Source organism: Gordonia sp. (in: high G+C Gram-positive bacteria), from assembly GCF_012515855.1.
Classification (GTDB): Bacteria; Actinomycetota; Actinomycetes; order Mycobacteriales; family Mycobacteriaceae; genus Gordonia.
Window position 1 is genome coordinate 1 of record NZ_JAAYXO010000069.1, and the last position, 43,554, is coordinate 43,554.

Below are 43,554 nucleotides of genomic sequence, written 5' to 3' on the forward strand. Positions count from 1 at the left end.
ACCCACGAGCGTGCGGGCGTCCGCCGCAAGCTCGACATTCGACAGACGCGGTTCCACCGGCCGGGCAGCTGGATCATCGCGGTGCTGGCACCGTTGGCGTTGACCGGGGTGCTGAGTCTGATCGGTCCGCTGATCGGGTTCGGCAGTCAGACCGCGCTCTTCTTCGTGGTGGTGCTGGCGGTCGCGATGCTCGGCGGCGTGGTGCCCGCCGCGCTGTCCGCGGTGATGGCGGGGCTGCTGCTGAACTTCTTCTTCGCATCGCCGCGGTTCACCTTCACGATCGCCGAAGTCGACAACATGATCACCATCGTCGTCATGCTGATCATCGCGGTAGCCGTTGCGGCGCTGGTCGATTCGGCGACTGTTCGGCGCCGGGAAGCGCAGCGGGCCGGCCGCGACGCGGAGCTCCTGGCGCTGTTCTCCAGCGCGGTCCTCGACGGCGCAGGTGTGGGAGGCCTGCTGGAACGGGTCCGCGAGACCTACCAGCAGGGTGCGGTGGCGGTGGTCCGGCACGACGATCGGCTCGAGACCGTTGTGCAGTCGGTGGGCGACCACCCGCCGGCGTCGGCGGCGGCCGCGGACACGGTCTGCCCGGCGGCGGGCGGCGAGTACGAACTGCTGCTGCGCGGCCCCGAGGTCGGGGCCGCCGATCAGCGCGTGCTTGCCGCCGTCGCGAGCCAGGTGGCGGCCGCCGTCGAGCGCGACCGGCTCGAAGCCGAGGCCGCCGAAGCCGATGAACTCGCCCGCACCGACGAGTTGCGCCGGGCGCTGCTGGCTGCGGTCAGCCACGACCTCCGCACGCCGCTCGCCGCCGCCAAGGCCGCGGCCTCGAGCCTGCGCAGTCCCGAGGTGACCTTCAACGCCGAAGACACCGCCGAACTGCTCGCCACCATCGAGGAGTCGGTGGACCAGCTGTCGTCGCTGGTGGGGAACCTGCTGGATTCGTCGCGCCTCGCCGCCGGGGTGGTACGGCCGAACCTCACGCGCACCTACCTGGCCGAGGTGCTCCATCGGGCCGGCGCCGCCGCAGGGCCGCGCCCGGACGGTCGGCCGGAGATCGAGGTCCACCTGGCGTGCGACTGGGCTCTCACCGACGCAGGCCTGCTGGAGCGTGCGCTGGCCAATCTGATCGACAACGCCGTGCGCCACGGCGGCGGACCGGTCGAAGTGCGGACCGATCTGATCCCGGCCGACGAGACCGGCGTCGCGCAATGCCGGATCCGGGTGATCGACCGCGGGCCGGGGATTCCGGCCGCCGAACGGTCGCGGGTGTTCGTCCCGTTCCACCAGTACGGTGATCAGCATCGGCAGGCGTCGGGCGTCGGCCTGGGCTTGTCGGTGGCGAGCGGGTTCGTCTCGGCGATCGGTGGCACGCTGGCGGCCGAACAGACGCCGGGCGGCGGGACCACGATGACGATCCGGTTGCCCGCGGTGGAGTCGGAGGGGAGGCAGTGATGTCCGAGCACGGACATGTCCTGGTGGTCGACGACGAACCGCAGCTGCTGCGCGCCCTGCGAATCAATCTGCGCGCCAGAGGATTCGAAGTCACCACCGCGGCCACCGGGGCCGCCGCGCTGGAAGCCGCGAGCCGCCGGCTGCCCGACGTCGTCGTCCTGGACCTCGGTCTCCCCGACATGGACGGCTTCACCGTGCTCGACGGTCTCCGGGGGTGGACGGCGGTCCCGGTGATCGTGTTGTCGGCGCGCACCGACGCTGCCGACAAGGTGCAGGCGCTCGACGCCGGCGCCGACGACTACGTCACGAAGCCCTTCGGGATGGAGGAGTTCCTGGCCCGGCTCCGAGCCGCGATTCGTCGAGGCAGCGCGTCCGCCGGGCCACCGGAGAATCCGGTCGTCACGGCGGGATCGCTCGAAGTGGATCTCGTCGGCAAACGAGTGCTGCGGGACGGTCGGCCGGTGCGGCTGACCCCGACCGAGTGGGCGGTGCTGGAACTGCTGGTGCGCGCCGAGCCGAATCTGGTGGGGCAGCGCGAGATCCTGACGGCCGTGTGGGGTCCGACGTACGTGACTCAGACCAACTATCTGCGCGTCTACCTGGCCGCGCTGCGCCGCAAGCTCGAGGACGACCCGGCGCACCCGCGACACCTGATGACCGAGGCGGGCATGGGGTATCGATTCGTCCGGTGAGCGGGATGCCCGGCTGCAGTACGCTCGGCCCCATGACCGCAACTGTCGCTGACATCGCCGACGCCCAGTACGTCATGCTGACCACCTACAAGCGCGACGGCACCCCGGTGTCGTCGCCCCTGTGGGCCGCCCGCGACGGCGACACCATGCTCCTGTGGACGGTCACCGACTCCTGGAAGGTCAAGCGGCTCCGCCGCAACAACCAGGTGCTGGTCCAAGCGTGCAACACGAGCGGTTCCAAGACCACCGGACCGCAGGTCGCGGGCCTGGGCGAGGTGGTCGACCGGACGGTCGCGGTTGACGCGATCAACCGCAAGTACGGCCTGGTGGGCCGCTTCACGACCTTCGGCTCCCGCCTCCGCCGCGGCACCGACGGCACGATCGGAATCCGCGTCCGCGACGTCGTGTAGGGGTGCGAGTTTCCCACGGTGATCGAGTGCGGCCCGGGAGCGGAGCGAGCGTGTCGTGTATCGAGATCGGTGTGAGGGCGGCTGGTGATCTCGATACTCGCTGGTGCCTCGCTGCGCTCGGGACCGGCGAACTCGATCAGCTTGAGGTGGGTGCGGCTGGGAACAGGACTCTCCCAGGGTGATCGCGTGCGGCCCGGTGATCTCGATACTCGCTGGTGCCTCGCTGCGCTCGGGACCGGCGAACTCGATCAGCCTGGGGTGGGTGGCTGGAAGCGGGACTCTCCCACGGTGATCGAGTGCGACCCGGGAGCGGAGCGAGCGTGTCGTGTATCGAGATCGGCGTGAGAGCGAGTCCGGCGGCGTTCCCGCCTACGACAGCAGAGCCAATGCCGTTCGGACATATGCCTGGGCGGCGGTCACCAGTTCGGACAGTTCGACGGACTCGTCGGGCTGGTGGGCCTGGCCGTTGATGTCGCCGGGGCCCATCACGATGGTCGGGATGCCGAGGGCGTTGCTGGTCCAGCCGCCGTCGCAGGCCGCCGACCAGCCGCCGACGCGGGTCTCGGCGCCTGAATCGCGGACCGCCTGAGCGGTCTCGGTCACCAGCGGGTGGCCCTCGGCGGTCGCGAACCCCGGCAGGTACATGGTGGGGGTCACGACTACCTCGATGCCGTCACCGTCGATGCCGGCGGCGCGGATCTGCCCCGCCAGGCGCAGACCGATCTCGTTGACGTCCTCACCCGGCATCAGCCGGCGGTCGACGCCCATGTGGCAGTTCGGTGCGACCACCGAGATGCCCTGGCCGCCTTCGATGGTCCCGACATTCCACGTCCCGTAGCCGAGCAGTGGATCGGGATCGGCGGCCATGCGTCGTTGGTCGTCGTCGATCAGCGCGATCACCTTGGCCGCGGCCTCGATGGCGCTCGCGCCGTCGCTCGGTCGGCCGGAATGGGCGGCGCGCCCGGCCACGTCGATGTCGAAGTACGACGCCCCGCGACACCCGCGCACCACCTCGAGGCGGGTCGGCTCGGCGACGATGCAGCCCAGGTACTCGCCGGGCGGGGGATTGTTGATCAGGTGGCGGACGCCGACGCCGTGCTCTTCTTCGTCGACCGTCACGACCAGCCGGATCGGGCCGGAGACGGCGACGCCCTGGTCGACGGCACGACCCACCGCGACCATCGCCTCGACCGCGGCGGCGATGCCGCCCTTCATGTCGCTGGTGCCGCGGCCGATGACCAGGTCACCGTCGCGTCGCGGAATGAAGGGGTCGCCGGTCCAACCGGGGCCGGGCGGGACCACATCGGAGTGACCCAGGAACATCAGACCGGGCCCGGTGGCATCGCCGTTGACGGTCGCGATCAGGTTCGGTCGTCCGGGGGCGGCTTCGGAGATCTCCACCTCGAAGCCCGCATCGCGACAGGCCTGCGCCAGCACCGCGACTGCTTCCTCTTCTGTGCCACCGGGATTCACGCTCGGAGCGGCGACCAGCGAACAGGTGAGCGCCTCGATTCGGGCTGCGTCGACGGAGGCGACGACCGCGTCGATGTGCTTGCGCGGGCGGGTGTTCATCGCCAGGTCTCCTTCTAAAGCTTCGAGTCGTCGGGCGCACAGAGAGGCCTCGATAGTAGGCTATGTGTGATGGCCATTGTGTATTTCGTGATTGCGGTGCTCGCGCTGGTAGGCGCGGGCGCTCTGTTGTGGCTGGACCGGAACCGGTCGCAACAGGTGCACCACCAGCGCGCTGTGTGGGGCGAGACGCATTCCTTCAAGTTCCGTGAGACCGACAGCAAGCTCCGCACCGTCTTCCGTCGTGCGGCGATGGATGCACCGGACCACGTCGAGGTGCGCGACGTCGCCTACGGCCTGTACGAGGGCGCGGAAGCAGTCGTCTTCGACCTCGAGGAGACGGCGACGATCGTCGCGGTGCGCCGCCCCGCGGCGTCGTCCGTGACCGTCGACCTGCGCTACGAGGACGTCCTGGCTCCCGCAGAGGAGGACGTCGATCTCCTCGGGGCGATGGGGTCACGCGTGATGTTCGCGAGCAACCTGGACGCCGCGCGTCGCATCTGCGACCGCCGGATGATCGCACTCGCCACCGAGACCCCGGCGTTCGTCGAGATCCTGTGGAACGAGGGCAACTGGGCGCTCGGCGCGATGCCGGTGACCACCGACGGCGACGATCTCGACGTCGCGCTCGACGCCGTCCGCCGGTTCGCGGACCTGCTGCGAGTGCTGCCCCCGGCCGTGGTCCCGCAGGACGCTCCGGACCCGCGTGATCCGCACGGCCCGACCAACGACGAGCTCGCCGACGAGAAGACCGAGTCGCTCCGCGACAAGGAGCGCCGCCGTCGTGCCGAGAGCACCGAGACGGTCGCCGCACCGGCGCTGCGGAAGCAATCACCGCTCGACGCCACCCCGCGCCCCAGCGAGCGTCCGGGACCGCCGCGCATCGAGCCGATCCGCCGTCCCGCGCCACGCCCGGCAGGCCAGCCGCAGGGGCGCGAACGCTTTGCGCCGCCGGACCTGCCGTCGATGCGCGATCCCCGCGAACGCTGAGAACTCGCCCCCTTCTCCTCTCGCTCTCCTCCTAGGAACTGGTGACCCATGTCGTCCGATGCCGTCCCCGCACTCGACGCCGCCGACCGCGCGCGTCTGGCCGAACTCGTCACCGAGCTCGCCGTGGTCCACGGGACCGTGACCCTTTCGTCGGGCAAGGTCGCCGACTACTACGTCGACCTGCGTCGCGCCACGCTGCACTCCGAGGCGAGTCGCCTGATCGGCAAGCTGATGCGCCAGCTGACCGCGGACTGGGACTACGTCTCCGTCGGCGGCCTCACGCTCGGCGCCGACCCGGTCGCGACGTCGATCATGCACGCCGACGGTCGTCCGATCGACGCGTTCGTGGTCCGCAAGGCCGCCAAGGCTCACGGGATGCAGCGTCGGATCGAGGGGCCGGACATCGTCGGTCGTCGCGTGCTGGTGGTCGAAGACACGTCGACCACCGGAGCCTCTCCGTCGCAGGCAGTCGAGGCCGCCCGCGAGGTCGGAGCGGAGGTCGTGGGTGTCGCGACCGTCGTCGACCGCGCGACGGGTGCCGACGACGTCATCACCGCGCTCGGCGTGCCGTACCGCTCGCTCCTGAACTTGGCCGACCTCGGCCTTGCCTGATCCTGCTGCGCCCGACCCCTCTGCGCCTGATTCTTCTGCGCCCGACTCTCGCGACGACGCCGAAGCCGCCGGACCCACCGAATGGGTCACGGGCGTCGGGCCGGCCGTCGGTGTCGGGCCCTGGCTCGAGGAGAGTGAAGGGCCGCTGCCCGGCGACCCCCGCTACGACCGCCTGCTGCTCGCCGAAGGCGACCGCCGCAACGTCGTCGACGCCTATCGATACTGGACGCGCGAGGCGATCATCGCCGATCTCGACACGCGTCGGCACGACTTCCACGTGGCCATCGAGAACTGGGGTCACGACGCCAACATCGGGACCGTGGTCCGGACCGCCAACGCCTTCCTGGCCGCCGAGGTCCACATCGTCGGCCGCCGACGCTGGAACCGCCGCGGCGCGATGGTGACCGACCGCTACCAGCACCTCCGCCACCACGCGACGGTCGACGACCTGATGGCGTGGGCGCGCGAGGAAGGACTGACGGTGGTGGCTGTCGACAACACCCCGGGTTCCGTCGCGCTGGAGCGCACCCGGCTCCCGCGCCGCTGCCTGCTGGTGTTCGGTCAGGAGGGTCCGGGGGTCAGCGACGAGACGCAGGACCGCGCCGACCTCACCGTCTCCATCGCCCAGTTCGGCTCCACCCGCAGCATCAACGCGGGCGTCGCCGCGGGCATCGTCATGCACACCTGGGTGGCGCAGCACGCCGACCTCGATCAGGCGTGGTGAACGCGCAGCTCACCGGTGCGACTACGCCGGTCGAGTGAGGGCGGGCCGGATCACCTGGTCGACGATCGTCTCCATCAACGTGCGGTCCACCGGACCGGACCGGACGGTGATCTGGTGGAAGACCATCGCGGGCAGCACGCAGGCCAGCACCTCGGTGTCGACCTCGGCGGTCACTTCGCCCCGCGCCCTGGCTTGCGCGACGACCTGATCGAAGACCGCGTTTCCGGGATCGGCGACGGCCGCTCGGACGGTCTCCCGCAACTCGGGATCCCTGGCCATGGCGGTGAGCAGACCTGCCACGACGGCATCGCGCCTGGTGTCGGCGGTATGCCAGGTCGAGGCCGACATGAGCAGATCGGTGCGCAGGTCGCCGGTGTCCGGGACGGCCGCATCGGCGTGGAACAGTGCCACCGCGTCCGCCACCAGTTCGGTCTTTCCCGGCCACCGGCGATACAGGGTCGTCTTACCCGCGCCGCAATGGGAGGCGACCGCCTCGATGGTGAGGCGGTCGTAGCCGACCTCGGCGAGCAGGTCGAGCGTCGCGACGAGCAGTTGGCGTTCGCGATCGGCATCGCGAGGACGTCCGGACTTCGGAGGCGATGCCACCGCTTTCCCCCTTCGGTTGGTGCACGGCCGGAGCCGATTCCGCATGTTTCGATACGATACCGTATCGTGTTGTAAGGCGGCCCGTAGAGAGAACGAGGAATCCCATGCGGAGGCAAGGCGTTGACGATCGCGACGTTTCCGTCTCCGACGCTCTGATCGGCGCACAGTTTGTGTGTTTCGTCCTCGTCGGCGGGGCGAGCAACGTGGTGTACCTCCTCGCTTTCCTGGTGTTCGGCAGCTACGGGACGTTCTCGGCCAACGCCGTCGGTGTCGTGCTCAGCACCGCGCTCGCCAACGAACTCCACCGGCGCCTTACCTTTCGAGCGGTCGAACGCGTGCACTGGTTGTCCGCGCAGTGGGAGGGCGGCGGACTGGCCGTGCTCGGATTGGTGGTGAGCACGGTGTCGCTGGCACTGCTCGACCTGTGGCTCCCGGCGGTCGACGGCCTCGCCCAGGCGGCCGCGGTGATCGGCGTCAGCGGTGCTGTCGGCATCATGCGGTACGTCGGGCTCCGCAGCTGGGTCTTCGCGCCCGGCCGGAGATCCGCGCCGGCGCCGCTGTCGAACGGGTTCACTTCTGCGGCACGCCACGCGAGTGCAGCATCGCCCCGATCACTCCCGTCTCCGACGTCTGTGTCGTCAGCGACGACCGCGCCAGTCGGACCACCGGCTGCGACGACGTCCGATAGCTCAACAGATCCTGACTCATCGCGATCCCGCCGTAGTGATGCCGCTGCATCAGTCGGAGGAACTCGTTCTCCGCGGCGACCCCGGTCAGCAGACCCAGCGACGCGACCTCGTCGGTTGTCGCCATGCCGGGCATCGGTGCGTCGGCTCCGTGGCCGTGCATCGAGTCGCCCGCTTCGCCGTAGCGGTGCATCCACGACATGGGTGAGTCGGACGTGATCGGCTGATCGGCCATCTGCAGGATGCCGACCATGGTGCCGATCTCGCCGGACTGCGCCTGCACGATCTGCCGGGCCAGGCCGCGGACCGGGGTCGCCAGCGGCGCTCGGTCGATCAACCGGGCCATGCTGACCGCCTGCTGGTGGTGCGCGATCATGTCCTGCAGATACCCGACCTCCACCGACGACAACGGTGCGACGGGCCGCGGGTCGTCGACCAGCGCGGGGCGCAGGGCGACGCCGAGCACGAATACCACGCCGACCAACGTCGCCGCGAGGGCGGCGGAAACGGCTTTCCGAGTGGTCACGACCCCACCGTCGACTGCTGGTCGGCAGGGGCGCGATACACGCGGTTGCTCAGTTCGATCACCTGGAATCCGCTGTTGGAGCAGCTCACGTAGAGCCGATTTCCGCGCCACTCGGGCGGCGAGAAGCACGCGTCGGTGGTCTGGTCGGCGAGGACGATCCCGTTGCGGCGGCTCTGCGCCTGCACGGGATCGAACTGGCCGCGGCGGAGGCCGTCGAGGATCGACGGCGCGCTGAGGATCGGCACGCCGATGACGGCGCTCATCACGAGCGGCGAGTTCCACGAGGTGAGCGGGTCGGTGGGCCGAACCGGCGGCAGGTAGTACGCGATCTCCTTGACCTGCAACGGATCACGGATGTCGAAGACCCGCACGCCGGACGTGGTCCACCCGCATGCCAGGGCCGTCGGGTTCACCGGACGGTCGGCCGCGCAGTAGTGGGACTCGTAGGCGAAGATGCCTCCACCCGAGCCGGAGGCGACGAGTCGGTCCTGATTCTCGGGGAGGTTGATCGCGAGCTTGAGCGTGTTCACCAGCCGCGGCTTTCGCGGGTCGGTCGCGTCGATCACCTTGACCCCGCCGCTGCCGCCCTCGGTCGGGGTGAAGAGCACGGTGCGATCGCCGTACTGAACCGGTACCGAGTGCTGGGTGGCCCAACCGGCGTCATCCCAGGTCAGCTTGCTGAGAAGGGGAACTCGCGGGTTCGGTTTGCGCTGGGTCACCTGCCGAATGTCGTAGACGCTGATCCCGCCGAAGTTGTGCGAGAGGTAGAGCGTCGATCCGGTGCGGTCGATGCCGAAACCGTGCGCCTCGAGCCCGGTGAGGCCCTGCCAGACCACCCGCGGTCGCGTCGGGTCGGTCAGGTCGACGGCGCTCAGCAGGCCGGGCCCCATTCCCGAGGTCCAGTAGGTCTTGCCGTCGGGGGAGAAACCGCCCTCGTGTGCGGTGATCGGCAGCGGGGCCTCGGCGGTGCCGATCGTCTTGTTCAGCAATCGCGGGCGCGCGCAGTCCGACACGTCGTACACCGACAACAGCCCGGCGCCGAAGAGGAAGGGCACGCCGGCCGCCACCAGGAGCTTTCGTGCGGAGTTGACCTTGAGCGTCTCCCAGGTCCCCGCCGCCATCGCCGGTGCGGACAAAGTCGCCGACTTGCGCAGGCGTGACGGGTTCGCGGCGTCGATCACCTCGACGCCCGGGTCGCGCGCCACCGCCGAGCCGGGGAACACCGAGCCCATGTACCCGCAGTCGTCGAACGACGTCGAGACGATGCCGCCGCCGTGCCCGGCGTACGACGACACCAGCGACACGTTGCAGGCGTATCCGCGGCGGCTGCGCCCGGAGGCGCGGTCGGCGGCCGGGACATCACCCTGCAGTCCGACGACGGGCGTCGATCCCGGTCCGCAGTCTGCGGGAATGACGGCCGCCGGTGGCGTGCTGTGTCGGGGTGCGGCCGAGGCCGGTGCAGGCAGAAGCGTCGACGCCGTCAAGGCGCACGGCAACAGCGAGACGACCGCGATGAGCAGGCGACGTCGTGTCGGACGCTGTGCAGCGGCCGTCGAAGCGGGTGGAAACAAGTCGGAGTGGGACACGCAGACCGTCCTGAGAAGTGAGTCGGATGGGAGCGTGACACCGCATCGTCGCCACCAAAGGTCTTCGGCGTACGGATCAGAGTGGCAGAGCGTGATGGCCTGAATCAAGTGCACGCATGGAAGTGCGATACATCACATCTCGGTTTGAGGCTTCCATTACTAAGTCGGCTGACTGATTATTGACGAGCGTGATGCCGCTGACATTCGACGAGGAAAGGGGGTGGTGGCGGTGTGAGTCTCTACCTCACGCGGTGGTGACGGGTGCAAGCCACAGGCCGACGAGTCCGTCGACCATCGCTTCGGAGAAGTCCGACCACGACCGCTTGTCGAGGGCGCCGAGTTCGTTCCTGTTGAGTTCGAAGTCGGCGAAGGTCGAGATCAGGATGTTCTTCGACATCAGATTGCGCACGCGAATCGCGTCGTCCGGCAGCGCGGGCAGCGAGCGATAGAGGCCGCCGAGGATCTCGGCGAGTGGCGCCGACTCGGCCGCTTCGCGGTACACCAGTTCCGCGGTGGTCGGATCGTTCGCCAATTGTTGCCAGAATCGGCCGTAATGCGTTGGACCAGGGCTGGTTCCGATGTGTTCGAGCTGGGGTTGCACCAGGCAGCGGAGCCAGTCCCGGATCTGTGAGACATAGCCGATGTCGGCGACCATGCGCGCGCGGATCGCGTCGATGGGCTCCTGGTGCCGCCGAAGTAGTTCTCCGATCAGTTCGGCGCGCGATCCGAAGTGGTAACCGACGGCATAGTTGTTGGCTTGGCCCGCCGCTTCGCTGATCTGCCTGTTCGAGACGGCGGCGAGGCCGCGTTCGGCGAAGAGGCGCTCGGCCGCCGCGAGGAGGTTCGCGCGGGTCTCGTCGGCTCTGCTGCTGCGGTCGGAACTCACCGTTCCATAGTCCCCTACGGCCAACGGCCTGGGTGTCGAAGTCCCGGTTAGCCACGAAATTTTAAGTCGTAATACTTAGCTCCCTTGAGGGGGCGCCAGTGAAAGGTCAGTCATGCAGAGTGTTCCGTCGCGTCCCGAGTCTGGGATGCGCGCACCGTCGGCAGCCATCAATCGACGCCGATTCCTGGCCGGTGCCGCGGCGGTCACCGCCGGTGCGGTTGCCGGGGCTTCGGTGGCGGGCTCAGCGGGCGCCAAGCCCGGGCGAGTCCGTTCGGAGGCGTCCGAGCACCGGGTGATCGTCGTGGGGTCCGGGTTCGGCGGTGGTGTCACCGCGCTGCGTCTTACGCAGGCCGGCGTTCCGGTGCTGCTGCTCGAGCGCGGAAAGGAGTGGAAGACCGGGCCGAATGCGCAGACCTTCCCGAACCCCACGGCACCGGACAAGCGAGCCCTGTGGCACCGGAGTGCGCCGCAGCTGTTCGGGCGGCCGTTCTCACCCGAGCCCTATGCGGGGCTGGTGGACGCGGTGGCCGGCGAGAACATGACGGCGGTGACGGCCGCCTGCCTCGGCGGTGGCAGCCTGCTGTACCAGGGGATGAGTCTGGAACCGGCCGAAGCCGTGTTCAACGAGCACCTGCCCGAGCAACTCGATTGGGCACGGATGCACCGTGTCCACTACCCGCGGGTCGCGCAGATGTTGGGTCTGGCGACGGCGCCCGACGCGCTGGTTCGGACCCCGCAGTACCGGGCCGCACGAATCATCGCGGCGCACGCGCGCCGCGCGGGCCTGCCGGTCTCTAAGATCCCGATGCCGATCGACTGGCAGTACGCGCTCGACGAGTTGGCGGGACGGATGCGGCCGTCGTACACCGACGGCTCGGGTGCGCTCGGCGTCAACAACGGCGGTAAGCACAGCGTCGACGTCACCTACCTGAAGCAGGCGCGAGCCACCGGGCTGCTGACCGTCGCCACCCTCCACGAGGTGAACGACGTCGCTCGCGACCGCGCGGGCAAGTGGACCGTGAATGTCACCGCGACGGACGTCAACGGCACGCCCGTCGCGCGAAAGAAGCTCACCACGCCGACGCTGGTGATGGCGGCCGGCAGCGTCCACACCACGCGGCTGCTGCTGCGTGCGCGCGAGTCGGGCGCGATCGCCGATCTTCCCGACGGGCTCGGCGCCGGATGGGGAACCAACGCCGACCGGATCTACGTGTGGTCGAATCCGGGGCTGGACTTCGGCATCAAGCAGGGCGGACCGGTGGTGTTCGGGAGTCTGAACTGGGACTCCCCGGACAACGCCCACACGCTGATTCAGGCGTCGATCCCGTCGTTCGGGGCCGAGGCGCACAGCACGATGATGGTCGGTTACGGGGTGAGTCGCGGGCGCGGCGAGTTCCGCTACGACTCCGCGTCGGGCGACGCGCGCCTGCACTGGCCGGCCGACGGTGACCGCCGCATCCAGTGGGGTCACATCCACCCGACCGCGCTCAAGATCGCCGGGCCGGGGTCGGTCCTAACCGACTCCAACCGCTTCCTCAACACCACCTGGCATCCGCTCGGCGGGGCGGCCATGGGCAGCGTCTGCGACCTGTCCGGGCGGGTCCGCGGGCAGCGCGGGCTCTACGTGATCGACGGCGCGCTGATTCCGGGGACGTCGGCGGCCTGCAATCCGTCGATGACGATCGCGGCGGTCGCCGAGCGAGCGCTGGACGACATCGTGGCGAACGACGTCGGGTCGATCATCTGACCCCGTCAAGAGAACGGAGGCCTCGGACCGATCTCGGTCCGAGGCCTCCGTAATTCCTCCGTGTCGATCAGTCGAGCTCGACGGCGGTCTCGGAGTCCTTGCTCTTGCGACGACGCAACCACTCGATCACCATCGGCAGCACTGAGATCAGCACGATGAGGATGAAGATCGGCTCGATCAACTTCTGCACGATCTCGAACTGGCCCAGCCAGTAACCGAGGAGGGTGATGCCCGCGCCCCAGACGATGGCGCCGACCACGTTGTAGATGGTGAAGACGGTGAACTTCATCTTGGCGGCGCCCGCGACGATCGGCGCCAGGGTGCGGACGATCGGCACGAAGCGCGCCAACAGGATGGTGATGGGGCCGTGCTTCTCGAAGAACGTGTGGGCTTCGTCGAGGTACTTCTGCTTCAGGAAGCGGGCGTCGGGCTTGAACATCGACGTGCCCGCGTAGCGGCCGATCCAGTAGCCGATCTGACCGCCGATGATCGCGGCGATCGGAACGCCGATCAGCAGCGGAATCAGGGTGAGGCCAGAATCGGCCACCTTGTCGGCGTTCTCACTGCCGGCCGCTGATCCCGCGGCGATCAGTCCCGCGACGAAGAGCAGCGAGTCGCCGGGCAGGACCGGGAACAGCACGCCCGACTCGATGAGAACGACCAGCAGCAGGCCCCAGAAGGCCGCGGCACCGAAGTACCCGATCAAGTTGAAGGGGTCCATGAAGCCGGGCATGAGTGCCACATTCGTCGTGGCCTGGGCAAGCAGAGTGTCCATCACAGACCATGACAATACCGCGAGAACCTTCGAGAACCCTTAACGTGCCTGTTCGGAGGGGACTGGCCCGACATCGGAGGGGAACCGTCATACTGGGATGGACAAGTTACAAGATGTGGAAAACATCCACCGGTTCTAGGACGTGAGTATGCCGATCGCAACCCCCGAGAAGTACGCCGAGATGCTGACGAAGGCCAAGAACGAGGGCTACGCCTTCCCGGCGATCAACTGCACCTCGTCGGAGACCATCAACGCCGCGATCAAGGGCTTCGCCGACGCAGGCAGCGACGGCATCATCCAGTTCTCGACCGGCGGCGCGGAGTTCGGTTCCGGACTCGGCGTCAAGGACATGGTGACCGGCGCCGTCGCGCTGGCCGAGTTCGCACACGTCATCGCTGACAAGTACGACGTCACCATCGCGCTGCACACCGACCACTGCCCGAAGGACAAGCTCGACACCTTCGTCCGCCCGCTCCTCGAGATCTCGCGCGAGCGCGTCGCCGCGGGCCAGAACCCGCTGTTCCAGTCGCACATGTGGGACGGCTCCGCTGTCCCGATCGACGAGAACCTGGAGATCGCCAAGGAGTTGCTGGCCAAGTCGGTCGAGGCCAACATCATCCTCGAGGTGGAGATCGGCGTCGTCGGCGGCGAAGAGGACGGCGTCGAGAACGAGATCAACGACAAGCTGTACACCACCGTCGAGGACTTCGAGAAGACCATCGACGCCCTGGGCACCGGCGAGAACGGCCGCTACCTGCTGGCCGCGACCTTCGGAAACGTGCACGGCGTCTACAAGCCGGGCGGCGTCAAGCTGCGTCCGTCGGTCCTCAAGGAGGGCCAGGACGCCGCGATCGCCAAGCTCGGCCTCGGCGCCGACGCGCAGCCCTTCGACTTCGTCTTCCACGGCGGCTCGGGCTCGGCCAAGAGCGAGATCGAAGAGGCTGTCAGCTACGGCGTCATCAAGATGAACGTCGACACCGACACCCAGTACGCCTTCACCCGCCCGGTGGCCGGCCACATGTTCGGCAACTACGACGGTGTCCTGAAGGTCGACGGCGAGGTCGGCAACAAGAAGGTCTACGACCCCCGCAGCTACCTGAAGAAGGCGGAGACCTCGATGGCTGAGCGCGTCGTCGAGGCCTGCAACGACCTCGGGTCGTCGGGCAAGTCGATCGGCCGCTGACCCGCTACTGATTCGAGCGGTTCGCCACCAGAACCGCGAGAGGCGCCCGGAGTGATCCGGGCGCCTCTTGCGTTGTGTCGCCCGACCGTCGCAGGCAAGCGACTGTTGTCGTGGGTGTTACGGTCCTCACTGACCCGAACGGGGGAATCCCGGCGGGCGCAATGGGGGAGAGACCAGTGGGGGCGGATGAGATCGTGAGCGGCGGAATCGTGGGTAGACGGCGCGCTGCGTTGTTGATCGGCGGGGTGGTCGTGGTGACGGGATTGGTGACCGCCACCCTGTGGGTGATCGGACCGCGTGGGCCGGGGCATACCGAGGTAGGCTCGTTGGACTTGTCGACCGCGCCCAGTCAGGCTCTGGCCGTCGGCACCGAGGGGTTGATCCCGAACAGCGTGTCGCTGCCGACCGTCGGGGTCACCGCCCCGGTGGAGGCCACGCCCGCGCAGTCGGCGTTCTCGCCGACGCTCGGATACCCGGTCGCGTCGTTCGGATTGCCGAGTGCAGAAGCGGCGACCGCCTGGTGGTCCGCCGGACCGAAGCCCGGCTCAGACGGCCTGGCGGTGATCGTCGACCGCGCCGAGAACGGACCGGGGAGCAGCTCCTTCGGCGGCGTCTCACGAATCGACAACGGCGACAAGATCATCGTGCGTTCGGCGAAGCAGGAAACCGTCACCTACGTGGTGAGCACGGTGATCTCGGGCGTTCGTGCAGCCGACCCGGTGTCCTTGTCCCAGGCGCTCGGCAAGCTGCCGACCACCCAGCGCATGGCGCTCGTCGCACTGGGCGAGCATTCCGGCCCGGCCGGAAGCGATCTGGACGTCGTGGTCCTCGGCAGACTCCGCGGCCGATAGCGATGCTGGTGCGCCGCTACTAGGGGCGGGTGCAGACCTTCCAGGTGCCGTCGATGTTCTGCAGTGTGATCTGGGCGGCGGTGGTCTTGGCGGGATCATTGCTGGAGTACATGTCGACCTCCACGCGCGCGACGTCACCGTCGATCTCGACAGCCTTGACGTCGTCGAAGGTCAGCATCTCGTTGCGCGACTGCTGAGCCTGGTAGGCCTTGGCGAACTCTTCGGGCTTCACGGACGAGTAGTACTCGAGCTTCTCGCCGCACGTGATGTTCTTGAGCGAGTCGAGATCGCCGGACGCCATCGCGCTCTGGTAGTCCTTGGCGGCGTCGGCGACCTTGTTCTGGTCGGAGCTGCCGACCAACAGGTACCAGGCGCCGATGGCGATCACTGCGATCACCACGATGGCGGCCAGCACGATCGCGACGAGCTTGCCGCTCTTGCGCTTCTCCTCGGTGCCCTGTGTCGGAGCGACCACCTGCGGCTCGGGCTTCGGAGCGACGGGAGCTGCGGCTGCTGCCGTTGCGGCGGCGGCACCCGCTGCTGGGGCGGCGGGCACTTTCATCTGAGTGGTCGGTGCGTCGGAGGCGGGCTCCTCGGACTTCTCGAACTTCACCGACTCGGTCTTGGCTGCCGCGGCGGCTGCGGCCACCTCGTCGGCCGAGATCTGCCGGGTGGCAGCGGCGTCGTCTGCCTCGGCGGATTGGCCGGCCGGCAGGTCGATCGACTGCTCGATGATCGCGGTCTTGGCGTCGTCAGTGGTTGCGGCGGCAGCTGTGGCGTCGACGGGCTCCGCGGAAATCGGGTCGCCGACCACGTTCTCCTCGCGAAGGTCGCCCGCGGCGCTATCGGGGCCCGTCTGCGCGGCTGCTGCCGCTGCGGCGACTTCGGCGGGGATCTTGAAGGCCTTGGTCGGGGCTTCGGAACCACCGCCGCCCTGCGGGGCGGGGGCGTCGTCGAGCTTCTTCACCGGCGTCGGCTCTTGCGTGGGCTCGGTCGCGGACGCTTCTGCGCCCGATTCTGCTGCGCCTACTTCTTCTGCGGCCGATTCTGCTGCGGCCGACTCGGAGGAATCGCTTCTGCCCTGCTCGCGCTGCGCGCGGAAGGCACCGACGACCTTGTCGATGGCAGCCGAAGTGTCCTTGTCCGAATCAGACATTTATCCAGAATCCAATGCTCGTCGGTGACGGTGACGCGGGTGCGCAACCGCTAGGATATCGGACCTGGTTGATTCGAGCTTATTCGGAGCATCCGACTCGGATGATTGAATGGTGTGGTGACGTCATTTGGAGATCTGCTCGGACCCCCGCCCACCCTGCTTCCCGGCGACGATGAGGCTGAGTCGGACCTGCTGAACGGGATCGACCCGGCCAACGTGGCCGCCGCCCACCCGTCAGCGTCGATCGCCTGGGCCTATCTCGCCGAGGCCTCACTCGACGGAGCCCTCGACGGAGCCGAGCCCGACATCGCTCGGGTGATCGCGGCGTACGCCTACGCCCGCACCGGCTATCACCGCGGCCTCGATCAGCTGCGGCGCAACGGCTGGAAGGGCTTCGGCCCGGTGCCGTGGAGCCACGAGGAGAATCGCGGCTTCCTGCGCTGTGTCGGAGCCCTCGCTCGCGCTGCTCAGGCCGTCGGCGAAGAAGACGAGTACCTGCGCTGCCTCGATCTGCTGAACGACAGCGATCCGCGAGCGATCACCGAACTCGGTCTGGACTGACCTCGCCGGTCGGCTGTCCCGTGACCTCAGCGATCACGCCCCTGCGATGTCAGTCGTGAGATGTCTGTGACCGAACCGGCGAACCTGCCCGAGGGCTCGCCGCCGGCTCGCCCGACCGGCCGGGAGATCGCCTCGAAGGCGGTGGCGGGGCTGCATCCGATGCTGCGCAAGCGCGTGCGTCGCCTCTGGCTGTCGTTGGTGCCGATCGCGCAGTGCGCCATCGCGGCGGGACTGGCCTGGTTCGTCGCGTTCGATCTGCTGCACCACGAACGGCCGTTCTTCGCGCCGATCGCCGCGGTGATCTCGCTGGGACTGTCGTTGGCGCGACGCTGGCGCCGATCCGTGGAACTGATCTTCGGGGTGTCGATCGGCATCCTCGTCGGCGACGTGGTGATCACATGGATCGGTTCCGGGGCGTGGCAGATCAGCGTGGTGGTGGCTGCCGCGATGGCGGTGGCGGTCTTCGCCGACAAGGGGCCCATGCTGCCGACGCAGGCGGCGTCGTCGGCCGTGCTGGTGGCGACGCTGCTGCCGCCCGGCGCTGCCGAAGGCTACGAGCGGGCGTTGGACGCGATCGTCGGCGGAGTGATCGGGCTGTTGGTGGGCGCGCTGGTTCCGGTCAATCCGGCCCGGCGGGCCCGACGCGATGCGGCGGGCATCCTCGACACCTTCCGGGACCTCAGCCACCAGCTCGCCGACGGATTGCGCGCGATGGACGAGGACGCCGTCTATCGGGTGTTGACGAAGGCACGGGACACCCAGTCGGCGATCGACACGCTGCACGCCGACGTCCTCGCCGGGCGCGAGGTGGGCACCCTCTCGCCTCTCTATTGGGGGTCTCGGGAGCGGCTGCGGACAATCGCGGCGACCGCCGACCCCATCGACAACGCGGTCCGGAACTTCCGCGTCGTCACCCGGCGGGCCCTGGCGTTGACTCAGCGGGGCGTCGCCGTGGAACCGCCGATGGTCGATCTGATCGACGACATCGGGGACGTCTTCGAGGTGCTGCGGCAGATGATGCTCGCCGAGCCTGGTGAGGCGCCCGATCAGGCCGATGCGGCGCGAGCGCTCCGGTCGGTGGTCCGCAAGGCCCGGACGTCACTGGCCGACGACGTCGAAGACCTTTCCGAGGCCGCGCTGCTGGTGGAGCTGCGGTCGCTGCTGGTGGATCTGTTGATGGTGGCCGGCCTCAAACGGCTGTCCGCGGTGGCGCAGTTGCACGTCGTCAAGTGATTCGGCGCGGCGCGGGCCTCCTCGGCTACCAGGTGAGATGCTCGCACTGTCCGTCGGCGTCGGGGTTCTCCACCTGAATCGTGGCGTGCGACAGCCCGTGCTCGGCGAACACCTGCTGGGCGGCGGTCAGGGCCGCGCAGTGATCGCCCGCGCTGCGCAGGTGGACCGTCGCGACATCCATCCCGCTGGTCACCGACCAGATGTGGAGGTCGTGCACGTCCTGCACCTCCGGGAGGGCTGCCAACTCGGCGCGCAGGGCGGCGACGTCGATCGTGTCCGGGGCCTGCTGGTTCAGGATCCGCAACGCATCGAGTGCGAGGCGGACGGCGCGGGGGACCACCCACAGGGCGATCAGGACGGCGACGATCAGGTCGGCGTAGCCCCAGTTGGTCGTCATCGCGATGATGCCTGCGATCAGCACGCCGACGCTGCCGACGGCGTCGGCGAGGACTTCGAGGTAGGCCCCGCGCACGGCCAGCGAATTTCCGGCGTCGGCGCGCAGCAGGTACATCACGACCACGTTGGCGGCCAGGCCGAGCGTGGCGACCACGACCATCGGCAATCCGGGGACCTCGGGGTTGCTGCCGAGGCGTTCGAAGGCCTCGTACAGCACGTACGCGCCGATGCCGAGCAACAGGATCGCGTTCACGACCGCGGTGAAGACCTCGGCGCGATACCAGCCGAAGCTGCGGCCGTCGGACAGGCTGCCGTGACGGGCCAGGAGCAGGGCGGCCAAGCCCATGGACAAGGCGATCAGGTCGGTGGCCATGTGGCCGGCGTCGGCGACCAGGGCGAGGGAGCCGAACAGGAGTCCGGTGACGAGTTCGACGACGAAGAAGACGCCGATGATGCCGAGGGAGACGACCATCGGCCAGATGCGACGGTGTGATGCGTCGGCCGCCAGGTCGGCGGCGGTGGGCCCGTGGCTGTGCCCGTGATCGCTGGTGGTGCTCATAACCTCAATATATGCGTAACTACGCATGTATTGCAAGAGTGTGTCCCGCTTCCTTCGTTGCGGCGTGGGGAATCCGTCCGGGGGTCGTATTCGTCCTATCCTTCCTGTGTGGACAGACGCGCATTCATGACATTGCTCGCACTCGGCACAGTCGAGGTGCTGACGGCATGTGGCAAATCGTCGGCGGAGGAGGCGGTGGCGAACACGTCGTCCGCGCCGACCAACGGTCCGACTGCGACTGCGGCGCCCTCGACGGCGAACCTGCCCCTGCAGTCGGCGTTGCCCGCGACCAAGCGTCCGACGCCGACCGGTCAGATCGACCGCCTGCCGGGGCGGGGGCGGTTCCTGTCCCTCACGGTGGATGACGGCGCGAGTTCCGAGGTGGTCGGCGCCTACGCGGACTTTGCGCGTGAGACCGGAGCGCGCTTCACCTTCTTCGTCACCGGCCAGTACGACAGCTGGCGCGACAACCGCAAGGCACTGCTGCCGCTGGTGGAATCGGGCCAGATCCAGCTCAGCAACCACTCATGGAGTCATCCCGACCTGACGACGCTGTCGGCGAAGTCGGTCGCGGACGAGCTCGGTCGGACAGGGAAGTTTCTCCGGAACCAGTTCGGGGTCGAGGCGGCCCCGTACTTCCGACCACCGTTCGGCAACCACAACGCGGCAGTCGACGCGGTGGCGGCCGACGCGGGCTACACCGTCCCGGTTCTCTGGTACGGATCGCTCTCGGACTCCGGCGAGATCACCGAGAAGTACCTGTTGCAGGTGGCTCGGCAGTACCTGCGCGCCCAGCGGATCGTCATCGGGCATGCCAACCATGCACCGGTGACCCGTGTCTTCGGTGAGCTCGCCGAGATCATCCAACGCCGCAGGTTGCAGATGGTGACGCTCGACGACTACTTCGCGCGGCCGGCCTGACGGCGCTCAGACTACAGCCAGAACGCGAACAGACCGATGCCGTAGCTGACGAACCCCGGGTCGACGCCGAACAATTCGAACACGGCGTAGACCACCGAGAAGAAGGCCCGGTTGAGGGCCGGAATGAACAGCAGAACGAACACCGCCAGGAAGCCGAACGGCGCGATCTTGGCTGCGGTCAGTCGTGTCTGGAACGACAGGTAGGGCTCGATGGCGCCGTAGCCGTCGAATCCCGGTATCGGGATGATGTTCAGCAGCGTCGCGGTCAGCTGCAGGAAGGCCAGTGCGGCGGTCGCGGCCCAGAGGTTGAGATTGCTTCGGGTCGGGTCCGTGAGCCAGAGCGCTACCAGCAGGCCGAGGCCCAGGACCAGGTTGGTGGCGGGCCCGGCGAGCGAGACCTTGGTGCGCTGAGCCGGGGTGAATCCGTCGGTGTTCAGGTAGACCGCGCCGCCGGGGAAGCCGATGCCGCCCATCGCGACGATCAGCAGCGGCAGCGCGATCGACAGGGCGGCGTGCGTGTACTTCCGCGGATCCAGGGTCAGGTAGCCGCGGACCTCCACCGAGCGGTCGCCGTAGCGGAACGCGGTGAAGGCGTGCGCGAACTCGTGCAGGGCCAGTGAGATGATCCAGCCGCTGAGCACGAACAGCAGTGCGCCGACGATGGCGAGCCCGCTGCGGTCCGATCCGGTGGTGAAGAGCAGGTATCCGCCCGCGGCGAAGGCTGCGCACAGGCCGAGGAACACCGGGCCGGGACGGACCGACTTGAGTGCTGCGGTGGTCGGGGTGGTCACGGGATCACCAGGTTCCAGTCGATGTGATGGCGGTAGAAGGTAGAGCGTTTCACCACACGGTCGGTCAGCTCGCCCTCGCGCTCGACGGTGATGTTGGTGCCGCCGGTCTGGACTGCGCGTCCGACCTTCCAGCCGCCGGGAAGGCGGCGAATGAGCCTGCCGCGGACGCCGGGCTCCACGGTCAGCGGTTCGATCTCGACGCCGCGCGCGTGGCCGTCGAAGATGACCTGGGAGTCGGCGATGCATTCGCCGTGCAGCTTCTCGCCACCTGAGCCGAGATGCCGGGCGCGTCCGACGAGCACGGTCGCGGCGTCGTCGCGGATCAGCGGGATCGTCTGTGCCGTACCGGTTTCGGCGAGACGCGTGGCCGCGTCGCCGTGCGGCAGCCCGAAGTTCTTGGTGGCGGCGGTGGCGTGCGGCGCCGCGTAGGCGATCTCCAGATCGAGCCGCTCGAGCTTCATCACGGCGGCGACCACGCGTGCGAAGAAGGCGTCGGGCGTCATGGGGCCATCGGCCCCCGGAGCGACGATCAACCGCGTCACCGACGCGTCGGACAGCAGGCCCGCGACACGACGGGCGAGGGCGGTCGGACGGTCGTCGTCGGGGCCGACGGTGATCAGCAGAGAGGACACGCTGTCGAGGATATACAAGGCGGGGGCCAACATTCTGACCGTGACCCAGTAGGGTAGGCACGTTAGGAGGAGCACCTGATATGGCTGCGATTGTGCTCATCGGCGCCCAGTGGGGCGACGAAGGCAAGGGCAAGGCGACGGATCTACTGGGCGGGAAGCTTCAGTGGGTGGTTCGCTACCAAGGCGGAAACAATGCGGGACACACGGTCGTCCTGCCGAACGGCGAGCAGTTCGCACTGCACCTGATTCCCTCCGGAATCTTGACGCCCGGCGTCAACAACGTCATCGGCAACGGCGTCGTCGTCGACCCGAGCGTTCTGCTCACCGAACTCAAGGGGCTGGAGGATCGCGGCGTCGACACCACGTCGCTGATGATCTCCGCCGACGCGCATCTGCTGATGCCGTACCACGTGGCGATCGACAAGGTCACCGAGCGATTCCTCGGCAACAGCAAGATCGGCACCACCGGTCGCGGCATCGGCCCGTGCTACCAGGACAAGATCGCCCGCGTGGGCGTTCGCGTCGCCGACGTGCTCGACGAGAAGATCCTCACCCACAAGGTGGAGGCGGCGCTCGAGGTCAAGAACCAGATCCTCACCAAGATCTACAACCGCAAGGGTCTCGACCCGCAGCAGGTGGTCGACGAGACTCTCGAGTTGGCCGAGGGCTTCAAGCACCGCATCGCCGACACCCAGCTGCTGCTGAACCAGGCGCTCGAGCGCGGCGAGACGGTCCTGCTGGAAGGCTCGCAGGGCACCCTGCTGGACGTCGACCACGGCACGTACCCGTACGTGACGTCGTCGAACCCGACGGCGGGCGGCGCTTCGGTGGGTGCGGGCATCGGTCCCACCAAGATCACCACCGTGCTCGGCATCCTCAAGGCGTACACCACGCGGGTCGGTGAGGGCCCGTTCCCCACCGAGCTCTTCGACGAGTGGGGCGAGTACCTCGCCAACACCGGCGGCGAGGTGGGCGTGACCACCGGTCGTGCCCGTCGCTGCGGTTGGTTCGACGCCGTGATCGCGCGCTACGCGACCCGCGTCAACGGCATCACCGACTACTTCCTGACCAAGCTCGACGTGCTGTCGAGCCTGGAAGAGGTCCCGATCTGCGTGGCCTACGAGGTCGACGGCGAGCGGGTCGAGGAATGGCCGATGACGCAGACCGGCATCCACCACGCGAAGCCGATCTACGAGACCATGCCCGGTTGGTCGGAGGACATCTCCGGCTGCCGTGAATTCGACGAACTGCCGAAGAACGCACAGAACTACATCCACCGTCTCGAGGAACTGTCGGGTGCGCGGATGTCGTGCATCGGCGTCGGCCCCGGCCGCGACCAGACGATCGTTCGACACGAGATCGTCTGATCTGACGCCTCTGGCAAGGAGACCCGGACGCAATGAGCCGTAGTCGTGGTTTGAGCCGTGACTACGGCTCAATGCTGTTGGGGCCCGTCGACGAGGACGTCCGCAGGCAGCGGATCCGGATTCAGCTGCTGCTGACGTCGACGATCGTGATCGCACAGGTGATCGGGATCGGCATCGTGATCACCCTCGCGCTGGTGGGGATCCCGGAGCCGTCGTTTCTCCGGAGAGACCTGGTGTGGGTCAATTTTCTGGCCATTCCGCTGTACATCACCGGTGCGCTGGTCTTCGGCGTGATCATCGGCACCGTGATGACGGTGCGGTCGCTGAAGTGGGCGATGCGCGATCAGGTCCCGACGCGGCAGGACGTGAAGCGCACGGTGTGGGCGCGGAGACGTCTCACCGCCCTGCAGGGTCTGCTGTGGGCGGGCGCCGCGGTGATGCTCGGCATCTGGTACGGCGTGGTGGACGTGACGTTGATTCCGAAGGTGGTGCTCATCGTTCTGATGAGCGGCATGGTCGTGATCGCGATCGTCAATCTCTTCCTCGACGTGCTGCTGCGCCCGGTGTACGCGAAGATCATGCAGGCCGGCTACCGCGTGCGCGGCAGTTCTGTGCGCTCGCGGGCGCTGAATGCGTGGCTGGTCGGGACCGGTGTGCCGTTGAGTGGCATCCTCGCGCTCGTCCTGTTCGCGTGGATCGGCGAGCGGGTCTCGATCACCGGGCTGTTCATTTCGGTGACGGTGCTGGTGGCGGTGGCCTTCGGCGTCGGACTGCTGGCGATGTTCCTGTTCGCATGGGACATCGCCGGGCCCATCCGCAACGTTCAGGCGGGGATGGGCAAGGTGCGCGGCGGTGACGTCAGTCGCGACGTCGATCTCGTGGTGTACGACGCGTCCGAACTCGGCGAACTGCAACTCGGCTTCAACTCGATGGTCGCCGGACTGCGTGAGCAGGAGCGGATGCGCGACATCTTCGGACGTCACGTCGGCCGCGACGTCGCCGCCGCCGCGCTGCGCCACGACCCCGAGCTCGGCGGCGCCGAGCGGACCGTCGCGGTGATCTTCGTCGACGTGATCGGCTCCACCACGCTCGCGACGCAGCGGACACCGACCGAGGTGGTCGATGTCCTCAATCGCTTCTTCCAGGTGATCGTCGAGGCAGTCGAGGGCCACGACGGCCTGGTCAACAAGTTCGAAGGCGACGCCGTGCTCGCCATCTTCGGTGCGCCGCTGGAACTCGACGATCCGGCCGGGGCCGCCCTGGCCGCGTCGCGCGAGATCGCTGATCGACTGGTGACCGAGGTCCCGGAGTTGGAGGCGGGAATCGGGGTCGGGTACGGCAACGTCGTCGCCGGAAACGTCGGCGCCATCCAGCGATTCGAGTACACCGTCATCGGCGACCCGGTCAATGAGAGTGCCCGGCTGTCGGAGGTGGCGAAGCAGGAGCCGCGTCTGCCCTTCGCGTCGGAGCGGGCCGTGGCGGCCGCGGAGCTGGAGGAGTCGTCGCGCTGGCAGGAGCGCAGTGCCGTCGTGCTGCGTGGACGCAGCGAGAGCACGACGATCTTCACGCCGCGTTAGCGCTGGGCGGCCCAGTGCACTTGCTCCGTACATCGTGACCGCCGGCGGGTAACGATCTACGGAGCAGTGCCTCACGGCGTCATTCGGCCGAGCGAGCGTTGTCCGGGGGTACACAGGTGATCCCCGTAGAATCGTCCGCATGGTTGCAAAGGTGATCGGGACTCCGCTGAGTCCGACCGCAGTGAAGGTGTTGCTCCTCGGGTCAGGCGAACTCGGCAAGGAGGTGACGATCGCGCTGCAGCGGCTCGGTGTCGAGGTGGTGGCCGTCGACCGCTACGCCGACGCCCCCGCGCACCAGGTGGCGCACCACGCCGAGGTGATAGACATGACCGACGCGCAGCAGGTGCGCGCCGTCATCGACAAGCACCAGCCGGATTACGTGCTCCCGGAGATCGAGGCCATCGCGACCGACGCACTGGAGACGGTGGAAGCCGAAGGCATCGCCGAGGTGATCCCGAGCGCCAAGGCGGTCTCGGCCACGCTCGACCGCGAACGCATCCGGCGGCTGGCCGACGAGCAGCTCGGGGTGCCGACCTCGCCCTATCTGTTCGCCGGGTCGCTCGAGGAGATGCGCGCCGCGGTCGGGAGCATCGGGTACCCGTGCGTGGTGAAGCCGGTGATGTCGTCGTCGGGCAAGGGGCAGTCGGTGGTCCGCGGCCCGGAGGATGTCGACGGCGCGTGGGAGCTCGCGCGCACCGGTGCTCGCGTCAACAACGACCGGGTGATCGTCGAAGGTTTCGTCGACTTCGACTACGAGATCACCCTGCTGACGGTGCGCGCCGTCGATCCGAACACCGGCGCGCTGGCCACCTACTTCTGCGATCCGATCGGCCACCGACAGGTGGACGGCGACTATGTCGAGAGCTGGCAGCCGCAGCCGATGAGTCCGGCCGCTTACGACATCTCGCGGTCGATCGCGGCGCGCGTGGTGAACGCGATGGGCGACGGAAAGCTCGGCGGTCGCGGCGTCTTCGGCGTCGAACTGTTCGTGAAGGGCGACGAGGTCTACTTCTCCGAGGTGAGCCCTCGCCCGCACGACACCGGTCTGGTGACCCTGGTGTCGCAGCGGCTGTCGGAGTTCGAGCTGCATGCACGTGCGGTGCTGGGGCTGCCGGTCACGACCGCGACGCGGGGGCCGGCTGCCTCCGCGGTGATCTACGGCCAGCACGAGGACAAGGGCATCGCTTTCGGGGGAGTCGCCGAGGCACTCGCCGACCCGGACGTCGACCTGCGCCTGTTCGGCAAGCCCGAGAGTTACGCCCGCCGTCGCGTCGGTGTGGCGGTCGCGACCGCGTCGAACATCGATGAGGCGCGCCAGAAGGCCACGCGCGCGGCCGGACTGGTGAAGCCACTGCGGTCGGATCACCAGGACCGTGGCGAACCGACCGAGATCAAGCCCATCCCGGACACGGCGAGCTCGCCCGCCGACGACGCGTCGACCGAGATGCTGAACGTGAGCGCGATGCAGGCCGGGACTCGGGTCCACAACCTTCCGCCGCAGCCCGCCCCCGGCAATGCGCCCCAGCAGGCACGACCGCCAGCTAGTCAGCCCACCATGCCCCGCCCGCCCATGCCACCCGGACCGCAGCAGCGTCCGGGCCCGATGGCAGCTCCGGGACAGCGTGGTCCCAGCGGACCGGGCGGTCAGCGCCCCGCCGGACCGCCGCCGCCTCATCAGGGGTTCCCGCCCCCGGGGCCGCAGGGTCCGGCTCCGCAGGGCCCGCCGCCCCAGGGCCCGACTCCGCAGCGGTGACCTGCCGCTTGCGGTGATTCTGCTAGTTTGACTCTGCCGTGGTGTTCGGGAAGCCGGTTCGATGCCGGCGCGGCCCTCGCCACTGTAACCGCTGAGAAGGCGGTCCTCGCGTGCGTGCTCTCGGGCGTGCACGGACCACTGGGCATTCGTGTCTGGGAAGGTCGACCGCCCTTCGTCGACGCGGAAGCCAGGAGACCGGCCACGGCGTAATGGTTCCACGAGGGTTTTGGAGAACTCACCATGCGCCTTGCGCTTTTGTCGACGTCGGACACCGACCTGATCTCGGCGCGCGCCAGCGGCGCCGACTACCGGTGGGCCAACCCCTCCCGGTTGACCCCGGAAGAACTCGGCGCCGCCGCGGCCGACGCCGAACTCACCGTGCTGCGGCTCCTCGGCTCCGTGCACGAGTACGCCGATGAGCTCAACGCCGTCCGCGCCGCGGGGACACCCGTCGTCGTCCTCGGCGGCGAGCAGACCCCCAACGCCGAGCTGATGTCGGCGTCCACCGTCGCGACCGGCGTCGCTGCCGACGCCCACCGCTACCTCGCCGAAGGCGGACCGGCCAACCTCCGCCAGCTGCACGCCTTCCTCTGCGACACGGTGCTGCTGACCGGCGAGGGCTTCGAGCCGCCGCGGCCGATCCCGGCGTGGGGCTTCCTGGACCGGCCGAACAGCCCCGTAGGCGACCGCGCGCGCGTCGGCGTCGTCTACTACCGCGCCCACCACGCCAGCGGCAACACCGACTTCGTCCACGGCCTGTGCGACGCGATCGAGGCCGCGGGGGCCGCGGCGGCGCCGATCTTCGCCGGGTCGCTGCGTACCGCATCGGACGAGTTGTACGACGCCCTCGGCACCCTCGACGCGCTGGTCGTCACGGTCCTCGCGGCCGGCGGCAGCACGCCCGCGACGGCGAGCGCAGGGCAGGACGACGAGGCGTGGGACGTCGAGCGGATGGCCGCGCTGAACATCCCGGTGCTGCAGGGACTGTGCCTCACCAGCAGTCGCGCCGAGTGGGAGGCGTCCGACGACGGCGTCAGCCCGATCGACTACGCCAGCCAGGTGGCGATCCCGGAGTTCGACGGGCGGATCATCACCGTCCCGTTCTCGTTCAAGGAGATCGACCGGGACGGGCTCCCGCAGTACGTCGCCGACCCCGAGCGCGCGGCGCGCGTCGCCGGGATCGCGGTGAACCACGCGCGGTTGCGTCGCACCCCGAACGCCGACAAGCGAATCGCCGTGATGCTGAGCGCGTACCCCACCAAGCACGCGCGGATCGGCAACGCCGTGGGCCTCGACACCCCGGTCAGCGCGGTGCGCGTGCTCCGTGAGATGCGCGCGCAGGGCTATCACCTCGGTGACCGCAATCAGGTTGTCGAGATCCTCGACCGCGCGGACGCCACCGGCGACGACACCGAGGCCGGCGACGCCCTGATCCACGCGCTCATCGCCGCGGGCGGCCAGGACGAGGAGTGGCTCACCAACGCCCAGCTCAGCGATGCGCACGTGCGGGTCACCAAGGCGCAGTACGACCGCTGGACCGCCGACGTCTCCGACGAGCTCCGCGCGAGCATGGTCCAGGCGTGGGGACCGTCGCCCGGCACCCTCTTCGTCAACGACGCCGGTGAGATCGTCCTCGCCACCCTGCGCGCAGGGAACGTCGTCGTGATGATCCAGCCGCCCCGCGGCTTCGGCGAGAACCCGGTGGCGATCTACCACGACCCCGACCTCGCGCCGAGCCATCACTATCTGGCCGCCTACCGCTGGGTGGCGCACGGATTCGCCGCGCACGCCGTCGTCCACCTTGGTAAACACGGGTCGATGGAATGGCTGCCGGGCAAGAACGCGGCGTTGTCGTCGGCGTGCGCCACCGACGCGGCGATCGCCGACCTGCCGTTGATCTACCCGTTCCTGGTGAACGATCCCGGTGAGGGCGCGCAGGCCAAGCGTCGCGCGCACGCCACCATCGTCGACCATCTGGTGCCGCCGATGGCGCGAGCCGAATCGTACGGCGACATCGCTCGGCTGGAGGGCCTGCTGGAGGAGTACGACCGCATCAGCGCGATGGATCCCGGCAAGCTCGCGGCCATCCGCGGCGAGATCTGGCAGTTGATGCACGCCGCCGAGATGCACCGCGACCTCGGGCTCGACGAGCGGCCCGACGACGAGGCGTTCGACGACTTCCTGCTGCACGTCGACGGCTGGCTCTGCGAGATCAAGGATGCGCAGATCCGCGACGGACTGCACGTGCTCGGACAGGCACCCGAGGGGCAAGCGCGCGTGAACCTGGTCCTGGCGATTCTCCGTGCCTCGCAGATGTGGGCCGGGCAGCACGGCGCCGTCCCCGGACTGCGGACCGCGCTGGCCGGCGGAGACGTCGCGGATCTGCCGCTGCCGCAACTCGATCACCTCGAAGCGCAGGCGCGCGAGCTGATCGAGGCGATGGATAAGGCCGGATGGGAGGCGGCCGACGCCGCGCGCCTGCACCACGATCCGCAGGTGCAGGCGGTCCTGGAGTTCGCCGCGACCCAGGTGGTGCCGCGACTGAACAGCACCGTCGACGAACTCGACGCGCTGATGGGGGCGCTGTCGGGCGGGTTCGTCCGCTCCGGCCCGTCCGGCTCGCCGCTGCGCGGACTGGTCAACGTGCTGCCGACCGGCCGCAACTTCTACACCGTCGACCCGCGGGCGGTGCCGTCGCGGCTGGCGTGGGAGACCGGGCAGGCGATGGCCGACTCGCTGCTGGCGCGCTACCTCGAGGAGGAGGGCGAGTATCCCGACTCGGTGGGCCTGTCGGTGTGGGGCACCTCGGCCATGCGCACGGCGGGCGACGACATCGCCGAGGTTCTGGCGCTGCTGGGCGTCCGACCGGAATGGGACGAGGCGTCGCGTCGCGTCCGCGAACTGACGGTGGTGCCGATGGCCGAACTGGGCCGCCCGCGCATCGATGTCACCGTCCGCATCTCCGGGTTCTTCCGCGACGCCTTCCCGCACGTGGTCGCGATGCTCGACGACGCCGTCCGGATGGTCGCCGACCTCGACGAGCCCGCCGAGGTGAACTTCGTTCGCAAGCACGCGCTGGCCGACGTCGCCGAGCACGGCGACCGGCGGCGCGCCACCACCCGCATCTTCGGTTCCAAGCCGGGATCGTACGGCGCGGGCATCCTGCAGGCTGTCGAAGCCGGTTCGTGGCGCGACGATCACGACCTCGCCGAGGTCTACACCGCGTGGGGCGGCTTCGCCTACGGCCGCGACCTGGACGGCGTCCCGGCGGCGGACGACATGCGCGCCAACTATCGACGCATCCGGGTGGCGGCCAAGAACATCGACACCCGCGAGCACGACATCGCCGACAGCGACGATTACTTCCAGTACCACGGTGGCATGATCGCCACGGTCCGCGCGCTGACCGGCGGCGACCCGAAAGCGTACGTCGGCGACTCCACCTCGCCGGACGCCGTCCGCACCCGCACCCTGCAGGAGGAGACCAACCGCGTCTTCCGCGCCCGCGTGGTGAACCCGCGGTGGATCACCGCGATGCAGCGCCACGGCTACAAGGGCGCGTTCGAGCTCGCGGCCACCGTCGACTATCTCTTCGGGTTCGACGCCACCGCGGGCGTGGTGCACGACTGGATGTACGAGTCGCTGGCCCGCGAGTACGTCCTCGACGAGACCAACCAGGCGTTCCTCAAGAAGTCGAACCCGTGGGCGCTCCGCGGGATCGTCGAGCGTCTGCACGAGGCGGCGTCGCGCGGCCTGTGGGAGGCGCCGGACGCCGACACCCTGGCACGGATGCAGCAGGTGTATCTCGACGTGGAGGGCGATCTGGAGGATGGCGCGGATGCCTGAGCCACGTCGCCTCCGGATCATCGGCGTCGGCCCCGGCGACCCGGAGCAGGTGACCGTCGAGGCGGTCGCGGCCATACGGTCGGTCGACTACTTTCTCGTCGTCGACAAGACCGGGGTGACCGGTGCGGGACCCGATCCGCTGTTCGCCGCCCGGGAGCGGCTGCTGGCGCGCTATCTCGAGGGGTCGCCGACGATCGTGCGTGTCGTCGACGCGCCGCGGGAGCGACGTGCGGCATTCACCGGGACCGACGAGCAGTACCGGGATGCGGTGGCTGACTGGCACCGGGCTCGGGTGGCGAAGTACGTCGACGCGCTGACCTCCCGCGCGGGCGACGTGGGTTTCCTGGTGTGGGGCGACCCCGCGTTCTACGACTCCACCATTCGGATCGTCGACCAGATCGCCGAACTGCTGCCGGTGGAGGTCGATGTGATTCCGGGGATCTCGTCGCTGCAGGTGTTGGCCGCTCGGCACCGCCTGGTGCTCCACGAGGTGGGCCGACCGCTGCACGTCACCACCGGGCGGGCGCTCGGCGAGGCCGTCGCCGTCGGGCACGACAACCTGGTTGTGATGCTGAACCGCGACGTGGCGCCGCCCGAGCTCGACGACTGGCAGATCTGGTGGGGCGGCAACCTGGGGACCGCCAACGAGCGGCTGGTCGCGGGTCGGGTCGGCGAGGTGCGCACCGAGATCGACGCCGCGCGGACAAGGCTGCGGGAGACCGCGGGCTGGATGATGGACGTCTACCTGCTGCGACGCGAGCGTCCGGGACGAGGTGCCTGAGATGTCGGCGCTGCTGATCGCGGGCACCACGTCCGACGCGGGCAAGTCGGTGGTCACCACTGGGCTGTGCCGCGCACTGGTCCGGCGAGGGATCCGGGTGGCGCCGTACAAGGCGCAGAACATGTCGAACAACTCGATGGTCGTGCCGTTGGGCTCGCCTGGAGACGGCGAGTTCGGCGAGATCGGACGCGCGCAGTGGGTCCAGGCGCTGGCCGCGCGCGCCGAACCCGAAGTCGCGATGAACCCGGTCCTGCTGAAACCCGGCGGCGACCGCCGCAGCCACGTGATCCGGATGGGCCGACCCGACGGGGCGGTGTCGTCGCGCGACTTCGTCGACGGTCGTCGGCACCTGGCGCAGACAGCCTTCGCCGCGTTCGACGACCTCCGCGGTCGGTACGACCTGGTGATCGCCGAGGGTGCGGGCAGTCCCGCCGAGATCAACCTGCGTGCGGGCGACTACGTGAACATGGGCCTCGCGCGGCACGGCGACATCCCGACGATCGTGGTCGGCGACATCGACCGCGGCGGCTGGTTCGCCGCCAGCTACGGCACCCTCGCGCTCCTTGACAGCGACGACCGGCGGCTCATCCGCGGGTTCGTCGCCAACAAGTTCCGCGGCGACGTGACCCTGCTGCAGCCCGGCCTCGACGAGCTGGAGCGGCGGACCGGTCGACCCACGTTCGGGGTGCTGCCGTGGCACCCCGACCTGTGGCTCGATTCTGAGGACTCCCTGGACCTGGACGGTCGCCGCTCGACGACGGACGGCGCGAGAACCGTCGCCGTGGTGCGCCTGCCGCGGATCAGCAACCTGACCGATGTCGATGCTCTCGGTCTGGAACCGGACCTCGACGTGCGGTTCGTCGCCGACGCCGCACGGATCGCCGAGGCCGACCTGGTGGTGCTGCCGGGGACCCGAGCGACCCTGGCAGACCTGGCGTGGCTGCGCGAGCGCGGCTTCGATCGGGCGATCGTCGAGCACGTTCGTTCCGGCCGACCGGTGCTCGGCATCTGCGGCGGATGCCAGATGCTGGGGCGCACGATCGTCGATCCCGAAGGCGTCGAAGGCGAGGTCGGAGCGGCGGCCGAGGGACTCGGCCTGCTCGACGTCGACACCGTCTTCGGCGCGGAGAAGACCGTCCGACGCAGCGGGACCACCGGGTACGAGATCCACCACGGGACCGTGTCGGGGGACGGCGCGGGGCGCGATGGATGGGTCGCCGCGCGGCGGTCGCGTGTCGTCGGCACCATGATTCATGGCTCGCTCGAGGACGACGCGATCCGTTCCGGGTATCTGACCGACGCGCTGGGAGTGTCGTCGGCGGCGTCGTTCGCGGCCGCGCGCGAGCGTCGACTCGACGTGCTCGGCGACCTCGTCGAGGATCATCTGGACGTCGACGCCCTGCTGGCGATCGCGGGACCGACATGACCGTGCTGATCCTCGGCGGCACCGCCGAGGCCCGGGCACTCGCCGCCGAGCTGGTGTCGGCGGGACTGGCCGTGACCACGTCGTTGGCCGGCCGCGTCCAGCGTCCGCGGCTGCCGGTGGGCGAGGTGCGGATCGGTGGCTTCGGGGGCGTCGACGGGCTGCGGCGGGCACTCGCCGAGTACGACGCCGTCGTCGACGCGACCCATCCGTTCGCGGCGGGAATCAGCCGGAATGCTGCCGCGGCGTGTGCCGCGGAGGGCACGCCGCTGCTCCGGCTGGCGCGTCCGGGGTGGGAGTCGCGGAGCCAGCCGTCATGGTACTGGGTCGACACCCACGAGGAGGCGGCGTCGACGGCGGCGAGTCTCGGCTCCCGGCCGTTCCTGACGATCGGTCGACAGGAACTGGCCAGGTTCATCCCAGCCCTGGCGGAGACTGACGTCTTGGCGCGGGTGGTCGACCCGCCGGAGGCGGCGCTGCCCGAATGCTGGACGCTGCTGCTGGATCGCGGCCCCTACGATCTCGACGGCGAACTCGCGGTGATCCGCGATCACGCCGCCGACGTGCTGGTCACGAAGGACTCCGGCGGCGCCTACACCTGGCCCAAGATGGAAGCCGCCGCGGCGCACGGCATTCCGGTGGTCGTCGTCCGCCGCCCGCCCTCGCCCGAGGGCGTGGAGACCGTCGACGCCGCCGCAGCTTGGGTGTTCTCCCAGATCGGCTGAGTGCTGAGCGACCCCCACGTTGGTCGAGTGCCCGCCCCCAGGTTGGTCGCGAGCCACCCCACGTTGGTCGAGTGCCCGACTGGGAGCGGAGCGAGCAATCGGGTGTATCGAGACCGAGTCAGGCTGGGCCCCAACAGCTTCAGCTGCCGGTGCCCGCCTACCCGCGCACCGCTGCCGCGAAGCGGGCCGCGAGCTGCGGGTACCCGGCCCAATGCGTGTGCAGATACGAGGCGTGGAGCGTGGCGTCGGCGAAGCCGACCGGCTCTCGGTCGATGAACCACGCCGGGGAACGGCCGGTGCCGGGAACGACCACCGTCCGGTGGAACTCGTGACCGGTGACGCGTTCGCCGGCACTGGTGAGCAGGGTGTTCTCGGTGGCGATGGCTTCCGGGTAGCGCAGGGTGAGGCGGTCGGACATCCGGGCGTCGGCGTCGAGCACGCCGGCCATCGGGCGGTCGTCGAGCGTCCGGCAGAGATACAAGAGTCCCGCGCATTCGGCGACGGTCGGTAGACCGTCGGTCACCGCGTCGCAGATCTCCGCGCGCAGGGCAGCATTGTCCGCGAGCGCGACCGCGTGCTCTTCCGGAAAGCCGCCGCCTAAGTACAGTCCCGCCGCGGCGTCGGGGAGCGCGGTGTCGTTGGCGGGGTCGAACTCGACGGGTTCACAGCCCGCGGCACGCAGCAGTTCGACGGTTTCGGCGTAGCGGAAGGTGAAGGCGCGGCCGGCCGCGATCGCGACGACGGGGCGGTGCTCCGGCGTGGCGACGTGGGCCTCGCCCAGCGCGACGGCGGGATCCCACGGTGCGCCGTCCAACTCCGCTGCGCTGCGGGCGATGTCGAGGACGGCGTCGAGGTCCACATGCTGCGGCACCACGTCGGCGAGGCGGTCGACGACGGCGGCGGACTCGTCGCGCTCGGCGGCCGTCACCAGCCCGAGATGGCGAGACGGGGTCACCAGGTCGGGGTCGCGCGGAATCACCCCCAGGACGGGCAGGCCGACGGCGTCGCGGATCTCGTCGATCTGACGTGCGGATCCGGCGCGATTGAGGATGACGCCCGCGACACCGATCCGGGGATCCCAGGTGGCCATGCCGTGGACGATCGCGCCTATCGAGCGAGAGGCTCGCGCGACGTCGACCACCAGGATCACCGGGGTTCGCGTGAGCGTTGCGACGTGCGCGGTGGACGCGTAGCCCTGCGTCCCGATCCGGCCGTCGAACAGGCCCATCACGCCCTCGATCACTGCGATGTCCGCTCCGCGGGCGCCGTGCTGGAGGAGGGGGACGATCTGGTGGTCGCCCACCAGGTGGGGGTCGAGGTTGCGGCCCGGTCGACCGGAGGCCAGGGAATGGTAGCCGGGGTCGATGTAGTCCGGCCCGACCTTGTGACCGCTGACCTCGTGGCCCGCTCGACGCAGGGCCGCCATCAGCCCGGTCGCGACGGTCGTCTTGCCCTGCCCCGTGCCGGGTGCGGCGATGATGATTCGCGGCAGCGGGGTCATGGGTGCTCCGTTCTGGGGTGAGGGAGGGGTGTTTGTTGTCGGGGGCGTTCCCCTTTGGTGGTCGAGTGCCGCTGCGTGCGGAGTCCGCATCGGTGTATCGAGACCGGTTGTGTGGTTGGGGGTCTCGATACAATCCGGGCTCGCTTCGCTCGCTGCGGGTTACTCGACCAGCGTAGGGAGGGGTGTTCGTTGTCGGGGGTGTTCCCGAGGCTGGTCGTGCCGCTGCGAGCGGAGCAAGCTCCCTTGGTGGTCGAGTGCCGCTGCGAGCGGAGCCCGCATCGGTGTATCGAGACCGGTTGTGTGGCTGCGGGTCTCGATACAATCCGGGCTCGCTTCGCTCGCTGCGGGTACTCGACCATCGTAGGGGGAACCCGCGGTCACCACTCGATGCCTCGTTGGCCCTTCTGGCCGGCGTCCATCGGGTGCTTGATCTTCGTCATCTCGGTCACTAGATCGGCGGCTTCGAGGAGGCGCGGATCGGCGTCGCGGCCAGTGATGATCACGTGCTGACGGCCGGGGCGGTTCTGGAGAGTCTCGACGACGTCGTCGACGTCGACCCAACCCCACTTCATCGGGTAGGTGAACTCGTCGAGGACGTAGAGGTCGTGCTCCTGCGCGGCCAGGCGACGTTTGATCTCCGACCATCCCTCGGCGGCTGCGGCGGCGTGATCGTCCTCGGTGCCGTCCTTGCGACTCCACGACCATCCCGAGCCCATCTTGTGCCAGGCGACGGGGCCGCCCTCGCCGGTCTCGCGGTGCAGCTCGCCGAGCCGTTCGAGCACCGTCTGCTCGCCGATGCGCCACTTGGCCGACTTCACGAACTGGAAGACGCCGATGTCGAAACCGGAGTTCCAACCGCGGAGGGCGAGCCCGAAGGCGGCGGTCGACTTCCCCTTGCCGGGACCGGTGTGCACCATGATCAGCGGTCGATTGCGACGCTGCCGGGTGGTGAGACCGTCGTCGGGAATCTCCAGTGGCTGTCCCTTGGGCATCAGGCTGCTCCTCTGCCGAGTGTGGCGTTGCGGGTGGCTTCGACGAGGTCGCCGGCACTCACATCGCCGACCTCCAGATACTCGGCGCCCAGATGGCGGGCGAGTTCGGCGGCGAGGCCGAGCCGCAGGGGCCCGGACTCGCAGTCGATCACAACAGCGGCGACACCGAGTCCGGCGAGGTGCCCGGCGGCTTCGCGCGAGCGGGCCACGGCGTCGGCGCCGGCCGTCGCACGACCATCGGTGACGATCACCAAGAGTGGTCGACGCCGCGCATCCCGGATCCGCTCCACCGCGATCACCTCGGCGGCCTTCACCAGTCCCTCGGCCAGCGGCGTCCGACCGCCGGCGGGCAACTCGGCGAGCCGGGCGGCGGCGACGTCGACCGAACTGGTCGGCGGCAGCGCGAGATCGGCGGCACTGCCGCGGAAGGTCACCAGGCCGACCTTGTCGCGACGCTGGTAGGCGTCCAGCAGCAGGCTCAGGACGGCGGTCTTGACCTGTGCCATCCGCCGCCGGGCGGCCATCGAACCGGACGCGTCGACGCAGAACAGCACCAGGTTCGACTCCCGGCCCTCGTATTCGGCGCGACGCAGATCGGCGGGTTCGATGAGGAGTCGACCCGCGGTCCGACCGCGGCGGTGCTGGTGGGGGATCGCGCTGCGAATGGTCTCGACCAGGTGCGGTGCGCCTGTGGTGGCGGCGGGGTCGGCGCCCACCCGGCGGCCCGACGACGTCCGTGCTCGACTGCGACGACCGGCGGTTCCGGCGCCGGTCCCGGCGACCGTGAAGAGGCGGGTGCGGTAGGGGGCGCCGGCTTGGATCGTGGTGGTTGCGTCGGTGCCCGCGGCGGTTTCGACACGGTCCTCGGCTAGCGCCTCGGACCGGCTCAACCAGCGAGGAGGGACGTCGGTGGCGTCGGGGGTCGAGCGTGGAGGGACGTCGGCGGAATCGGGGGTCGAGCGAGGTGGGACGTCGGCGGAATCGGGGGTCGAGCGAGGTGGGACGTCGGCGGTGTCGGGGGTCGAGCGAGGTGGGACGTCGGTGGTGTCGGGGGTCGAGCGAGGTGGGACGTCGGGGGTCGAGCGTGGAGGGGCGTCGGCCGTCGTCCCGTCAGGTGCGTCGGTGGTCGAGTGTGCGGGTGCGTCTGGGGCAGCGGTCGGGGGCGCGTCGTCGGCTCCATCGTCGGAACTATCGCCGCCGTCGGGACCTCCGCCCTCCGGCGGGTCCGGTGGCAGGTCGTCGTCGCCGAGCACCCGGTCGAGGAGGTCCTCGTCGAGGCCGGGGGCGTCGAACGGATTGCGCCGACGGCGGTGCGGCAGGGCGAGGCGAGCGGCGACGCGGATGTCGTCGATCGTGACACCGGTGCGACCGCACCAGGCCGCATGCGCGACCGCCGTCCGCGCGGTCACGATGTCGGCGCGGAGTCCGTCGACGTCGAACGCCGCGCAGACCTCGGCGATCTTGAGCAGCGCGGCCGACGACAGCTGAACCTGCGGCAGCAACTGCTGCGCGGCCAGGATGCGGGCGCGCAGCGCGGCCTCGGAGTCGGCGTAGCGGGCGGTGAAGCCCGCGGGGTCGGCGTCGAAGGCCATTCGGCGCCGGACTACTGCGGCGCGCAGTGGCGCCTCCCGCGGCGCGGCGACCTCGACGGTGAGGCCGAAGCGGTCGAGGAGCTGGGGCCGCAGCTCACCCTCCTCCGGGTTCATCGTGCCGACCAGGACGAACCGGGCGTCGTGCGACATCGAGATGCCGTCGCGTTCGACGGTCGCCCGACCCATGGCGGCGGCATCGAGCAGCAGGTCGACGAGGTGGTCGTGCAGAAGGTTCACCTCGTCGACGTAGAGGATGCCGCGGTGGGCCTTCGCGAGCAGACCCGGCTGGTACCGCGCCTTGCCTTCGCCGAGCGCGGCCTCGAGGTCGATGGATCCGACCACCCGGTCCTCGGTGGCGCCGACGGGAAGCTCGACGAGGGGGACCGGGGCGTCGTCGAGCGGCGGCAGCACGGCGGCCAGGGCCCGCACGATGGTCGACTTCGCGGTGCCCTTCTCACCGCGCACCAGGACGCCGCCCACGGCGGGCGAGATGGCGGTGAGCAGCAGTGCGAGTGCCATCGGCTGCGGGTCGTCGAGGGCGTCGGCGCCCACGACGGCGGTGAACGGATAGTGCGGAGCGGTCATCGGCGCGTCCTTTCTGCGGAGTACAGATACGATTCGCCGCCGGTGGTGCGGGCGGCCAAGGCCGGTCCCACCAGAATCACGGCGGCCTGTCTGAGCTCGGCGGCCTCGACCGCGTCGGCGATCGGCTGTGCGCCGCCGATGGTGCCGCGGACCACCACCTCGTCCGGCTGCGACGCCCGGTAGACGACGACCACCGGGCAGTCGGCGCCGTAGTGCGGTGCGAGTCGCGTCATCAGGTCGCGGGTTCGGGTGATCGCCAGATGCAGGACCAGCGTCGACCCGGTCGCGGCGAAAGCCTCGAGACTCTCCCGGTCGGGCATCGCCGTCGACCGTGCCTGCGTGCGGGTCAGGACCACCGACTGTGCCACCAGCGGCACCGTCAGCTCCTGACCGATCCGCGCGGCCGCCGCGGCGTACGACGGCACGCCCGGCGTCACGTCCCACCGCACCCCGGCGGCGTCGAGGCGTCGGGTCTGCTCGTGCAGCGCCGAATAGAGCGACGGATCGCCCGAGGTGAGGCGCACGACGTCGTGGCCGGCGGCGTCGGCGTCGACCATCGTCGCGGTGATCACGTCGAGGTCCAGTCGCGCGGTGTCGACGAGATGTGCGTCGTCGTGGCAGTGGCTCAGCACCTCGGCGTCGAGGTAGGTGCCCGGATACAGCACGGTCCGGGCGTCGGCCAGCAGGCGGGCGGCGCGCAGCGTGAGGAGGTCGGCGGCGCCGGGACCGGCGCCCACGAAGTGAACGGTCATCTGCGGTCTCCCGACTTGATCCATGACCACTGGGTGACGGCGCGGGCGGGCTGCCAGCCGTGAAAACGGCCGCCGAGCGGTGCGGCGTGCTCCACCGACAGCCGGGTCAGCTCGCCGCCGTGCGTGCGGAACGCTGCCAGTAGCAATTCCTCGGTTTCGAAGGTGACGCCGTGCACCACCAGCCGACCACCCGGCGGCAGGGCGGCGCGGCATCGGTCCAGCAGTCCCGGGGCGGTGGCGCCGCCGCCGATGAAGATCGCGTCCGGTGCGGGCAGGTCGACGAGGGCGTCGGGGGCTCGGCCGGTGACGAGCCGCAGTCGTGGAACCCCGAAGCGGGCGGCGTTGCGCGCGATTCGCGCGGCGCGTTCCGGGTGGTGTTCGACGGCGATCGCCGCGGTGGTCGGATGGGCGCGCAGCCATTCGATCGCCACGGATCCGGCGCCCGCGCCGACGTCCCACAGCAGCCCGCCGGGGCGCGGCGCCAGGCGTGCCAGGGCGCTCGCCCGCTGGTCGCGTTTGGTGAGCTGGCCGTCGTGCTCGAAGGCGTCGTCGGGCAGGCCGGTCGCCCAGCTGACGTCGCCGCCGGCATCGCCGAGCACTTCGATCGCGAGGACGTGCAGGCGGGGCATGTCGCCGGACGGCCCGTCGACCGCCCGAAACTCCGACCGCGATTCGGCAGCCGAACCGAGGTCGCCGAGCACAGCTATTCGGGAGGCGCCGAAGCCGTGGCCGGCGAGGATGACGGCGACGGCGGCGGGCGTGGACTCGTCCGACGACAGCACCAGGATCCGGGCGTTCGGTGCCAGCTCGCGGCGCAGCGCATCGGGGTCCCGGCCGACCAGCGTGACGACGGTGGTCGACTCCGCCGGCCACCGCATCCGCGACCGCGCCAACGACACCGACGACACCGCGGGGATCGACTCGAGGCGTTCGCCGAGCAGTTCGGCCAGCACGGTTCCGATGCCAGAGACGAAGGGATCGCCCGAGGCCAGCGCCACCACTCGGCGGTCGGCGACCTCGGCGAGCAGTGCGGCGAGGCCGTCGACGAGCGGGCTGGGCCAGGGACGTCGGTCCTGGCCGTCGACCGGCGGCACCAGGGCCAGGTGGCGCGGTCCGCCGAGCACCACGTCGGCGTCGATGATGCGGTGGCGAACGTCGGCGCCGAGACCGTCCCAGCCGGCGGCGCCGATGCCGATCACCGTCACCGGAGGGCGGGTCACGGCGTCACCATCGCAGCCACCGATCGCGGGGTCCACGCCTTGCCCGCGGCGGTGACGCGCGTCGACGTCGCGCCGATGATGAGCAGGCACTTCATGTCGATCCGGTGGGCGTCGAGGTCACCGAGGGTGGTGACGGTCAACGACTCCTCGGTCCGGCCGATGTCTCGGCCGACGATCACCACGGTGTCGGGGGAGCGATGCTCCAGCAGCACGGCGCGGGCGTCGACGATCTGGTCGCGCCGCGACCGGGAGGCGGGGTTGTAAATGCCGAGCACCAGGTCGGCCTCGGCGATCGCCCGCAGGCGCCGGGCGATCACATCCCACGGCTTCAGCCGGTCGGACAGGCTCAGCACCGCGAAATCGGCGCCGATCGGCGCGCCCGCGCGGGCGGCGACGGCCTGGATCGCGGTGACGCCGGGCAGCACGCGGACCGGGACGTCGGCGAACTCCGGGTCGTCGGCGGCCTCGAACACGGCGGCCGCCATCCCGAAGACGCCTGCGTCGCCGCCGGAGACGACGGCCACGCGTTCGCCGTCGCGCGCCAGCTGCAGCGCATGCCGGGCGCGGTCGACCTCGACGGTGTTCCCCGACGCATGACGCTTCAGCCCGGGCCGCTGGGGAACGCGGTCGACGTACGGTGCGTAGCCGATGACGTGCTCCACCTCGGCGAGTGCCGTCGACGCTTCGGGGGTCAACCAATCGGCGGGGCCGGGTCCGAGGCCCACCACCAGCAGTTCGCTCGTGGATCGCTCGAGTGGGGGCGGCGTCGGAATTGAGCTCGGCGCAGGTGCGACGTCACGGCCGTCGCGCATCCGGCCGGGCCGGTCTGCGTGGAGCGCGTCGCCCGGCACGACGATCAGCGAGAAGTAGGGAACGGTCGCCGGGTCCACCTCGGCTACCGGTCGCCACTCCTGCTCCGGCATCGACGCGCGCTCGACGTACCACGCCCCGTCGAGGCGGCCGGCGGCATGCAGGGCGCGACGCACGGCGGGGAAGGTGCGACCGAGCTTCATGATCACCGCGCCGTCGGTGTCGGCGAGGCGACGTGCCAACTCCGGTTCGGGGAGGGTGCCCGCGAGCACGGTGAGGACGTCGTCCTGCCGCACCAGCGGGGTGCCGAGCGCGGCGGTCGCGGCGGCGTACGCGGGAACGCCGGGGACCACTTCGGTCGGGTAGTCGGGCGAGAGCCGGTCGTGCAGGTACATCGCCGAGCCGTAGAACAGCGGATCGCCTTCGGCCAGCAGCGCGATGCTCCGCCCGGCGTCGAGGTGGGCGGTCATCCGTGCCGCGGACTGCTCGTAGAAGTCGGCGAGGGCCCCGACGTAACCGCCGGGGTGGTCGGTGGTTCCGGTGGTCACCGGGTAGCGGAGCTCTTCTTCGATCACGCCGTCCGGGAACAGGTCGGCAGCGATGCGTCGCGCGTGCGACGACTTCCGGACACCCGCGTGATAGGCGACGACGTCGGCCTCGCCGATCAGTCGGGCGGCCTTGCGGGTGATGAGGTCGGGGTCACCGGGGCCGAGACCGACGATCGAGAACTGTCCGAGGGCGCTCATTCGGCCTCCTGGGCCAGGGCGTTGACCGCGGCCGAGGTGACCGCGGAACCGCCGCGGCGACCGCGGACGGTGACGAAGGGGATGTCGATGCCGTGCTCGTCGGCGAAGACGGCGAGCGCCTCCTTCGACTCGGCCGCGCCGATGAAGCCCACCGGGCAGCCGATGATCGCGGCCGGCCGCGGGGCGCCGGCCAGCAGCATCTCGAGGAGGTGGAACAGGGCGGTCGGTGCGTTGCCGATGGCCACCACGGCGCCGTCGAGCATCGGCTCCCACAGTGACACCGCGGCGGCGGTGCGGGTGGTGTGCCACTTCTCGGCGAGGTCGGGCACGCGGGGATCGCTGAGCAGGCAGTGCACCGGGTTGTCGGCGGGCAGTCGGCCGGCGGTGATGCCGCGCGCCACCATCTGGGTGTCGGCGAGAATCGGCCGCCCACGTGTCAGCGCCGCGCGACCATCGACGAGCAGCCGGGGATGGATCACGAGGTCGTCCACGAGGTCGGTCTGGCCGCTGGCGTGGATCATCCGCACGGCCAGCTTCTCGGCGTCGGCGGGGACGTCGCAAAGATCGGACTCGGCGCGGATGGTCGCGAACGACCGGACGTAGATGTCGGCGCCGACGGTGACGTAGTCGTAGGCGCGGGGCGGTTGCGAGAGCGTCATGCGGTGGCCTTCGGGATCAGGACGCCGTGCCAGGGGGTCAGCACGACGTGGTCGGTGGCGGCCCAGGCCGCGATGAGGTCGCGCGCAAGACCGCCGTGGGCGTCGAGATGGAGGCCGCCGGGGACGCGCCCGTACGGCAGCGGCGGCGAGCAGACGCCGCCGGTGAGGTCGGCCGTGGCGCCGCTCAGCGGATGAGGAAGTTCGTTCACATGCCACGCGGCGTCGCGCCCGGTCCCGCGGTGCGCCAGGAAGCGACGGGCCAGGCGAGTGAGGGCGGTGGGAGAGTCGGCCAGCGGGAGCACCACGCTCGGCACACCGCCGACGCGCAGCTGGCACAGGTTGTCGTCGAGCGCTACCAGCCCGAGGTCGAGGTGGCGGTCGTGCAGGTCGCCGCGACCGTCGTCGAGGGTGAACAGGAAGCGGCCGGGCAGGTCGCTCAGGCGCGAGTCGGTGAGGAGGCGTCGGTCGAGTTCGCGGGCCGCCGGCCGCACGTCGGCGAGCCCACCGGACAGTCCGGTCTGCGGGGAGACGAGGATGTTGCGGACCAGGTCGTGGCTGCGGGACGGCAACAGACCGGTCGTCTCGATCGCGGCGACGACGTCGGCGGGCAGGGCGCCGTCGACCAGGGGAAGCGCGCGCAGCTGCAGGTTCGCTCGGCCGGTGACCCGGACCAGGCCGTCGCCGTACTGCTGGGCCACCTCGGCCAAGCCGATGAGCGCTCGGACGGACACCTGACCGCCGGGGATTCTGATTCGAGTGAGTGCGCCGTCGTCAGCGAGCCACGGGCGCAGGACGCCGGGACACCTGTCCCGACGCGAACGCGTCGAGTTCGACACTGCAATCCTTGAGGTCAGGGGGTTGCTGCGCGTCGCCCCGAAATTGACCTCGCGGCTTTCACCGCAAGGGCCAGCAGGTCTTCGGACTCGGGGTCATCCGGGTCGGAACGCCTTCCCGGGGCCGTGCCCCAGTGGCTGCGCGAGTCGTCCTCGCGTCGTGCTCCGCCCGTCACCCATACCGCTGCGCGTCAGTCCCGGATTCGCACCGGGTTCCCTGACCGTCCGCTGTTACACGGAAGGTCGACTGGCAACCCGAAGGTTAGCAGTTCCCACGTTGGTCGCGCGCCGCCGCGTGTGGAGCAGTCCCCAAGGTGGTCGAGTGCCGCTGCGGCGCGGAGCCCGCATCGGTTCATCGAGACCGGTCGTGAGTGGTGTTGGGGTGGTTGTGGTCTCGATACCGGTCGAGCGCTCAGACCGACGACTTCCGTGCCGCCTGCACGATCAGAAACACCAGGAACGGTCCGCCGACCGCCGAGGTGACGACGCCGATGGGCAGGCCGCCCGGGAGGACGCCGCGGCAGATGATGTCGGCCAGGAGGACCATGCACGCACCGACGATCCCGGAGAACGCCGGGGTCGGCTGCGCGGTGCGAGCCAGACGCACGGCGATCTGCGGGGCAACGAGGCCGACGAACGCGACCGGTCCGGCCGCGGAGACCGCGAGCGAGGCGACGACCACGGCGACGATCAGGGTGCCGTACGTGACGACGCCGAGTCGCACGCCGAGGCCGCGCGCAATGTCGGGTCCCAAGCCGCTCACGGTGAGTTGGCGTGCGATGAAGGCGGTCCAGCCCAGGCCGACGACGGTGGCAATCACACCGGTCCGACCGAACTCCAGCCGG

General features: G+C 69.7%; 38 protein-coding genes, 1 pseudogene and 2 riboswitches. Of the genes and pseudogenes, 20 read left to right on the plus strand and 19 right to left on the minus strand.

Annotated elements, in window-relative coordinates:
• The 3 genes from GX543_RS04640 to GX543_RS04650 form a co-directional block, all read left to right on the plus strand.
• Positions 1-1,455: ATP-binding protein (locus GX543_RS04640; RefSeq protein ID WP_290850129.1), on the plus strand; the 1,455-nt coding region annotated here is incomplete at its 5' end.
• Positions 1,455-2,147, plus strand: a complete 693-nt coding sequence (locus GX543_RS04645; protein ID WP_290850130.1) for a response regulator — start codon at positions 1,455-1,457, stop codon at positions 2,145-2,147. The genes GX543_RS04640 and GX543_RS04645, both read left to right, overlap by 1 nt.
• Before the next feature lie 32 nt (positions 2,148-2,179).
• On the plus strand, positions 2,180-2,557 hold the full coding sequence (locus GX543_RS04650; RefSeq protein ID WP_290850132.1) for a PPOX class F420-dependent oxidoreductase: 378 nt from the start codon (positions 2,180-2,182) through the stop codon (positions 2,555-2,557).
• A 369-nt stretch (positions 2,558-2,926) separates the two neighbouring features.
• Here the strand turns inward: GX543_RS04650 and GX543_RS04655 are convergent, their stop codons facing one another.
• A complete protein-coding gene (locus GX543_RS04655) occupies positions 2,927-4,129 on the minus strand; it encodes a M20 family metallopeptidase (protein WP_290850134.1) in 1,203 nt (400 codons plus the stop codon).
• Positions 4,130-4,198: 69 nt separating this feature from the next.
• Between GX543_RS04655 and GX543_RS04660 the strand changes: the two genes are divergently transcribed.
• From GX543_RS04660 to GX543_RS04670, 3 genes are read left to right on the plus strand one after another with little or no spacing between them, the layout of a single operon-like run.
• Positions 4,199-5,116, plus strand: coding sequence for a hypothetical protein (locus tag GX543_RS04660; RefSeq protein WP_290850136.1), 918 nt, complete (start codon positions 4,199-4,201; stop codon positions 5,114-5,116).
• 48 nt (positions 5,117-5,164) lie between these two features.
• On the plus strand, positions 5,165-5,728 hold the full coding sequence (pyrE, locus tag GX543_RS04665) for an orotate phosphoribosyltransferase (RefSeq protein ID WP_290850138.1): 564 nt from the start codon (positions 5,165-5,167) through the stop codon (positions 5,726-5,728).
• Complete coding sequence (locus GX543_RS04670) at positions 5,721-6,452, plus strand: RNA methyltransferase (RefSeq protein ID WP_290850140.1); 732 nt, start codon at positions 5,721-5,723, stop codon at positions 6,450-6,452. Before pyrE ends, GX543_RS04670 begins: the two co-directional genes overlap by 8 nt.
• 21 nt (positions 6,453-6,473) lie before the next feature.
• Here the strand turns inward: GX543_RS04670 and GX543_RS04675 are convergent, their stop codons facing one another.
• The gene (locus tag GX543_RS04675) at positions 6,474-7,058 is read right to left on the minus strand and encodes a TetR/AcrR family transcriptional regulator (RefSeq protein ID WP_290850142.1); all 585 of its coding nucleotides are present in this window, start codon (positions 7,056-7,058) and stop codon (positions 6,474-6,476) included.
• Between the two features lie 104 nt (positions 7,059-7,162).
• Here GX543_RS04675 and GX543_RS04680 point away from each other — a divergent pair.
• A pseudogene (locus tag GX543_RS04680) lies at positions 7,163-7,573 on the plus strand (GtrA family protein); the annotation flags it as partial.
• A 55-nt stretch (positions 7,574-7,628) separates the two neighbouring features.
• Here the strand turns inward: GX543_RS04680 and GX543_RS04685 are convergent.
• The 3 genes from GX543_RS04685 to GX543_RS04695 all read right to left on the minus strand — a co-directional run bounded on the left by GX543_RS04685 (position 7,629) and on the right by GX543_RS04695 (position 10,742).
• Positions 7,629-8,270, minus strand: coding sequence for a DUF305 domain-containing protein (locus tag GX543_RS04685; RefSeq protein ID WP_290850144.1), 642 nt, complete (start codon positions 8,268-8,270; stop codon positions 7,629-7,631).
• Positions 8,267-9,856 (minus strand): hypothetical protein, encoded by a 1,590-nt coding sequence (locus GX543_RS04690; RefSeq protein WP_290850146.1) that lies wholly within the window; start codon positions 9,854-9,856, stop codon positions 8,267-8,269. Before GX543_RS04690 ends, GX543_RS04685 begins: the two co-directional genes overlap by 4 nt.
• 244 nt (positions 9,857-10,100) lie before the next feature.
• Positions 10,101-10,742, minus strand: coding sequence for a helix-turn-helix domain-containing protein (locus GX543_RS04695; RefSeq protein WP_290850148.1), 642 nt, complete (start codon positions 10,740-10,742; stop codon positions 10,101-10,103).
• 112 nt (positions 10,743-10,854) lie between these two features.
• Between GX543_RS04695 and GX543_RS04700 the strand changes: the two genes are divergently transcribed.
• Positions 10,855-12,489 carry a GMC oxidoreductase gene (locus GX543_RS04700; RefSeq protein ID WP_290850150.1) on the plus strand — a complete coding sequence of 545 codons (1,635 nt, stop codon included), beginning with the start codon at positions 10,855-10,857 and terminating at the stop codon, positions 12,487-12,489.
• A 67-nt stretch (positions 12,490-12,556) separates the two neighbouring features.
• Here GX543_RS04700 and GX543_RS04705 read toward each other — a convergent pair whose 3' ends face one another.
• Complete coding sequence (locus GX543_RS04705) at positions 12,557-13,267, minus strand: VTT domain-containing protein (RefSeq protein ID WP_290850152.1); 711 nt, start codon at positions 13,265-13,267, stop codon at positions 12,557-12,559.
• Positions 13,268-13,412: 145 nt separating this feature from the next.
• Here GX543_RS04705 and fbaA point away from each other — a divergent pair, with 145 nt between their 5' ends.
• Both fbaA and GX543_RS04715 read left to right on the plus strand, forming a co-directional pair.
• Positions 13,413-14,447: a class II fructose-bisphosphate aldolase gene (gene fbaA, locus GX543_RS04710; RefSeq protein ID WP_290850154.1), complete on the plus strand. Its 1,035-nt coding sequence runs from the start codon at positions 13,413-13,415 to the stop codon at positions 14,445-14,447.
• A 194-nt stretch (positions 14,448-14,641) separates the two neighbouring features.
• The gene (locus GX543_RS04715; protein WP_290850156.1) at positions 14,642-15,298 is read left to right on the plus strand and encodes a hypothetical protein; all 657 of its coding nucleotides are present in this window, start codon (positions 14,642-14,644) and stop codon (positions 15,296-15,298) included.
• 19 nt (positions 15,299-15,317) lie between these two features.
• On the opposite strand, the gene GX543_RS04720 is transcribed toward GX543_RS04715, so the two are convergent.
• On the minus strand, positions 15,318-16,454 hold the full coding sequence (locus tag GX543_RS04720; protein ID WP_290850158.1) for a nuclear transport factor 2 family protein: 1,137 nt from the start codon (positions 16,452-16,454) through the stop codon (positions 15,318-15,320).
• 117 nt (positions 16,455-16,571) lie between these two features.
• Here GX543_RS04720 and GX543_RS04725 point away from each other — a divergent pair, with 117 nt between their 5' ends.
• On the plus strand, positions 16,572-17,015 hold the full coding sequence (locus tag GX543_RS04725) for a DUF3151 domain-containing protein (RefSeq protein WP_290850160.1): 444 nt from the start codon (positions 16,572-16,574) through the stop codon (positions 17,013-17,015).
• A gap of 159 nt (positions 17,016-17,174) precedes the next feature.
• Positions 17,175-18,248, plus strand: a complete 1,074-nt coding sequence (locus GX543_RS04730; RefSeq protein ID WP_290850196.1) for an FUSC family protein — start codon at positions 17,175-17,177, stop codon at positions 18,246-18,248.
• Between the two features lie 25 nt (positions 18,249-18,273).
• Here the strand turns inward: GX543_RS04730 and GX543_RS04735 are convergent, their stop codons facing one another.
• Positions 18,274-19,203 (minus strand): cation diffusion facilitator family transporter, encoded by a 930-nt coding sequence (locus GX543_RS04735; protein WP_290850162.1) that lies wholly within the window; start codon positions 19,201-19,203, stop codon positions 18,274-18,276.
• 108 nt (positions 19,204-19,311) lie between these two features.
• On the opposite strand from GX543_RS04735, the gene GX543_RS04740 reads away from it, so the two are divergent.
• The gene (locus tag GX543_RS04740; RefSeq protein WP_290850164.1) at positions 19,312-20,124 is read left to right on the plus strand and encodes a polysaccharide deacetylase family protein; all 813 of its coding nucleotides are present in this window, start codon (positions 19,312-19,314) and stop codon (positions 20,122-20,124) included.
• A gap of 11 nt (positions 20,125-20,135) precedes the next feature.
• Here the strand turns inward: GX543_RS04740 and GX543_RS04745 are convergent, their stop codons facing one another.
• Together GX543_RS04745 and GX543_RS04750 are read right to left on the minus strand one after the other, a co-directional pair.
• Entirely contained in the window at positions 20,136-20,915 is a 780-nt protein-coding gene (locus tag GX543_RS04745) for a site-2 protease family protein (protein WP_290850166.1), read from the minus strand.
• Positions 20,912-21,538: a hypothetical protein gene (locus GX543_RS04750; RefSeq protein WP_290850198.1), complete on the minus strand. Its 627-nt coding sequence runs from the start codon at positions 21,536-21,538 to the stop codon at positions 20,912-20,914. Before GX543_RS04750 ends, GX543_RS04745 begins: the two co-directional genes overlap by 4 nt.
• Positions 21,539-21,627: 89 nt before the next feature.
• On the opposite strand from GX543_RS04750, the gene GX543_RS04755 reads away from it, so the two are divergent.
• The 7 genes from GX543_RS04755 to GX543_RS04785 all read left to right on the plus strand — a co-directional run bounded on the left by GX543_RS04755 (position 21,628) and on the right by GX543_RS04785 (position 33,019).
• Positions 21,628-22,914 carry an adenylosuccinate synthase gene (locus tag GX543_RS04755; protein WP_290850168.1) on the plus strand — a complete coding sequence of 429 codons (1,287 nt, stop codon included), beginning with the start codon at positions 21,628-21,630 and terminating at the stop codon, positions 22,912-22,914.
• A gap of 32 nt (positions 22,915-22,946) precedes the next feature.
• Positions 22,947-24,491 (plus strand): adenylate/guanylate cyclase domain-containing protein, encoded by a 1,545-nt coding sequence (locus GX543_RS04760; protein ID WP_290850170.1) that lies wholly within the window; start codon positions 22,947-22,949, stop codon positions 24,489-24,491.
• A gap of 139 nt (positions 24,492-24,630) precedes the next feature.
• A complete protein-coding gene (gene purT, locus GX543_RS04765; RefSeq protein ID WP_290850172.1) occupies positions 24,631-26,244 on the plus strand; it encodes a formate-dependent phosphoribosylglycinamide formyltransferase in 1,614 nt (537 codons plus the stop codon).
• Between the two features lie 22 nt (positions 26,245-26,266).
• A riboswitch (cobalamin riboswitch) is annotated at positions 26,267-26,463 on the plus strand.
• 21 nt (positions 26,464-26,484) lie between these two features.
• On the plus strand, positions 26,485-30,090 hold the full coding sequence (gene cobN / locus GX543_RS04770; protein ID WP_290850174.1) for a cobaltochelatase subunit CobN: 3,606 nt from the start codon (positions 26,485-26,487) through the stop codon (positions 30,088-30,090).
• Entirely contained in the window at positions 30,083-30,871 is a 789-nt protein-coding gene (gene cobF / locus GX543_RS04775) for a precorrin-6A synthase (deacetylating) (RefSeq protein WP_290850176.1), read from the plus strand. The genes cobN and cobF overlap by 8 nt, the downstream gene beginning before the upstream one ends.
• Position 30,872: 1 nt before the next feature.
• Positions 30,873-32,297 (plus strand): cobyric acid synthase, encoded by a 1,425-nt coding sequence (locus tag GX543_RS04780; RefSeq protein ID WP_290850177.1) that lies wholly within the window; start codon positions 30,873-30,875, stop codon positions 32,295-32,297.
• A complete protein-coding gene (locus GX543_RS04785) occupies positions 32,294-33,019 on the plus strand; it encodes a cobalt-precorrin-6A reductase (protein ID WP_290850179.1) in 726 nt (241 codons plus the stop codon). Before GX543_RS04780 ends, GX543_RS04785 begins: the two co-directional genes overlap by 4 nt.
• A 157-nt stretch (positions 33,020-33,176) precedes the next feature.
• Here GX543_RS04785 and GX543_RS04790 read toward each other — a convergent pair whose 3' ends face one another.
• The 9 genes from GX543_RS04790 to GX543_RS04830 form a co-directional block, all read right to left on the minus strand.
• Positions 33,177-34,520: a cobyrinate a,c-diamide synthase gene (locus GX543_RS04790; RefSeq protein WP_290850180.1), complete on the minus strand. Its 1,344-nt coding sequence runs from the start codon at positions 34,518-34,520 to the stop codon at positions 33,177-33,179.
• Positions 34,521-34,897: 377 nt separating this feature from the next.
• A complete protein-coding gene (gene cobO, locus GX543_RS04795; RefSeq protein WP_290850182.1) occupies positions 34,898-35,512 on the minus strand; it encodes a cob(I)yrinic acid a,c-diamide adenosyltransferase in 615 nt (204 codons plus the stop codon).
• Entirely contained in the window at positions 35,512-37,689 is a 2,178-nt protein-coding gene (locus tag GX543_RS04800) for a VWA domain-containing protein (protein WP_290850184.1), read from the minus strand. The genes cobO and GX543_RS04800 overlap by 1 nt, the downstream gene beginning before the upstream one ends.
• On the minus strand, positions 37,686-38,441 hold the full coding sequence (locus tag GX543_RS04805; RefSeq protein ID WP_290850186.1) for an SAM-dependent methyltransferase: 756 nt from the start codon (positions 38,439-38,441) through the stop codon (positions 37,686-37,688). Before GX543_RS04805 ends, GX543_RS04800 begins: the two co-directional genes overlap by 4 nt.
• Complete coding sequence (gene cbiE, locus GX543_RS04810; protein ID WP_290850188.1) at positions 38,438-39,661, minus strand: precorrin-6y C5,15-methyltransferase (decarboxylating) subunit CbiE; 1,224 nt, start codon at positions 39,659-39,661, stop codon at positions 38,438-38,440. The genes GX543_RS04805 and cbiE overlap by 4 nt, the downstream gene beginning before the upstream one ends.
• Positions 39,658-41,217 carry a precorrin-3B C(17)-methyltransferase gene (gene cobJ / locus GX543_RS04815; RefSeq protein WP_290850190.1) on the minus strand — a complete coding sequence of 520 codons (1,560 nt, stop codon included), beginning with the start codon at positions 41,215-41,217 and terminating at the stop codon, positions 39,658-39,660. Before cobJ ends, cbiE begins: the two co-directional genes overlap by 4 nt.
• Complete coding sequence (locus tag GX543_RS04820; RefSeq protein WP_290850192.1) at positions 41,214-41,876, minus strand: precorrin-8X methylmutase; 663 nt, start codon at positions 41,874-41,876, stop codon at positions 41,214-41,216. Before GX543_RS04820 ends, cobJ begins: the two co-directional genes overlap by 4 nt.
• The gene (locus GX543_RS04825; protein WP_290850193.1) at positions 41,873-42,712 is read right to left on the minus strand and encodes a nitrite reductase; all 840 of its coding nucleotides are present in this window, start codon (positions 42,710-42,712) and stop codon (positions 41,873-41,875) included. Before GX543_RS04825 ends, GX543_RS04820 begins: the two co-directional genes overlap by 4 nt.
• Before the next feature lie 54 nt (positions 42,713-42,766).
• A riboswitch (cobalamin riboswitch) is annotated at positions 42,767-42,976 on the minus strand.
• 145 nt (positions 42,977-43,121) lie between these two features.
• The coding region (locus tag GX543_RS04830) for an iron chelate uptake ABC transporter family permease subunit (protein WP_290850194.1) at positions 43,122-43,554 on the minus strand (433 nt) is incomplete at its 5' end.

Coding starts and splice junctions, on each gene's coding strand:
- GX543_RS04660 (WP_290850136.1), top strand. CDS start 4,199: ATGGCCATTGTGTATTTCGTGATTGCGGTGCTCGCGCTGGTAGGCGCG.
- GX543_RS04800 (WP_290850184.1), bottom strand. CDS start 37,689: ATGACCGCTCCGCACTATCCGTTCACCGCCGTCGTGGGCGCCGACGCC.
- GX543_RS04785 (WP_290850179.1), top strand. CDS start 32,294: ATGACCGTGCTGATCCTCGGCGGCACCGCCGAGGCCCGGGCACTCGCC.
- GX543_RS04730 (WP_290850196.1), top strand. CDS start 17,175: ATGCTGCGCAAGCGCGTGCGTCGCCTCTGGCTGTCGTTGGTGCCGATC.
- GX543_RS04720 (WP_290850158.1), bottom strand. CDS start 16,454: ATGTCTGATTCGGACAAGGACACTTCGGCTGCCATCGACAAGGTCGTC.
- GX543_RS04790 (WP_290850180.1), bottom strand. CDS start 34,520: ATGACCCCGCTGCCGCGAATCATCATCGCCGCACCCGGCACGGGGCAG.
- GX543_RS04700 (WP_290850150.1), top strand. CDS start 10,855: ATGCAGAGTGTTCCGTCGCGTCCCGAGTCTGGGATGCGCGCACCGTCG.
- GX543_RS04735 (WP_290850162.1), bottom strand. CDS start 19,203: ATGAGCACCACCAGCGATCACGGGCACAGCCACGGGCCCACCGCCGCC.
- cobN (WP_290850174.1), top strand. CDS start 26,485: ATGCGCCTTGCGCTTTTGTCGACGTCGGACACCGACCTGATCTCGGCG.
- GX543_RS04645 (WP_290850130.1), top strand. CDS start 1,455: ATGTCCGAGCACGGACATGTCCTGGTGGTCGACGACGAACCGCAGCTG.
- GX543_RS04650 (WP_290850132.1), top strand. CDS start 2,180: ATGACCGCAACTGTCGCTGACATCGCCGACGCCCAGTACGTCATGCTG.
- cobJ (WP_290850190.1), bottom strand. CDS start 41,217: ATGAGCGCCCTCGGACAGTTCTCGATCGTCGGTCTCGGCCCCGGTGAC.
- pyrE (WP_290850138.1), top strand. CDS start 5,165: ATGTCGTCCGATGCCGTCCCCGCACTCGACGCCGCCGACCGCGCGCGT.
- GX543_RS04805 (WP_290850186.1), bottom strand. CDS start 38,441: ATGACCGTTCACTTCGTGGGCGCCGGTCCCGGCGCCGCCGACCTCCTC.
- GX543_RS04755 (WP_290850168.1), top strand. CDS start 21,628: ATGGCTGCGATTGTGCTCATCGGCGCCCAGTGGGGCGACGAAGGCAAG.
- GX543_RS04820 (WP_290850192.1), bottom strand. CDS start 41,876: ATGACGCTCTCGCAACCGCCCCGCGCCTACGACTACGTCACCGTCGGC.
- fbaA (WP_290850154.1), top strand. CDS start 13,413: ATGCCGATCGCAACCCCCGAGAAGTACGCCGAGATGCTGACGAAGGCC.
- cobF (WP_290850176.1), top strand. CDS start 30,083: ATGCCTGAGCCACGTCGCCTCCGGATCATCGGCGTCGGCCCCGGCGAC.
- GX543_RS04780 (WP_290850177.1), top strand. CDS start 30,873: ATGTCGGCGCTGCTGATCGCGGGCACCACGTCCGACGCGGGCAAGTCG.
- purT (WP_290850172.1), top strand. CDS start 24,631: ATGGTTGCAAAGGTGATCGGGACTCCGCTGAGTCCGACCGCAGTGAAG.
- GX543_RS04655 (WP_290850134.1), bottom strand. CDS start 4,129: ATGAACACCCGCCCGCGCAAGCACATCGACGCGGTCGTCGCCTCCGTC.
- cobO (WP_290850182.1), bottom strand. CDS start 35,512: ATGCCCAAGGGACAGCCACTGGAGATTCCCGACGACGGTCTCACCACC.
- GX543_RS04760 (WP_290850170.1), top strand. CDS start 22,947: ATGAGCCGTAGTCGTGGTTTGAGCCGTGACTACGGCTCAATGCTGTTG.